Raw genomic sequence first — 45445 nt, 5'->3', positions numbered from 1 at the left:
CAACCAAAATTCATCTCCCACCTACTCATTGGTGCGATTCGCACCTTCACATTCCTTGAGGATGGGAGACTTCTTTCAGAAAGCCGTTAAAGAAAAACAAGAACAAGATTCTCAAGAACCATCCATGGAAAGCCGTAAAACAAGTGTAATAGTCCCGTCCATTTGATTCCGCATCATAAACATGATCAAACTATTTCAGCATGCCGTTTTACTTGCTGGATATGATCATGGCCGGCTGATGGGTTTAGCAACAGCCGGCCATTGTTATCCTGTTTTTATTCCTTTACATATAGCGTCTCAGGCACTTTATCTAAAAGCGGGGTCACCGGACCGTTGCTGATAAGAGCAAGGTGATGCATTGCCCGCGTTCCGACGGTGTATAGCAGGGTGCGTTCTGCTTCATCTTTATACACAGACGCGGAAACATCAAGCACGATGACGCTGTCAAATTCCAGCCCCTTCGCAAGATAAGACGGGATCAGGATGATGCCTTCCGGAAGATCGCTGTATTCTTTTTCAATAAAGGCCAGATCCAGTTCTTTTCGCAATGTTTCATACGCTTCAGCACACTGCTTCCGTGACTTGCCGATGATCGCAACCGTGCTGCTATCTTTTGCGTATGTTTTCGCAAACCGTGCAACTTTTGCCAAAACTTCTTCCTTGCCGCGGGCCGCCGCAACAACCGGCAAATCGCCTTCACGTTCAAACCATTCAATCTTCTCCCCGCCCGCTAAAATTTCTTTCGTAAAGCGGGTGATCTGGGCAGTCGAACGGTAGCTTTTCGTCAAGTATACGACCTGCGCTTTTTCTTCGCCGAAAATCTCCTTGATCAGCTCCATCTGCGAACGGCCGCTTGTGCCGAATATGGACTGGTTCAAGTCACCAAGCATCGTAAACTTGCTGTACGGGAACAAATAGCGCAAATAGGCAAGCTGGATCGGCGAATAATCCTGGATTTCATCAATAAACACATATTTGATCGAACTGCTCGTTGCTTTGCCTGTCAAAAGGTCAAAGAGATACAAAAACGGCACCGTATCTTCATAGGGCAGCCAGCCTTCGCGGAAAGCGGCGCGCGTTTTTCCATCAAGCCGTTCTCCCGCGCCAGGCACAAACTCCGGCGCGCGCCGCAAAAAGTCCAGATACTGCGCACGGATATGGAAATAATGAAATGCTTTGATTTGTTTCCGGATCGAGCTGAAGCGCCGGTTTACGATTTTACGCGCTAAAAATTCTTTTTCATCATCGGCCCCGCTGAACGCATCATTGTTCTTGCGCGATTTGCGCTCGGCATATTGATGGGCGGCAAGATAGGCTTCCGTCCCGAGCAGTTCCATTTCTTCTTCGACCCAAGGCTTTTTCCGCTCTTCTTTTGCAATCTGTTCCAGTTCTTTCAGCAGCTTTTTGCTGACAAGCTGAAACCGGTTCGGCAGCGAGTAACTTTTATCATAGGCATAAAACAGCTCAGAAATTCTTTCCTTCGGGATAATCGTCTCGCCTTTAAAACGAATGTCACGGAAAATGATGCCGCCGTTTAAAAGTTTTTCCGCATAATCCCGAACGGCATGGAAAAATGCAAGGCTGCCTTTGATTTGTGCTTCTTTCCTGTTTTCGGCTTTGCCTTCGAGCGCTTCTTCCATTTGCTCGAGCAGGCTTTCGACTTTTAGCTTTTTGCCAGCGCGTGCCTGGGCAAACTCCAGGAAAGTCGTCTGCTGCATATTGTTTTCCCCGAGCTCCGGGAGCACTTTTGACACATAATGATTAAACAGCTGGTTCGGCGAAAATAAAACAATTTGCTCGGAATTGAGCGAATCGCGGTACCGGTACAGCAAATACGCAATCCGCTGCAGGGCAACCGATGTTTTTCCGCTTCCGGCGGCCCCTTGCACGAACAGAAGATTGCTTGAAACATCACGGATAATCCGGTTCTGCTCTTTCTGAATCGTCGCCACAATATTTTTCATATGGGTGTTTGCGTTTGCCCCAAGCATTTCCTGCAGCATTTCATCGCCGATCGAGATCCCGGTATCAAACATCGCTTCAATATGGCCGCGCCGGATTAGAAACTGCCGTTTCAAATCCATGATGCCTTCGCGCCTGCCGTCCGGCGCCTGGTACGAAACCGGGCCGGGCACCCCGTCATAGTAAATACTGGAAATCGGCGCACGCCAATCGTACACGAGATACTCATCCTCATCCCGGTAGGAAGCAATACCGATGTAGATGGGCTCGGAAGGTCCCCCTTCTTCATGAAAATCGACGCGGGCAAAATACGGCGAATAAATGAGGCGGTCAAGTTTTTTCACGTCTTTTTCCATATGCCCGTAGCTCCGTTCGCGTTCAGCAAGCAGTTCTGCCTGCTGGCGGACGCTCGCCGATGTTTCCACGACATCATCCGGCTCATCGAGGTTCACCGTTACGTCTTCCCAGAACGTATTGCGGATTTCCTGTGCCTCGCCGCGGACAGCCCTTACTTTGGAAAGCAGTGTTTCTTTTTCCTGCTTCATTTTTTCAATTGTATAATCAACGCGTTTTTGTTCCTTTAACCATTCTTCATCATGTGGCATAAAACCGGCCCCTTCCTGACAAGTAAGAGTATAGAAAAACTTTCTTCAAATGCATTGGCATAAAGCAGCACATTCCAACCAGCCGGGAAAAACGCGGCCCCTTAAGCCAATAAATTTGACAATCGTCATTGGAAGATGCTATAATTAAGATGGTAAAATGTATATTGCACCATCCATTGCACTCCGCATTTTAGTATACCACGTTTCTGCCTGTTTTTCCAATGTCTGGTCTGTTCTCATGTTTTTTCTTAGAAGACCGCATGATCTATCATCTTGCCATTCTTTTTCTCCATTTCCCTTTTTCAAGCATAAAGTGATTCACGCTGGCAAAACCTATCCGTAATACTGTTTGTTGGAGGTTGCTAACGTGGAAAATCCAGTACTGACCATTGTCGTTCCCTGTTACAACGAAGAGGCTGTTTTATACGAAACGGAACGCCAGCTGACGGAAGTGGTGTATTCCTTGATGAACGAAGGCCTGATCAGCCCGAAAAGCAACATTTTGTTTGTGGATGACGGCAGCCGTGACCAAACATGGCCGATGATTGAAGAAATCACAAGGAAAAACCGGCTTGTCAAAGGATTGAAGCTTTCGCGCAATTTCGGGCACCAAAAAGCGCTGCTTGCCGGGCTTGAAAAAGCAAAAGAAGCGGCCGACTGCGCCATTTCCATCGATGCCGATTTGCAGGATGACATCTCGGTTATGCGCGAATTTCTATTAAAGTTCCACGACGGCTGTGACATTGTATACGGCGTGCGAAAAAAGCGCGAGAAAGATACCTTTTTTAAAAGAGCGACTGCCCAGGGGTATTACCGGGCAATGAAAAAACTCGGCGTCGATCTCGTATACAATCATGCAGATTACCGGCTGATGAGCAAGCGTGCGCTGGAGGAGCTTTCCCGCTTTCCCGAGCAAAATTTATTTTTGCGCGGCGTAATGCCGTTAATCGGCTTGCAAACGGCTGAAGTGCTTTATGACCGGAAAGAACGGGCAGCCGGCGAGAGCAAGTATCCGCTCAAAAAAATGCTGGCGTTCGCCTTTGACGGCCTTACTTCTTTCAGCGTGGTGCCGATCCACTTTATTACCCTTGTCGGTTTGTTTACTTTTTTATCAAGCACCATCGCCGGCTTGTATGCACTTTTTGTAAAAATTTCCGGGCATGCGGATGACGGCTGGGCTTCGATTATTATCTCCATTTGGTTTTTAGGCGGCTTTATGTTGATGAGTATGGGGTTAATCGGCGAGTATATCGGTAAAATTTACCAGGAAACAAAAAGGCGTCCGCGCTACACGATTGCGCAGGATGCACAGCAGGAGACAATCAGCCAGCAATTGTTGCGGACACAGCAGGATTCGGCAAAAAGGATTAATTGACAAACCTGTTGTCGCTTTTTACGTCGTATCAGAAGCGGTGGTTGGCTTATTCCACCCCGCCGCTTCCTTCTATCTCGCTTTTTTGGGGAGCCGTGTTTTCATATGCGGCAAAGCACCTTTTATATCGGTATTCGGTGAACGCGTAAACACGGGCTTCTTTTCTTTCAGGTCATTTTACGAAAAGAGCCGCGAAAATCACAGACCAGCCTGTAAGAACCGGAACCAAACCTAGGCTCCCTCAAGTGCAAAAAAGCGAAAGGCACACATCATCCTTTCGCTTTTCCTGCTTCAAAATGGAATCACGCCAATCACCAATGCCACAATGATCATAACGAGTGCCGATACGCACGCCCATTTTAAGAAAGCACGTTGCAAATCACCAAACTCGGCACCGACCATGCCGACCAGCAGATAGGTGGATGGGACGAGCGGGCTCAGCAAATGGACCGGAAGCCCGAGCAATGATGCCCTGCCAATTGCCTCCGCACTAATGCCGTACGCTGCTGCTGCTTTTGCAACGAGCGGGAGAACGCCGTAATAAAATGCATCATTGGACATGAAAAAGGTAAACGGTGCACTGATGACTGCCGTGATGACGGCAAAATGCGGTCCCCAGGCTGCTGGAACGTGGGTAATCAATGTGTTTGCCATTGCATCAACCATTTTTGTCCCGGACAAAATGCCTGTAAAAATCCCGGCTGCAAAAATCATCCCCACAACCGACATCGCATTTCCAGCATAGGCTGCAACCCTTTCTTTCTGGACATCCATATTCGGATAGTTGACCATCGCCGCAATGGCAAAACCGAGCATAAACAAAACCGCTGTCGGCAGCACTTCCATAATGAGCCCAACAAGCAGCGCAATCGTCAAAAGGCCGTTGAACCAAATGAGTTTCGGGCGCTTTAATTCATTCCCCTCACCGACTGCAACTGCTGCAGCCTGTTCCAAAATTGCTTCATTTTCTGAGCTGATGATCCCCAGCCGTTTTCTTTCTTTACGCCCGAGATAAAAAGCAAGGAGAAAGACAAATAGCAAGCCGCCGATCATAGACGGAATCACCGGCGTGAACAGATCTGACGTCTCGAGGCCGAGCGCGCTCATTGCCCTGGCTGTCGGGCCTCCCCATGGCAGCAGGTTCATCACGCCCGATCCGGAAACGGCAATGCCCGCAAGCACGAGCGGTTTCATGCCGATCCGCTGGTAAAGCGGCAGCATCGCGGATATAGTAATCATATAGGTGGTCGTGCCGTCCCCGTCAAGCGATACCAAAACGGCTAAAACCGCTGTCCCGATCGCAATTTTGAGCGGATCCCCTTTTACGAGTTTTAATATTTGCGAGATCATCGGGTCAAATAACCCCGCGTCGATCATGAGTCCAAAATAAAGAATGGCAAATAAAATCATAATGCCGGTCGGCGCGACGCTTGTAACCCCCTCGATCGCCATCTTCCCGATTCCTTTCCAAAACCCGCCGATAACCGCAAAAATGACCGGCACCAACATCAACGCAATCATGGCGGAAAGCCGCTTCGTCATGATCAAAAACATGAAAACAATAATCATCAAAAAACCCATGAACGCCAACAAAACAGCCACCCCTTCGTTCATTTCTTTCAGTTTACCCAATGAACCAACCATTGTAAGCGTTTTCAACATATTTGGTATAAAATCTATTTTGACTATTTTGTTCATTTTGTTCACGAACAGAAAAGGGGGAAGGGTGCAAAAGCAACATGTGCCCAGTACTCGCTAACGAAGCCGGCCGATCTAATGGTCGGTGAGCCTCGTGCAAGAGCAACACGTACCCAGTACTCCCCAGTATCCCGTCACGGTCCCAACACTTATGGAAAACCCGATTTCCATTTTTTGTAACCCTCGTTTTCACAACCTGCCGTACAGGCGTTTAAACAAGATAATATTTCCGCTCCGGCCTGCCGACGATGCCGTATTCGACTTCTGCTCTGCACGTCCGGATGGAAACCAGGTATTCCAAATAGCGGCGGGCGGTTGTCCGGGAGGCGCCGATTTTTTCAGCGACCTGTTCGGCGGACTGCCCCTGGTCCGGAATTAGCACTGCTTTTACTTTGCTCAGCGTAATCGCATCAATTCCTTTCGGCAGCTCCGTTTCCTGCGTCCCCGCTTCCCGGCGTGGCGACCCGAACAGCGAATCAACCCAGGCCTGATCCACCGTACCCGCTGTTTCCAGGAGGCGCTTTTTATCCAGATACTTTTCGACCGTCTCCTTAAACTGCTTAAGCGAAACCGGCTTGATTAAATAATGTTCCACCCCATAATGAAGCGCCTTTTCGATAAAATCCTTTTCCACAGCGGCTGTAATCATCATAATGTCGAGATGCGGCGACAACGCCCGCAGGTCAGGAAGCAGATCAACACCGATCCGGTCGGGAAAATATACATCCAGAAGCAAAAAATCCGGAGACTTTTCCTCTACAAGCGCCAGTGTTTCTTTTGCATTCAAGGCTTTGCCAACCACTTCGAAACAAGGGAACTCCGCCAGAAACTTTTCATGGACAAGCGCCACACGGAAATCATCCTCGGCGATCACCGCTTTTATTGTTTTCAACTGTTGACACCCTCCCTTTTCGGCAAATAAACCGTAAAAACCGTTCCTTCCCCGGGGTGGCTGTGGACTTCAATAAAACCTCCAAGTTCAGACACAGCATGAGCGGCATTGGATAAGCCAAACCCTCTGTTCGCTTCTTTTGCTTTTGTTGTAAAACCCCTTTCAAATATATGCCCGAGGACCGCTTCTTCCATGCCAGGTCCGTTATCGCTGATTTCAAATACAATGTCATCCCCCATATCTGTCGCAAAAAACAAGACGGCCGGGTGATCGGTTTTTCCCGCTGCTTCAAAAGCATTGTCGAGCAGATTGCCAAGCATGACAATCAGCCGCATCACATCGATTTGCTTTGGCAACCTTTCTAAAGAACTGTTCGGATCAATATCAAAATGAATCTTTTTTTCGGATGCTTTGCCGAGTTTGCCGAGCAAAACCGCCTGGACTTTCATGTCTTTTATCTTCTCAAAAACACGGGCGTGCTGGTTTTTCAAAGATGCCGTCTCTTCCCTGATAAATTCAATTGCGTCTTCATAAGCCCCAAGCTGCAACAGCCCGGAAAGGACATGCAGCTTATTTGCGTATTCATGGGACTGGGCCCGCAAATCTTCCGAGTATTGGCGGACTTCGCTCAATGTATTGGCCATTCGTTCAATTTCCGAACGGTCGCGAAAAGAAGCAACCGCCCCCTGCACTTTCCCTCGTTCATTCAGAATCGGAGTACTGTTTACAATGAGCGTCCGGTCTTTCCATACCATTTCCCGGTCCTTTTGCGGCTTGCCGGATTTTAACACGGCGTAAAAAATGGAAGCCGGTATCAGCTTGTCAATCTTTGTACGCCTGACCGATCCGTCAATATGCAGCATTTTTTTCGCTGGCTGATTCATGGTAGTGACAAACCCTTCCCGGTCAACAGCAATAATCCCTTCTTTAACCGCATGTAAAATGGCCCGCTTTTCTTTGTAAAGCGACGCGATTTCGAACGGTTCAAGCCCCATTGTGTCTTTACGGATATCCCGGGCAAGCAGCACGCTTCCGATAATGGCCCCGAAAAAAGCGAGCAGTGCGACGCCAGCCACTTTCATCATGTGCATGTTGGTCTGCCGATTCACATCACTTAACATGAACCCGACCGACACGATGCCAATAATGTTTCCGTTCCGGTCGCGTACCGGTGTTTTCCCTCTTAATGACGGGCCAAGTGATCCTTTTGCGCTTGAGATATAGGATTCCCCTTTCAAAATGGCCCGTTCATTGTCACCGCCAACCATCTTTTTGCCAATCCGGTCCGGGAGCGGATGGGAGTAGCGGATCCCTTCCCTGTTGCCGACAACGATAAACTCGGCGCCGGTTTCTTTGCGGATTTTTTCCGCAAGCGGCTGAATCGTTTTGGACGGATCTTTGCTTTGGAAAGCATTCACAACAGCCGGCATTGCCGCCACCGTTTTCGCAATATTTAACGCCAGGCGCCCTTCCTGTTGTTCGATTCGGCGCTGCTCCAGCACCATAAAATAACCGGAAATCGTGCCGATGATCAAAAAAGACAGAAGCAGCACAAGCCCCAGTATTTTTGTCTGCAATGAAACCTTTCTTTTACGCATCCCCATCCCCCGCCAAAAAGGATTTATCTTCATTTTACATGATTTTTGGAAATGTTGCGGCGAAAATGGCATGATGCGCTAAACCGCGTTCCCAATCTAAGCAAAATAAAAGCCGCCGGGATTGTCCCGGCAGCCTGGAAAGGGGCTGGTATTTCTTCTATTATTTTGCTGCAGCCTGTTCGTAAACCGCATCTTCGTACGGCTGGCCGTAAGCATGTTCGCCGTGCAACGTAATATCAAGACCTCTTTTTTCCGCTTCTTCATCAACACGGATCGGCATAAACAATTGGATCGCTTTGATGATAATAAAGGAGGCAATACCAACGAAAATATAGGTGGACACAATGGCGACGAGCTGTTTCCAGACGAGCGACGGATCACCGTAGAACAAACCGTTCGCGCCAGCAGAATTGACCGCTTTAGAGGCGAACAGGCCGGTTGCAATGCCGCCCCATGTGCCACCGATGCCGTGAATGCCGAATGCATCCAGCGTATCATCATAGCCGAGTTTCGATTTCAAATACGTGACGCCCCAGAAGCAGACGATGCCGCCAACCAGGCCGATCAGGATCGAAGCCATTGGCGTTACAAACCCGGCTGCCGGCGTGATCGCTACAAGCCCTGCAATGCCGCCCGAGATCGCGCCTGACAATGTCGGCTTTTTATTGACAATCCATTCCACCGCGGCCCAGCCGATTAACCCGCAAGCCGCCGCAGTATTGGTATTGATGAAAGCATACATGGCAACTTCATTTAACGATAAGGCACTTCCGACGTTAAATCCGAACCACCCGAGCCAAAGGAGACTGCCGCCGATCAGGACAAGCATTAAGTTATGCCGTCCGGTCTCGGATTCTTTCCGTTTTCCGAGCACAAGCGCGAGGATGAGGGCCGCCACGCCGGAAGAAATATGAACCACATTGCCGCCTGCAAAGTCGAGTGCGCCAAGGTTGCGGATCCAGCCGCCAACGCCCCATACCCAGTGGGCAACAGGCGCATAGACGAGCACGCACCATAAGGAAATGAAAATCAAGTATGCCGAAAACCGCATCCGTCCGACAAAACCGCCTGAAATAATGGCAATGGTTAAAACCGCAAACGTCATTTGGAACATCATGAATAAGTTATGCGGAATCGTCGCACTGTAATCTGCATTCGGTTTAAACGTGACATCGTGCAACCCCGCCCAGCTTAAATCGCCGAGAATCGCGTTGCCGCCGGTTGAAAACGCCAGCGAATAACCAACAAGAATCCATAATACCGATACAATCCCAAGCGAACCGAAGCTGTACATCGCGGTGCTTAAAACGTTTTTGCTTTTCACCATCCCCCCGTAAAACAGCGCAATCGCAGGTGTCATGACCCAAACAAGCGCCGTCGATACAAACATAAAGACCGAATCTGCAGGAACCATTTGCCTCTTCCTTTCTGATGTTAGATTTTATAACGCATCTTTGTTATATAAATTATCATATGTGATGTCAGCCATTTTTTCAATACTTTTTCGTTAATTTTTTTAAAATTTTTATATTTGTTGTCAGGTTTTCTTACATACCGATCAGAACGCGCTTTCAAATTTTAAACGAAAAGGACTGTTTTCCTCATGCAAGCTTTTAAAATGATTGGCGCATCCTAAAATGTGGTACAATCTGTCTGTAAAACTCCAAAGAAAGAAGGGAATTGGATGAACCCGTTTACGTTTTACAACCCGACTGAACTGATTTTCGGAAAAGGGCAGCTCGAAAAGCTCGATGAAAAAATCGACCAGCTCGGAAAACGGATCTTGCTTGTATATGGCGGCGGCAGCATCAAACGTTCCGGCTTGTATGACAAATTGCAGGCAATTTTTGAGAAGAAAGGCTGCCATGTGCGCGAACTTGCGGGCGTTGAACCGAATCCGCGCCTGTCCACCGTTAAAAAAGGCATCTCCCTGATCCGCGAAAATGAACTCGACTGGATTCTTGCTGTCGGCGGCGGCAGCGTCATCGACTGTTCGAAAGCAATCGCAGGCGGTGCCCTGTATGACGGCGATGTATGGGATTTTTACGAAAGAAAGGCGAAAGTGGAAAAAGCGCTGCCGCTTGGCACTGTGCTGACGCTGGCTGCGACGGGTTCAGAGATGAATAAAGGCTCGGTGATTACGAACTGGGAAACGCAACAAAAACACGGAGCAAGCATGACTTTCCCGACGTTCTCGATTTTAGACCCGGAAAATACGTTTACCGTGCCGCGTAACCAGACTGTTTACGGCATTTCGGATACGCTCTCGCACGTATTTGAGCAATATTTTTCGCATACAAAAGAAATTCCGCTGCAAACCGGTTTTGCAGAAACGATTATGAAAACAGTGATCGAAAATGCGCGTAAAGTGCTGCAAAACCTTGAGGACTATGATGCGCGCGCAAACTTAATGCTGAGCTCCACTTTTGCGCTCAACGGCCTGCTTGCGACCGGCGTGGAAACCGACTGGGCAACGCACTCGATCGAGCACGCCGTCAGCGCTGTTTACGATATCCCGCACGGCGGCGGGCTTGCGATCATCTTCCCGAACTGGATGAAGTACGTCTATAAAGAAAATATCCCGCGTTTCAAACGGTTTGCCGTTGAGGTATGGGGCGTGGATCCTGCAGGGAAAACGGATGAGGAAATTGCACTTGCTGGCATTGATGCAGTCCGCGCTTTCTTTAACGAAATCGGCGCGCCAAGCCGGCTTGCAGATTACAATATCGGCGATGACAAGCTCGACGTCATGGCAGAAAAAGCTTTGCCATTCGGCCCGATCGGCAACTTTAAAAAACTGGGCAAGGAAGATGTGCGGGAAATTTTGAAGATGAGTTTGTAAAAAGAAAAGGATGTCCTTTATAGGGCATCCTTTTCTTTTTGATGGGAGCCTGCGAAATGAGAGGATTAAAACCCGCCTCCGCTTCCGAACCATCTGACCATAGCGGACCGTTGAAAATCGGCACAAGAATGGAGACTGCGAAACGGGGATTGAAAACCGCCTCTGTTCCAATCATCTGGCCATAGTGTAGATCCATTGGAATCCGGTACAAGAATCGAAATGGGGGTTGAACCCGTCTCCGTCCGAATCATCTCGGGCATAGTGGCAGCCCATTGGAAACTGGCACAAGAATCGAAATGGGGTTACAACCCACCTCCACTTGAATCAACTGGTCATAGTGGCGGACCGTTGGAAACCGGCACAAGAACGGAGACTGCGAAATGGGGGTTACAACCCGTCTCCGTCCGAATCATCTCGCCATAGCGGCGGACCGACCATTGGAAACTGGCACAAGAATCGAAATGGGGTTACAATCCGCCTCCACCTCTGAATCATCTCGCCATAGTGTCGATCCCTTGGAAACCGGCACAAGAACGGAGACTGCGAAACGGGGTTACAACCCGCCTCCACTTGAATCAACTGGTCATAGTGGCGGACCGTTGGAAACCGGCCAAGAAAGGAACCTAAGAAATGGGGTTACAACCCGCCTCCACTTCTGAGTCATCTCGCCGTAGCTGTGGCCGGGTGACTAGCCTAAGCAAAGGAGCCCCGTCAGGAAGCAGTTTTCCCAACGGGTCGCAGTTACTCCAGCACCTCTTTATATACTTTATTTTCCCGCATCAAAACCGGGTATAAAACCAGGCCGATGACAAACAGCCCGATGCCGAGGAAGAACGTTTTTAAATCGGCAGTGCCGGTAATGATGACCCATACCGAATACACTAGCGCAATACCGGTAATGATACCGTCTGTTGTGCGAGCGCCTAGCGACGTATAAGTTTCACCGGCTGCCACCAGCTTCAACTGGTAAATAACCGATACAAGATACGGGATCAAATAAGCCAGTGTTGCCACGACAATGGCAAAATCATACGCTTCCGAAATGGTGTCCGACACAGTGGAGAATAAAAAGATTTGCGTCATGATATTTGTTACCAATAGCGAACGGGACGGTGATCCTTTTCTGTTCGTTTTCCCGAAAAATGCCGGAAAAAGGCCGGCCTTTGCCGCTTGGTACGGCACTTCGGAGCTGACGATAATCCAGCCGACAGTTGAACCAAACAAGGAAATGAGCGCCAGTGCGGCTAATATATACTGGCCGTTTGCACCGAGCACCTGACCGAGCGCATCGACAAGCGGTTTATGTGAAACGCGCAGTTCCGCCTGGGACAAAGCGCCCATTGTCAGTAGTGTAATGCCGACATAAATCAGGATCGAGATCAACAGGCCGAGAAGTGTTGCCTTTTTCACATCTTTTTGTGATTTGGCGCGGTTTGACAGCATTACTGCCGATTCTATGCCGATAAACGCCCACAATGTGGAGATGGCGCCGCCGTTAATTTGCCCGAAGAGAGAAACAGCGTGGCCGTCCGCATCGGTAAAAGCTTTCGCATTGCCGAAGTTCGCGGCATCGAATGCAAAAACGGTAATGACGATAAACATCATAAAGCCGAGTACTTTTGTGACCGTCGCGACAAGATTCATTTTTCCGCCGCTGTTAAAGCTATGCGACAGAATCGATTGAATCCCCCAAAGCATGACTGTACACACAGCAAATGTCAAAAATTTTCCGGTCTCCATTTGGAAAGATCCGAGCGTAAACAGGATTTTCGTGCTTTGCATAATCGGGAAAAATGTCGTTAAATAACCCGCAAACGAAATAATGACGGAAGCCGTTGCCGCCCAGTTCGCTGCCCAGTAGCCCCATGCCATGCTGTAGCCGGCGACCCGGCCTGCCTGTTTCGATTTAAAAAGCGACTGTGCGTAGCTTTGCGGTCCTGCTTTCAGTTCCGGTTTCCGGATGGCCAAGTTTCCGAACACGAGCGCAATCATCAAAACACCAAAGCCGGTCAGCACCCACGCAAGTGTTGAACCGAGCGCCCCTGCCTTATTTGCGAGATTAGCCGGCAGCATGAAGACCCCGCCGCCCACCATATTGCCGACAACGAACGTGGTTAAAGTCCAAAGTCCCCATTTTTTATTCATATATGTTCACCCTCTGTGTTGGTTTGGTTTCGCTTCATTTTATGTCATTATTTTAACGCATTTCTTTATCTTGGTAAAGTGATAAATTACTAATGTGGTAAAACAATGATTTGGAATTTGATGGGAAGCCTACAAGTGCACAAACCAAAACCGGGGATGTCAGGACAAGATCAATCAGGCAATGCTGCCGGATGGAGAGAAAAGGAAATGCTAACCAATCCAGGGTAAAACCTGATCTCCAAGTTTGCGACCGTACCGAAAAAAAGCGGTAAATCAGGTGTTTTATTTGTATCTTTCCATTAAAATAAATATATAGAATGGAATTAACTTTTCGATTCCGGAATGGAAACCAATCAGAACTGCCGTTTCGTAGGGCAAAAGTTTTAAAACCTATATTTCTTTCATTGCCAAGTTTTCACTATAAGGAGTATAATAACTGTAATCCGGTCATCTGATGATTGACCTAATACTTTAAGAAGGTGAATATTGTGAGAGTGAGTTTGTTCATCACTTGCCTTGTCGACATGTTCAAAGCGGATGTCGGGAAAGCAATGGTGGAAGTGCTGGAGCGGCAGGGCTGTGAAGTTGATCTTCCAAAAGGCCAGATTTGCTGCGGGCAGCCGTCCTATAACAGCGGTTATCTGGAAGATACAAAACCTGCGATGAAACAAATGATGAAAGCGTTCGAAAACGCAGATTACGTCGTATCTCCTTCCGGCTCATGCGCATACATGTTTAAAGAATACCCGGAAATTTTTGCAGGCGACCCGGTGTGGGAACCAAAAGCAAAAGCGCTCGCTGCGAAAACATACGAATTTACACAATTTCTCGTGGATGTATTAAAAGTGGAAGACGTCGGGGCAAGCCTGCACGCAAAGGCCACCTACCATCCATCATGCCATATGACGCGCCTGCTCGGAGTAAAAGACGCGCCTATGAAACTGTTAAAACATGTGGACGGCCTTGAATTTGTGCCACTGCCTAATGCATTGTCATGCTGCGGGTTCGGCGGCACGTTCTCCGTGAAAATGAGCGAAATCTCCGAGCAAATGGTGGACGAAAAAGTGGAGCACGTCGAAGAAACCGGTGCTGACGTTTTAATCGGCGGCGACTGCGGCTGTTTAATGAATATTGGCGGCCGGATGACGCGTAAAGGCAAACCGATGAAAATTATGCATATTGCAGAAGTTTTGAACAGCAGAGATTAAAAAACGGCAAAGGGGTGAAAAAAATGGGTTTATCGATTAGTGATGAAAAATTTAAAGGCAGGGTCGAAGAAGGCATCAACGATGATTTTATGCGTGGTGCCGTCCGCAGTGCCCAGGAACGGCTGCAAACCAACCGGCTGGCGGCAGCCAATGAACTCGGAAACTGGGAAGAATGGCGTTCGCTCGGTGAAGAAATTCGCCAACACGTTTTAAACAATCTGGACTATTATCTATATCAATTAAGCGAAAATGTATCAAAACGCGGCGGCCATGTCTTCTTTGCCCAGACCGCTGAAGAAGCGAGCCAGTATATTAAGGAAGTCGTGCAGAAAAAAAACGCGAAAAAAGTGATTAAATCGAAATCGATGGTGACGGAAGAAATCGGCATGAATGAAGCCCTGATGGAAGCGGGCAGCACTGTTGTCGAGTCCGACCTCGGCGAGTACATTTTACAGGTGGCCGGCGACCATCCTTCCCATATCGTCGCGCCGGCTTTGCATAAAAACAAAGATCAAATCCGCGACGTGTTTCGCGACCGTCTCGGCTATACCGGCACGGAAAAACCGGAGGAACTGGCCGCGTTTGCACGTAAAGTTTTGCGCGAAGAATTTTTATCGGCGGAAATTGGGATTACCGGCTGTAACTTTGCCATTGCCGAAAGCGGTTCGGTCGGCCTTGTCACAAATGAAGGGAATGCCGACATGGTCACAACCCTTCCGAAAACACAGATCGCTGTGATGGGGATGGAACGGCTTGTCCCGACTTACGAAGAGTTCGAAGTTTTGGTGAGCCTGTTAACGAGGAGCGCGGTCGGTCAGCGGCTGACGAGCTATATTACAACTGTGACCGGCCCGAAAGAAGCAGGCGAAGTCGACGGGCCGGAAGAATTCCACCTCGTGATTGTCGACAACGGGCGTTCCGATATTCTCGGGACGGAATTCCAACAGGTGCTGCAGTGCATCCGCTGTGCAGCCTGCATCAATGTATGCCCGGTTTACCGGAATATCGGCGGCCATTCGTACGGCTCCATTTACCCAGGACCGATCGGCGCGGTATTAAGCCCACTTTTAGGCGGATACGACAAATACAAAGAACTCCCGTACGCCTCTTCGCTTTGCGGAGCCTGCACAGAAGCCTGCCCGGTGAAAATTCCGCTGCATGAGCTTTTGATTAAGCACCGCCAAGTGATCGCGGAAAAAGAAAAACGCTCACCGGTAGCAGAACGGCTGTTGATGAAAGCGTTCGGCGTCGGCGCTTCAAAACCTGGACTTTACGGGGCCGGGGCAAAAATGGCTTCCAAAGTCGTCCGTCCGTTTTTAAAAGACGATTTGATCCATAAAGGACCGGGGCCGATGAAACCGTGGACGGATGTGCGCGATTTCCCTGCGCCGAACAAAGAACCTTTCCGTGACTGGTTTGAAAAGCGGGAGAAAGACAGGGGGCAGAAAAAATGAACGGAGCCATCCAAAACCGGGATGCATTTTTAAATAATATTGCCGGCAGGCTCGGCCGCAAACCGGTTGTATCCGGCGTTGCCCGTCCGGATTACAAGCATAAGCCGCAATATGATGTACTGCCAAATGCAAACCAGGAGGAACTGCTGGAAGTATTGCGCCAGCAGTCGCTCAGTGTCCATGTTGATTTTTTTGAAACGGATGCAAAAACTTTGCCCGGAAAATTAAACGAAGTCGTAGAACTGTACGGCGGCGGGCCTGTCTCGCTTTGGAATGACAAGCGGTTCGGGGAATTCGGCTTAACCCCGCTGATTGAGGAAGGCTGGCCGGAAATGGGAATCGAAACCCATGTCTGGGATCCCGAAATCGGCGAAAAAAATATTGCGCTGTGCGAAAAAGCGAATGTCGGGATTACGTTCAGTGATATCACATTGGCGGAATCCGGCACAGTGGTTTTGTTCAGCAGCAAAGAACGCGGCCGGTCGGTCAGCCTGCTGCCGAAGACGTATATCGCGATTGTACCGAAAAGCACGATTGTCCCGCGCATGACGCAGGCCGCCTTACAGATCCGCGAAAAGATCAAAAACGGGGAAACCGTCCCGTCATGCATCAATTTTATTACCGGCCCAAGCAACTCTGCTGACATTGAAATGAACTTGATCGTCGGCGTGCACGGGCCAGTCAAAGCGGCTTACATTGTTGTGAACGATAAATAATAAAACGCAAAAAATTCAAAAAAATAGATGACCTGTTGAAACAGGCCATCTATTTTTGGTTTTACGCTGTTTTTTTCGCTTCTTGTTGCAGCTCACTGTGGCGGATGCTGTATCCGAAGTAGATCACCATGCCGATTGCGAACCAGACAACGAAGCGGATCAGGGTTGCCGGCTGTAGGCTTGCGATCAATATGCCGCAAGTAATTGCACCGAGAGCCGGTATAACCGGGGCAAGCGGTGTTTTAAACGGACGTTCCAGATCCGGGCGTTTATAGCGGAGCACAATGACTGCCACGCATACAATCACAAATGCAGCAAGCGTCCCAATATTGGTCATCTCAGCCACAATATTGATCGGGAGGAACCCGGCTGTGATCGCGGTGACGATTCCGACCAAAACAGTTGAAGTCGCTGGAGTTTTTCTCTTTTCACTGACTTTTGAAAAAATTTTAGGCAAAAGTCCGTCACGCGACATGGCAAACAATACACGCGTCTGCCCGTATGCCATAACAACCAATACGGAAGTAATCCCGCAAATGGCCCCAACGGAAACCAGTGCCGCACCCCAGTGAATGCCAATTTGCTGCAATGCATACGCAACGGGAGCAGAAGCAGCTTCCGGCCTGCTGAAAATGCTGAATTTGACAACGCCTGTCAAAATGGCGGAAACGATGATATACAACACGGTACAAATTAACAAGGAGAACAAAATTCCGCGCGGCACGTCTTTTTGCGGGCGGCGCGTTTCTTCTGCAGCTGTCGATACAGCATCAAAGCCGATGTAAGCAAAGAAAATAACCGCTGCGCCCGAAAGCACGCCTTTAAATCCGAACGGCATAAACGGATGCCAGTTGACCGGTTTCACATGTGCGACAGCAAGCACCACAAACAGCAGGACAACGGCTACTTTTATGGCTACGATGATGCCGTTCAGGCGAGATGTCTGCTGGACCCCTGAATACAACAGCCAGGCAACTAGAGCGATAATGAGAATGGCCGGCAGGTTGACAATGCCACCGTCCATCGGTGCAAGCGTCAGCGCTTTTGGCAGATGAACTCCGAGATTTCCAAGCAAGTTCACGGCGTATCCGGACCAGCCGATCGCAACGGTTGAAACAGCCAGGCCGTATTCCAAAATCAAATCCCAGCCGATAATCCATGCCCAAAATTCACCCAGCGCCGCATACCCGTAAGTATAAGCACTTCCGGCAACCGGCACCATTGATGCAAATTCTGCATAACACAAGGCAGCAAATCCACATGCGAGCCCCGACAGGATAAAGGAAATAACGAGTGCAGGGCCGGAATAGTTTGCTGCAGCCACACCTGTCAGCACGAATATCCCTGTGCCGATAATGGCGCCGATCCCGAGCAAAGTGAGATCGAGTGCACCAAGCGCTTTTTTCAGCCCTTGCTTGCCCTGGGTCTCTTCTACAAGGTTTGCGATTGCTTTTGTCTGAAAGATGCTCATCTCTCATCCTCCCCAAAATTTTTGTATAATTGCATATCTCTATTATACTTTTCATTGAAAATTTATCAATATAGAAATATAACAAATTAATAAAAAATTTTGATTGTAAGAAATTGTAACCCTTATCACGCTTTTCCAGCCTGCCCGGATATATCCGTATTGGTTTGCCGGCAGCAAAAACTGTTGTATTTGCATCGTAATAGAACATGGCAGCGTAAAAACTTTGCATATGAAATAAAAGAACGTCCGCGAAGCTTTTTCGTGAAGGCCCCTGATACGTTTACCCGGGGCCGGGTAAGCATATCAATTCGCAATTTAACCCTGCGGCGGGCTTTTGCCACGGATCTTTTGCCTGCCAACGGTGGTTCAGCGCCAAAAACGGGCCTAAAATCTTTCTTGGAACAACCCGCAATCCTTCAAAATCGTGAGCCTGCTACGGAATATCCGATGGTCGCAATCCCGCTGCTGTATGGTATAATCAAACTATCAAGGAGGGGATTTTATGGCAGCCCAATTGACCATTACAGACCGCAAACACGTGATTCACGCGGATATAGAAAGGATGGCCGTTTTTTTGCAGGGCAAATTTGTCGAGGCAACCGGTGATGATGGCCGCCTGTGGTATGTGATTTTTTACAAGGACCATTATTTGAACGCGGTACCCGCCGCCAAAATCAAACGGCAGTCCGCAGTGGCGCAGGCTTTCCGTGACTGCATTGTGCTGGAGCCTCCCCATCCGCTGATTGATTTGCTTTTCCAGCCGGGTTGCTCATTTAAAACCATTCATTTTGCCCAGCTTACCGGCAAAATGGAGAAACTGTTCCCGCCACTTGAAGCCGCCTGGATTGCCACGTTTTTCGAATCGTTTGTCCCGAAACGGAAGCTCTTTGAATATATCCAATCCATCTTTTATGAATACCGCCGCAATGGCCAGCTATTGCAGTGCGCGCGCATCCTCCGCATTTTAAAAGATTTTGCGCCGAAGCAAAGCTGGGTCAAGCAAATGTCCCGCGATTTAAATCTGATTAAGTACGACAAACTCTTTCAATCCTATTCACCCGAACTGATCCGGAAAGACCCCCTTTATGCCGAAAAACTTTTATATGAGAAAATGCCGGATGCTGAAGCTTTTGCAAAACTTTGCGACCTACTGCGTGCGCAAAACCGGTGGGCGGACGAAATCGCGTTAAGCCTTGAGCAAATGGAATCGTCGCCGACCGATACCGGCTACAAAGCGCTCCTTGAACGGCTGGATGCGCATTTCGAAGAGGCGGAAAAAATGGCCATTTTGGAAAATCTATATGCCCGCATTCAGCAGTTTGAACCGCTGCAGCAGGATTTACTTAAGTTTTATATTGAGACAAAACAACTGGAAAAAATGATCCCGATGATGCTTGAGGAACAGATTCAGTTGAGTGCGAAACAGGCGGAAAAAGTGGAAAAGATGCTTGAATCATGGAGCCCGGATGATGGTGAAACAGATGTAGAAGCACTGAACCGGCTTGCCCCGCTCTTTTCCGGGCATCCGGCACAGGCAGAGAAATTCGTGGTAAAATGCATTTCCTATTTGTTACAGCACCGGGACACTTCCTATATACTGGAATGGCTGCTTCCGTTCAAGAAAGCAGCCGGGCATTTGCCGGCCATCCGCAAAGTGGAGCAAATGCACCAAATGGCGGACGATCCCGACAAGCAATCCCTGCTCGGGGAATTGTATTTTGAATTCGGGCAGTACGACAGAGCGCTTGACTGTTTCAGCTGGGAAATGGAGTTGCGGGAAAACGACCCCGCCCCGGTCAAATGGTTGTCAAAAATTTATCACGAACTCGGCATGCAAGCGGAATCGAACGCATACCGAAATTTGTATATTGATATGGAAAAGCGAAGAGCGTAAGGCGAAAGTGGGGCCAGACCCTGCTTTTTTTATGGCCGAGTACGCAGGTCGCCCAAATGGCTGCGATGAAGGACATTTCTGCGGGCGGACGGATCCCCTTTTGTCTTTCATGCCTGTGATGAAGGACATTTCTGGGGGCGGGCGGGGTCCCTTTTGTCTTTCATGCCCGCGATCAAGGACATTTCCGAGGGCGGGCGGATCCCCTTTTGTCCTTCATGCGCGGGATGAAGGACATTTCCGAGGGCTGCCGTCTCTCTTTTGTCTTTCATAATCTCGATGAAGGATTTCTATTGGTGGGCGGGTCCCTTTTGTCCTTTTGAACTCTCCAAAAAGACATTTCGAACACTACCCAAGCCGCTTTTGGCCTTTTGAAACCTCCAAAAAGACATTTTGAACACCAACCAGGCCACTTTTGTCTTTTTGAAACCTCCAAAAGGACATTTCGATCGCTACCCGGGGTCCTTTTGTCTTTTTGAAGCCTCCAAAAGGACATTTCAATCGCTGCCCGGATTCCTTTTGTCCTTTTGAACTCTCAAAAAAGACATTTCGAACACTACCCAAGCCGCTTTTGGCCTTTTGAAGCCTCCAAAAGGACATTCCGAACACCAACCAGGCCACTTTTGTCCTTTTCAAACCTCCAAAAAGACATTTCGACCACTACCCAAGCCACTTTTGTCCTTTTGAACCCTCCAAAAGGACATTTCGATCGCTACCCGGATTCCTTTTGTCCTTTTGAGCCCTCCAAAAGGACATTTCGATCACTGCCCGGGTTCCTTTTGTCTTTTTGAGCTCTCCAAAAAGACATTTCGACCACTACCCAAGCCACTTTTGGCCTTTTGTAACCTCCAAAAAGACATTTCGAACACCAACCAAGCCGCTTTTGGCCTTTTCAAACCCCCAAAAAGACATTTCGAACACCAACCAAGCCGCTTTTGGCCTTTTCAAACCCCCAAAAGGACATTTCGAACACCAACCAAGCCGCTTTTGGCCTTTTCAAACCTCCAAAAAATATCTCAATCACCACCCGAGTGATGTCTGTGTCCGCTTCAAAAGACATTCCGCCGGTTATTTTCGCCCGTGATCAACTTGAAAGCCGCCCCGCGCATCCGGGACGGCTTTCGTTATTTGGTATGCATTTTAAATTCCAAAAATAGCTCATTATAGCGGGCGAGTTTTTTCTTGCCAAGGTTTTTATATACTTCCAGTTTCTTTGTGAGTGCAGCATCCGGATAAAAACGGCGGTCGCCGGAAATCGATTTTGGCAAAATCTTCAGAGCCGCTTTGTTCGGCGTTGAATAACCGACATACTCGGCGTTTTGCGCGGCGTTTTTCGGATCGAGCATAAAATTGATAAACTTCAGGGCGCCATCCACGTTTTTCGCTGTTTTCGGGATGACCATGTTGTCGAACCAGAGATTGGAGCCTTCGCTCGGCACAACATAGTTCAGCTTTTTATTCTCTGACATGATCTCAGCCGCATCCCCCGACCAGACAACCCCGAGCGAAGCTTCTTCATTGGCCAGTAGCATCTTGATTTCATCGCCGACGATCGCTTTCACATTCGGCATCAGCCGGTCAAGTTTTGCTTTTGCCTGCTGCAAATGTTTTTCATTCGTATCATTCAGCGAGTAATGCAGGCTGTTGAGCCCCATCCCCATCACTTCGCGGGCGCCGTCCACAAGCAGAATCTGATTTTTCAAATCGGGATCCCACAGGTCGTCCCAGCTTGTAATTTTTTTGCCACCGAGCATACTTGAATTATACACAATCCCGACCGTCCCCCAGAAATAAGGCACTGAGTATTGATTTTTCGGGTCAAACGGCAAATCCATAAAGCGCGAATCGATATATTTCAAGTTCGGCAGCTTCGAATGATCAAGCGGAATCAGCAAGTTCTCCTTTTTCATCTTTTCGATCATATACTCGGATGGAACCGCAACATCAAACGTTGTACCACCCTGGGAAATTTTGGTCATCATGGCTTCGTTCGAATCGAAAGTTTGATAAATGACTTTGATGCCGGTCTGCTTTTCAAATTTCTTAATCAAGGCGGGATCGATATAATCCCCCCAGTTGTAAATCGTGAGCGTATTTCCGCCTGCATAGCCTTCCGTTTGGTTCATGCGCCCAGCGAGAAATTGCAGGGCAAGGGCGACAACGATTATCGCAATAAAAACACGCAGCAGCTGTTTCATCTTTTAACCCCCATTCCGTTCGTGCGGGCTTGGCGCTGGTTCACGAGGTAGTACCCGATCACAAGGATAATAGAGAAGAAAAAGAGCAGCGTTGACAGCGCGTTAATCGTGAGTGAAATCCCCTGGCGCGCCCGCGAATAAATTTCAACGGAAAGCGTCGAATAGCCGTTCCCGGTGACAAAAAAGGTGACGGCAAAATCATCGAGCGAATACGTGAGCGCCATGAAAAAACCGGCAAAAATACCGGGCGTAATATACGGGAGAATCACCTTCGACAACACATCCCACTGGCTTGCCCCAAGGTCGCGCGCCGCATCCATCAAAGTCGGGCTCATTTCCTGCAGTTTCGGCAGCACCATCAGCACAACAATCGGAATGCAAAAAGCGATGTGCGAAACGAGAACGGATGTAAACCCGAGCTTGATCCCTGCAATCGTAAATAAAATCAGGAACGATGCACCGATAATGACGTCAGGGCTTACGATCAGCACATTATTGAGCGAAAGCAGCGCATTTTTCGTTCTTCTTCTTTTCACAAACCGGATCGCGAGCGCCCCCATCACACCGATCACCGTTGAAATCGCGGATGCGAGTAGCGCAATCACAAGCGTATTGATGACAATGATCATAAGGCGCGTGTCCTGGAACACTTCCTTGTACCATTCCCATGTAAAACCGCTAAATTCATGCATGTTCCCTGCTTTGTTGAACGAATAATACATTAAATAAAAGATCGGTGCGTAAAGGACGATAAACACAAATATCAGATATAAGTTTGACCATTTCCATCTTTTTTTCAACTTCATCCCTCACTTCCGGTTGCCGGTCACAATCATAATGACGACCATGGCAATGATCAAAAAGACGGCGATCGTAGACCCCATGCCCCAATCCTGTGTGACAAGGAAATGCTCCTCAATTGCCGTACCGAGCGTAATGACACGGTTTCCCGCAATCAGGCGCGTAATCATAAAGAGTGACAGAGACGGAATAAAGACAGCCTGACACCCTGATTTGACACCGTCCAGCGTGAGCGGAAACACAACGCAGCGGAACGTGGTCCATTTCGAGGCGCCAAGATCGCGCGCCGCATCCATAAAGACCGGGTTTAGTTCTTCAAGCGCGTTATAAATCGGCAAAATCATAAATGGGATAAAAATATAAGTAGACACAAACAAAAAGCTGAAGTCTGTAAATAAAATCTGCTTTTGCCCGATGCCCATCCATTCAAGAAACGAGTTGGCCGGGCCGAATGTGCCGAAAATCCCGAGAAACGCATACGCTTTTAACAACAAATTGATCCATGTCGGCAAAATGATTAATAAGAGCCAGAGCTGCTTATGCCGCGATTTTGTCAAAAGATAAGCAGTCGGATACGAAATCAAAAGTGTAAACGCCGTAATCAAAAACGCATACCAAAAAGAGCTCAGCGTCATTTTCAAATAAACGGGCGTAAAAAATTTTTCATAGTTGACAAGCGACAAATGCCCTTCAATATCAAAAAAAGAATAATAGAGAATGAGCAAAATCGGCGCGATTACAAAAAGAAGGATCCACAGCAAATACGGAACGAGATAAAAAGTGCGTGCATTTACTTTCATGGCCGGACCTCATCGTACGCTTCCAGGCGCCGGTCGAATTCCTCTTCTGTTTCGCCGAATCTCATCACGTGGATCGCTTCCGGTTCAAAATAAAGGCCGATCGTATCCCCGACTTTTGCTTTTTTTGTCGAGTGGACAAGCCATTCATTTCCCTCTTCATCGTAGCAACAAATTTCATAATGGACGCCGCGGAACAGCTGCGTATCCACCCGCACTTTCAAGTTCCCTTTTTCCGGCGTCGTGATCTCCAGGTCTTCCGGGCGGATGACAATTTCAACCGGCTCGTTCGGGTTAAGGCCGCGGTCTACGCATTCAAACGCACGGCCGTTAAATTCCACAAGATAATCGCGGATCATTTTCCCCGGAAGGATATTGGACTCACCGATAAAGTCCGCCACAAAGCGGTTGATCGGTTCATCATAAATATCGGTCGGCGTCCCGCTCTGCTGAATTTTCCCGTTATTGATGACAAAAATTTCATCGCTCATCGCAAGCGCTTCTTCCTGGTCGTGCGTGACAAAAATAAACGTAATGCCAAGGCGGCGCTGCAGTTCGCGCAGTTCATACTGCATCTCTGTCCTCAGCTTCAAATCCAAAGCGGAAAGCGGTTCGTCCAGCAAAATCACTTCCGGTTCATTGACAATCGCGCGCGCAATCGCGACCCGTTGCCGCTGCCCGCCTGACATTTCGCTGATTTCCCGGTTTTCATAGCCTTCCAGGTTCACAAACTTCAAGGCTTCTTTTACTTTTTGGTCAATCACAGCCGCCTTCATTTTTTTAATGCGCAGCCCGAACGCGACGTTTTCATACACATTTAAATGCGGAAACAGCGCATAATCCTGGAAAACGGTATTGACCTGGCGCCGGTTGGCCGGAACGTCATTCACGATTTTTCCGTTGATGTAAATATTTCCTTTTGTCGGCGCAATAAATCCTGCAATCAGGCGCAAAATGGTTGTTTTCCCGCAACCCGACGGCCCGAGCAGGGTGTAGAATTTTCCGCGTTCAATTTCAAAACTGACGTCATCCAAAATAGCAGGATCATCGTCGTATTGTTTCGTGACATGGTCAAAACGAATGATGATATCGCTGTTCATTGCTGTCCTCCTCTTCTATGTTCAGCTTACAGATACGATTCCGTGGCAACCAGTACAAGCCTGGACCGGCCTTCCGCGTCATTCAGGATCTGATGCTCATCGGATGCATGATAATAAATGGCTTCTCCGGCTTTCGCACGGTACAGGCGTTTGCCAAGCCGCACCGCAATCCGGCCTTCCAGTACATAGGCAAAGGTTTCCGATAAAGAAGGTTCAAACGTTTTAAACTCCCCTTTTTCCTCAAGCGTAAGCAGGATCGGTTCCATTTCCTTTTCATTCGATTCCGGGACGAGCCACTGGATTTTATAACCGCGCTCTTCATCGAGATAATCGGTCTGGTCTTCTTCCCCGTATACGACCTTTTGTTCACGCTCTTCTTCATCAAAAAATTCTTTCGGCGTGCAGCCGAGTACTTCCAATATATTAAAAAACGTGTCAATCGAAGGGGAGCTTAAATCCCGCTCAAGCTGGGAAATATAGCCTTTGCTTAAATCCGTACGCTCTCCAAGTTCCTCCTGGGTGAGTCCTTTTTTTAACCTTAAGTTTTTAATTTTTTTCCCGATCTCCATCATAAAACCTTCCATTTTGTTTAGCATTTGTAAACTCAAAGGCAAGGAAGTTCTTTTTTATTAAACTTTAAGTTTACTTTCATTTGTATTATATAAAAAAGCAGGCAGATGTAAAGGCCTTTTTGAAAAAAACACGAATCAGGCTGTCATCCTGCCTGTTTGTACCCGCGGAAAAGCGGTAGCCCCTCCTTTTCAGCCAACGAACCATCCCAATCAGGCGTTTGCAGTTTTCGCACGGAGAGGCAGATGTTTGCCAATAAGCCTGTATATAAAATGGACAAAATATTGCCGCGCTGTTGCCCGCTGCAAAAAGTCAATCATGCAAATTAGTGCCGGGCTTGATGTAAAAACTTAAGCCCATTTTATATCCCATATATTTTTGCCACCCCGTTCTGCTTCCTTTTCTATTGATTTTCCCTAAAAAAATAACTATAATAATATGTAAATCAAATGGAATAAAAAATCCTCATCAAATCCGGTGAGGTAGAGGTCGCAGCTTTTATGAGTAAATCGGACGAGACACGGGTAAAGTTTAAGACTCCGGTTGAAAGGAAAAGCTGCCGAAACGTGGTGCCGGATCCCGCGGTGCCATGTTGGGGCTGTTTCCGAACAGGAACAGAACTGTCACATATGCGATTCCCCCTCGCATATGTGTTGAGCTATCTTCGGAAGGTTGATGGAGGGTATACGCTTTGATGCCGCGTCTCCACGACTGCGGCATTTTTGTTTATTCCCTGCTCCTTCCTATATAAAAAGGAGTGAATCAAGGATGGATGACTTCTATCATGGGCAAAGCACTGCAGCCGGAGCGGTTCCCGTTGCAAAAAAGGGTGAATTGACGAAGCTGAAGCGGAAATTAAAATCCCGCCACCTGACCATGATTTCCCTCGGTGGATCAATCGGAACCGGGCTTTTTCTGGCAAGCGGCGGGGCAATCCACAGCGCGGGGCCTGGCGGTGCGCTTCTCGCTTATGCATTAATCGGCGTCATGGTGTACTTTTTAATGACAAGCCTTGCAGAAATGGCCGCCTACATGCCGGTTGCAGGCACCTTCAGCACGTACGCAACAAAATTTGTTGATCCGGCACTTGGATTTGCGCTTGGCTGGAACTATTGGTACAACTGGGCGATCACGATCGCAGCCGAATTATCAGCAGCAACCATTATCATGAAATTCTGGTTCCCGCACATGCCTTCGATCGTGTGGAGTGCGGCTTGCCTTCTCATCATGTTCTTATTAAATTATTTATCTGTAAAAGGGTTCGGGGAAGCTGAATACTGGTTTGCAATCATTAAAGTCGTAACCGTCATTGCCTTTATCATTGTCGGCGCACTGATGATTTTCGGGATTATGGGCGGAAAAACAATCGGCTTTTCTAACTTTACGATTGCAGACGGCCCAGTCCACGGCGGATTCCTGGCCGTGCTCGGGGTTTTTATGGCAGCCGGGTTTTCATTCCAGGGAACAGAACTGCTCGGGGTTGCGGCCGGTGAAAGCGAAGATCCGGAAAAGACCATTCCGCGTGCTGTGAAATCTGTATTTTGGAGAATCTTGCTTTTCTATATTCTGGCGATTTTTGTCATCGGCCTGTTGATTCCGTTCACGGATTCGAGATTAACCGCCGATGACATTACGATGAGCCCGTTCACAATTGTATTTCAGCGTGCCGGCATTGCTTTTGCGGCTTCTGTCATGAATGCGATTATTTTAACGGCTGTTCTTTCTGCCGGCAACTCGGGCATGTACGCGTCAACGCGGATGCTCTGGGAACTTGCGCGCGACGGCAAAGCGCCGAAATTCCTCGGGAAACTGGATAAACGCGGGGTGCCGGTGAATGCACTGATTGTCACTGCGCTTGTCGGAACGGTTGCTTTCCTTGCATCTTTCTTCGGCGACGGGGCAGTGTACAACTGGCTCCTGAACGCATCCGGCTTATCCGGCTTTATCGCCTGGCTCGGCATTGCCATCAGCCATTACCGATTCCGCCGTGCATATGTAGCACAAGGCAAAGCTTTGAGCGACCTGCCTTACCGTTCAAAATGGTTCCCATTCGGCCCGCTATTTGCGTTTGCCGTTTGTACGGTCGTCATTCTCGGGCAAAACTACCAGGCATTTTTGGGAGACCATATTAAGTGGGGAAGCGTGTTTGTCTCGTATATTGGCCTGCCCATCTTTATTGCCGTATGGCTCATTTATAAATTTGTGAAAAAGACAAAAGTCGTTTCTTTACAGGAATGCGATTTTAACCGAGAATCCTAACGGAAAAACCTGCGGTGGCTGCCGCAGGTTTTTTCCTTTCATCAGAAACTTACTTTTAACATAAATTATATGAAATTTACCTTTATTTTAATTTATGAAAACGTTTCCTTTATCTAGGAAAAAAATTCATTTTAAATATTTTCCTAGCTCAGAATCCTTTATTTCATGCGGGTTCCAGCCTTTTTTAACAATGGCGCACACAAATTTGCCAAAAAATTAATCTTTATTTTTTTCTCATTTTACGTTAATATTTTATCTATCGCATTCATTCCCCGAAAAAACCAGCACTTATTTTTCAGTTAATTTCACAAATTATGCCAATATGTGATTTTTACAAGGAGGCAATGGCATGTCAACAATCGACAAGAAAAAAGTTCTGGCAACTGTTCCACAGACCGGATTTTTTGGTCATCCAAAAGGGTTGTCGACTTTATTTTTCCTAGAGTTTTGGGAGAGATTCTCTTACTACGGGATGAAAGGGATTCTGATTTACTACATGTATGACCGCCTGTCAAACGGCGGGTTGGGATTGGACCCGACAACAGCCGCATCGATTGCTTCGATTTACGGCGCGCTTGTTTATATGTCGGGGATTATCGGCGGCTGGATTTCAGACCGTCTGCTCGGTTCCGCCAAAACCGTTTTTTACGGCGGAGTGCTGATTATGCTCGGGCATATTGCGTTGTCCTTTCCGGGAGGGTTCCCGGCGCTGATCGTTTCCATGGTGCTGATTGTGCTTGGGACAGGCTTGTTAAAACCAAATGCCGCTTCAACCGTCGGGGAATTGTATGATGAAAAAGACTTGCGGCGCGATTCCGGTTTCAGCATTTACTACATGGCGGTTAACCTCGGGGCCTTCATTGCGCCGCTCATTGTCGGAACAATCGGTCAGGGGTACAATTACCATCTCGGCTTCAGTATTGCAGCGATCGGAATGTTTTTCGGTTTGATCGCATTCACCATGTCCAGGAAGAAAAATCTTGGGCTTGCCGGCTCTGTTGTGCACAACCCGTTGAAGCCGGAAGAAAGAAGATCGACTTTCACCAAAATCGGCGTAGGAGCTGTCGTCCTGATTATTTTGCTGGCGATTACCATTCCGACACGGATTTTAAATCTGAACAGCTTTATTACCATCGTCAGCATTTTAGGATTTTTGATTCCTGCCTGGTACTTCTTTATGATGTACTTTAGCAAAAAAACATCGAAAGACGAACGCTCACGCATTTTGGCTTATATTCCTTTATTTATTGCTTCCATCGTCTTCTGGGCGATTGAAGAACAAGGCGCGAGTTTGCTCGCCGTCTATGCGGACAAGCGGACACAGCTGAATTTTGCCGGCATTCATATTTTACCGTCCTGGTTTCAGACATTGAATCCGCTGTTTATCGTCGTCTTTGCGCCGGTTTTGGCTTCGCTTTGGGTGAAGCTGGGAGACAGGCAGCCGTCTACACCGGTTAAATTTTCGTTTGGGCTTATCCTTGCTGGTTTGTCCTATATGGTCATGATGGCCCCGGCTTACTTTAACGGCTCTTCGTCGCTCGTGAGCCCGCTCTGGCTTGTATTGAGCTACTTCCTTGTCGTGATCGGGGAACTTTGCTTGTCACCGGTTGGTTTGAGTGTATCGACAAAGCTGGCGCCAGCCGCATTCTCGGCGCAAATGCTCAGCCTCTGGAACTTGTCTGATGCTGCGGCCCAAACGTTGAACGCCCAGCTTGTCAAACTGTACAGCGCCAACCATGAAGTGATCTACTTCGGCGGCGTCGGCCTTGTTTCGGTCATTTTGGGCATATTCCTGCTCCTCTACGCACCGGTCATCAAACGGCTGATGAGAGGGATAAAATAATAGATGAAGTGATGAAAAACCGGGGCATTGGTCCCCGGTTTTTTTAATGGATTTGCTGGTATGTGCCGTGTAACAATTGGAGTGGATGCTAATCGATTGGGGTAAGCTTAACCGTTGCTTCTGTCTGGATCGTGTAGCCGTCATAGACCATAAATGTATAGGAAGCTTCGCCATCTACGCCAAGAATCGTATTCACATCTGGTACACCTTCTCCGTCAAAAGTGACGAAGTTCGATCCTTCACCAACCGGCGTGGCTTTATACCTTCCTTCCGGGATGTCTTTGCCAACTTCATATCTGCCGGCTGCCAGCGTCTTTGGTGCACTTTTCGCTTTCTGCACCTGTCCTGTCAATGAAGCAAGGTCCTTTTTCTTGGCATCCACTTTGCTTTGAGTGGATTTTAATTCTGATTTTGCATTTTTCAAGTCAGCTTGTGCAACATCGACCTGTTTGTTCAAAGTATCGAGTTGCGTTTTAAGATCATCTTGCTGGGATACAAGTTCCTCGGCTGCATCATAGTCATCTTCCCTTAACGTAGATGGGCCCTATGTAAAGAAAAGCCTTCATTTTTGCACGCTTTCTTAACATAAACGCCCTCTAGGTTAAGGAAGAGCCTCGTTTTTTCACGCTTCCTTAACGTAGACGCCCTCTATGTAAAGAAAGGCCTTCATTTTTCCACGACTCCTTAACGTAGGGCTTGCTGAACACGCAAAATTCCTAGATTTGGCAAGGATGCTGACAGTTTTGGCAAAAATTTAAATGGTTTTTTTAGAAAGTCCAGAGAAAAGCTTGCACTTGAAAGCTGATTCAAGGTATAGAGAAGACAAAATCGTATTTTCAAAGATGAAGTCTTTTATATTTTAAGACACAGGTTGTTGACCCTATATAAAAGAGAAAAACCCGTTTGGAAATCCTCTTTCCAAACGGGTTTTTGTTAAATGCTTTTCTTCTTTCGTGTCAGGCCGTAAGCGATGACAAGCAGGATGAACCATACCGGTGTCACAAATAAGGCAACACGCGTATCTTTTGCTATCCCCAGAACCACGAGGACAAAAACAAAGAACAAGAGTACAATCCAGTTGATGACCGGGGCAAACGGCAATTTAAAAGAGATTTTGGCCGCTTCTTCCGGCATATTTTTCCGGAAACGCAAGTGGGCAACCATAATGACGCCCCACACCCAGACAAAACAGATGGATGAAATGCTTGTGACAAGCGTAAAGACTTGCGTGCTCTTCATAAAATAATTCAGCATAACGCCGATTAACAGCATGATCGTTGAACCAAGCAAAGCAGGTGCCGGGACATTCCGCTTGTTTAACTTTTTAAATATTTTCGGTGCTTTTCCATCTTCTGCAAGAGAATACAGCATACGGCTTGTACTGAAAATGCCGCTGTTGCACGAGGAAGCCGCCGAAGTGAGCACCACAAAATTGATGATACCTGCTGCAGCCGGCAGACCGATATCAGCAAATACCCGGACAAACGGGCTCGCATCCGGATTCAGCCGGTTCCAAGGATAAATCGACATGATGACAAACAAAGCGCCGACATAAAACAGTAAAATCCGCAGCGGAATCTGGTTGATCGCTTTTGGCAGCGTCTTTGATGGATCCTCTGCTTCCCCGGCTGTTACGCCGACCAGTTCAATCCCGACAAATGAAAAGACGGCCATTTCAAACGCTAGCAAAAACCCTTTTGAGCCATTCGGGAAAAAGCCGCCGTGCTGCCACAGGTTTGTAAAAGAGGCGTGCCCCCCATTGCTTTGAAAACCAGCGAACACGAGGAGAATGCCGATAACAATCAGGGCAATAATGGTGACAACTTTAATAATAGCAAACCAAAATTCCATTTCCCCGAATGCTTTGACTGTCGCAATATTGATGAGAAACAAAACAGCGACGCAAATCAAAGCAGGAATCCACTGTGGCAGATCGGGTACCCAAAATTGAACATACATACCGACTGCGGTAATTTCGGCAATACCGGTTACAATCCAGCAAAACCAATAGGTCCAGCCGGTAATAAAGCCTGCCCACGGTCCGATAAATGTTTCAGCAAAATGGGTAAACGATCCGGTAATCGGCTTGTACATCAGCAGTTCGCCGAGTGCCCGCATCATAAAGAAAAGGGCCAAGCCGATTACGAAGTATACGAGCATAATAGACGGGCCGGCAAAGTGAATCGATTTGCCGGAACCAAGGAAAAGCCCCGTTCCAATTGCGCCCCCGATCGCAATCAATTGAATATGGCGGTTTTTCAGCCCGCGACTCAGCTCTTGTCCATTCGGGCTTTGATCCATACCGATCAACTCCTTATCTATGTATAAATTTGATTATATCACAATCTTCTTATTTGTTGCGGGTAAAAAGCAAACCGTATGTGCACGCCTCTCCCCGGTCGTGTCCGGGTATTGTGAGGCGGCATTTTTGTTTACGCTTACAAAAATGCCGGGCTAAAACTTCCCATTTTTGAGAAAATTTAACATGCAGAAGCGAACCGGCCCATGAAAAGAGCCGGCAAGCCTGGGTTTAAGCAAACCATTGCGTTTTTTCTTCTGCTGGTGTCCGTTGCGCTTTGATGTCCAATTCTCTTTTCGGATAGCCGACATAGATGAGCCCGGCAATTTTATCTGCTGGTTCGAGGTTCAGATAGTTTTTCAATTCTGGTTCATGCGCAATGTCACCGGTCCTCACGATTGTAGCCAAACCGAGCTCGGTTGCCGTAAGCAGCAGGTTTTGGATCGCACAACCAGTCGCAACGATTTCCTCAATTTCCGGAACAATGCCGGAAGGGCTGACGGCAACCGCAATAACCACCGGCGCTCGCAGCGGCCCTTTGCGCGCTTTTTCAATCTTTTTCGCCGCTTCTTCTTCACTCAGGCCTTCCGCTTTCTGGGCTGCAATCCGGGCCATTTCCTCTCCGAGTTTGGCGCGTCCTTCCCCTTTAAACACGCGGAATTTCCACGGTTCTGTTTTCTTATGGTTTGGCGCCCATGTGGCAGCTTCGAGCAATGTTCCAATCACATCATCCGGTACCTCTTTATCGTCTGTCACGCCGATGGAACGGCGCGATTTGATCAGATCCATGACACCCATTTTCCCAACTCCTTTAACCATACTAGTTTAAGTATAAGACAGGAAAATGCGTCAATCAACACAAAACATTTTTCCACCGTGGAAATACATTATTGAAAAATGGCGCTGATCTTTTGCACATCCGCTTCCGTCAAGCTGACTTCCAATGTTTTCAGATTGTCAATCACCTGCTCCGGCCGTTTGGCACCCGGAATGACAGCATCAATGGAAGGCTGGGAGAGATACCAAGCAAGGACAACATGTGCGACATCCACGCCTTTTTCTTTCGCAATCGGGCGGAGCTTTTCAACCTTTTCCAAATTACGGAGATAGGTTTCCCCTTGGTAAAGCGGATTTTTCGCACGGCCGCCTTCAAATTTGGTATCTTTTGTATATTTGCCGGCGAGCAGCCCGGATGCGAGCGGAAAATACGGGATAAACGAAATACCGTTTTCCGCTGTGTACGGAAGCAAGTCTTTTTCAGCCTCGCGTTTGAATAAATTGTACTCCGACTGCAGCACATCGACATATCCGTCTTTGTTTGCCTCTTTCAATTGTTCAATGGAAAAATTGGAAACACCGATTGCACGGATTTTCCCTTCATCTTTCAGTTCTTTTAAGGCGCCGACTGCTTCGTCTTTCGGAGTATGGTCATCCGGGAAATGGATATAAAACAAATCAATATAATCGGTTTGCAGGCGTTTCAGGCTGCTTTCGACCGCTTCTTTTAAAAATGCAGGGGAGTTGTCGAACACCACTTTTCCATCGACAAATTTATGTGCACCTTTTGTGGCAAGCACGACCTTGTCACGGCCGCCGTGTTCTTTTAGCACCTCGCCGATCAACTCTTCCGAACGTTTTGGCCCGTAAATAAACGCAGTGTCAAGAAAATTGATGCCGTGGTCAATTGCCGTGCGCACAACTTCTTTCCCGGTTTCATCATTGAGATTCGGGTGAATATTATGTCCGCCGACCGCATTTGTGCCGAGGCCGACCGGGTTGACATACAAATCCGATTTGCCGAGTCTTCTTTGTTTTTCCATCTTACCTCCGCCTTTCTCTTCAGATTTCAATCCTTATCATAGCAAATCAAAAAGAAATGTAAAAATATTTCGGTTTCCGGTCAAACAGGCACATGTGCGAGCTGTTTGCATACAAATGGGAACGTGTGAGAGAAAAAGGAGGGGTTATTGTGGCAAGAACGTTAGCTTGGCATGAAACATTGGAAATTCATGAGCTGGTTGCATCCCAGACGATTTGTTTGATCCGGTTTAAATCAGTCGTAAGAAATGTGTCCGATGCAGGGCTCCGGGAACTGTATACGTTTTCGATCCGGGCACTTGAAAAAAATATTCGCGACCTTCTGCAGTTTTATCCGCAGGCGCCGCGGGAAGAGGAAATAGAAGAAAACGAGGAGCGGCAAACCAATCCCGGTTTTCAGGCCGGTGAACTGCTGACCGCTTCCAAAACGGCTGTACGAAATTATGCGACTGCCATTACAGAAACAGCCACGCCGGCATTGCGCACCGTGCTTGTCCGCCATTTGAACAGCGCGATCGACTGGCATGCGCGCGTATTCAACTATATGCATGAACATGGTATGTACCAGGCCTACAACTTAAGCCAATTGCTGAACAACGATGTCCGGAACGCCAACCGGGCGCTGCAAATGCGGGAAGAAGAGTGAAGAATCCGGCCCCCGTGCTACATTAAATGCGGCACTAGCGAGTGACCCGGCGCACATGCTGCAATAAATGCAGCACCAGAGCGGCAGGAACAGAAATCAGCCGGTACCTATTTTCAGGGTAGACGCCAATGCCGCAAAGAATTTGGCACCAGCGCAGGAACAGAAATCAGCCAGTGCCTATTTTCAGGGCAGACGCCAATGCCGCAAAGAATTTGGTACCAGCGGAAGAATGAAAATTCCGTCGCAAATTTTCGGGATAGACAGCCATGCTTGAATATGACACCAGCCGTAGAATGAAAGTCATCCAACAAGATAGGCTCCATGCCGCAATGAATGCAGCACCAGCGCAGGAACAGAAATCAGCCAGTGCCTATTTTCAGGGAGAAAGCCATACCCATTGAATGCAGTGCCAGCAAGTCACCCACCGAGATAGGCGCCCATGCCAAAATGAATGCGTACCAGCGGTGGAACGGCCCATATTTCCAGTGTAATCGCCCGGCGGCAAAATAAATAGCGCCCGCAGAAGGATGAAAATCAGCCGGCGTAAATGTTCCGGATAAAAGAATGGAAAACCGCGGATCGATTGTTCATCCGCGGTATATCCTTTAAATAGTACAGCGAGCAGTCCGCAACCGGAATGAACCGGATCCGGCCCCATATCCAATGGGATGAGACAAGCCATACCCGCTGTTTTTTTCTGTGTTTCATTACCATTTTGTCTTATTCAGAAGCCGAATGGCCAAATCTACCGGCTTGCTCTGGCTCATTGATTTTTGCCAACCCTTATTCCAGATTGCTGTGCCGGTTCAACGCTGCTTCATTCCCCGATTTCTGCTGTTCGGCAATTTTCAGGCAAACCGCGTCAAAAAACAGATGAACAGACTGGTCGAACAATGAGCTGAGCGGCTGTCTGCTTTCAATTTCTCCCGGCCTCCGGTATTTCGTGGCGGACGGAATATGAACCACGCTATCCGAAGTTTGCGCAAGTCTCGAAGACGGATCAGAAGTCACACCCACAACGGATACACCATTCTTTTTCGATTTTTCCGCCGCTTGCACCACATTGGAAGTCGTGCCGGAACCAGAAACTGCAATCAATAAATCTCCCGGCTGAATCGAAGGAGTGATCGTCTCGCCGACGACAAACACATGGAAACCAAGATGCATGAGCCGCATCGCAAAAGACTTGGCCATCAGCCCCGAACGCCCCTCGCCCAATACAAAAATGCTTTTCGGAGAAGCAAGCATATCCGCCAGCTTTTCCACTTGTTCCCCGTCTATTTTTGAAAACACCGTTTGAATTTCATTTAAAATGACTTCTATTTCCCGATTCATTTCAATGCCTCCCAAGCTTCTTTTATCTTTTGTGCCGCAAGCAAAGGATCACTTGCCTTGCTGATTGCTGAACCAATAATGAGCACATCCGGCTGAAGGGCGCGGACGGCAGCCAAATTTTCCAGTGAAATGCCCCCGGCCACTGCAATCTGCTGGTTGCGTGATGCTGCGCGGTGCCCCCACGTTCCGCCTCCGCCTTCTTCCTGCTGGTCCTTGCTGATATGCTGGCAGACGATGATGTTTTCCAAACGGGCAATCTCCTTCTGTTGATGCGCCGCTGTATTCAAAAGGTCAACCATCACTTGTCTATCAAACTGCCCGGCCATATCCAAACACGTACGGAGTGTGACAGGAGGGGCTGCCCCCATCACAGTCGCAATGTCGGCTCCCGCCCGAAAACAAAGTTCAAATTCGTACTTCGCATTGTCGAACGTCTTGATATCGGCTACCACCGTTTTGTCCGGAAACCGGTTTTTTATGTCATAAATGCTTTTGACGCCGAATTCTTTAATTAACGATGTGCCGACTTCAATCCATTCTATCGCTTTTTCCGCTTTTGCTGCAATTTCGATTGCTTCCTGAATCGTGAATCGGTCTAATGCCAGTTGAATCTTCATTTTAAAACCGCCTTTGCTTCAAGATTTTCCGGCGCCAGGGGAGACGCCTGTTTTTTTGCCCGGACCATCAAGGTTAACAGAACCGAGACAAGGAGCGAGATCGCCATAAAGATAAAAGATGCCTGCGTGCTGCCCGTTGCCCCGTTTAAAAATCCGACAATGTATGCGCCAACAAAAGAGCCTAAAGCACCCATGCTGTTGATAAACGCATTGGCACTTCCTGATACATTTTTCGGCAAAATTTCCGGCATGATTGCGAAAAACGGCCCGTATGGTGCATACATGGCGCCTCCTGCAATGACAAGCAGCGCGTAAGAGAACCAGAAATTGGATGAACCGATCAAATAAGAACCGTAGAAGGCAATGGTGCCGATCAATAGCGATACCCAGACAAATGTTTTGCGATTTAGCGTTTTATCGGAAAAATAGGAAACAGCGATCATCCCGATTGTCGCCAGTAAGTATGGAGCGGCAGACAGCCAGCCCGTTGCCACAATATCCATATGGGAGGCCGCTTTTATCATGGACGGCAGCCACATGACAAATCCGTAGACGCCGATGCTCCATGCAAAATACTGAACCGCGAGAATGAGCACCGTTTTATTGCGGAACATTTCTTTATACCCCGCTACTTTGATCATTCCTTTTTGTTCTTCTTTCATTTCAGATGCGATGTTTTCCTTTTCCTCATCCGTCAGCCACTTTGCTTCTTCCGGCTTATTTTCAACCAGCTTCCACCAGAAAAATGCCCAAACGATGGCCGGAATTCCTTCCACAATAAACATTCCCCTCCAGTCAAGCACCTTTAACAAATAACCGGAAACAATGGACATCCATAAAACGGTGACAGGATTGCCCAAAATTAAGAAGGTGTTGGCACGGGAACGCTCTTCTTTTAAAAACCAGTTGCTCAAAAAGACGAGCATTGCCGGCATCACGGCAGATTCCACGACACCGAGGAAGAACCGGATCGGATACAGCCATGCGACATTATGGACCAGACCGGTTGCAGAAGCAAGCAGGCCCCAGAGAATCAGGCTGACAAATACGAGCTTCTTGGCACTTCTTTTTTCTGCATACGCCGCGCCCGGAATTTGAAAGAAGAAATAACCGAGAAAAAATAATGCCGATAAAAAGGAGGCAACACCTGTAGTTATATTTAAATCGTGCGCCATTCCGCCCGCTGCGCCAAAGCTGTAATTCGCCCGGTCGAAATAGGCAAGGCTGTAGGTAATGAAAGCGATTGGAACCAGATGCAAAAATCTCTTCTTGCTTGCGACATTTCTCAACGACTTTTCCATTCCAAAACACTCCTTTGTTGTGGGTTTAACCGTTTTTCACCGAATGCCCGTTCATAAATGCCAACAGTTCTTCCCGGGTCGGAAGCCCGTTTTTATCCCCGGAAGACATGGTTTGTAAAGCGCCGATTGCATTCCCTCTTTCCGCTGCTTCAAATGGAGTTAAACCGTCGAACAGGCCGCTTAATACACCGGCTGCAAATCCGTCTCCAGCACCAACCGTATCCACCACTTTGGTAACCGGGAAGCCTGGAACGGTATGCGCTTTCTTTTCCGTTGCCACATAGGCGCCTTTTGCCCCGAGTTTGACAAACACCATTTTGGCACCGTGTTCAAGATAATATTTCGCGATATCTTCAGGCGCTTGATAGCCGGTCAAAATTTTCCCTTCTTTGATACCGGGAAAAACAATGTCGGCCTGGCAGGCGTATCTTTGAATCGTTTCCGCCATCGTTTTTTCGTCTTTCCACATGGAAGGGCGCAAATTCGGATCAAACGAAACGATACTGCCTTCTTTTTTGGCTTTTTGTATGAAAGCTTCGCTCAGTTCCCGTACGCACGGGGAGAGTGCGAGCGGGATCCCCGTTAAGTGATAATGTTTTGCATGCATTTCTCTGAGTTCAGGGAAATCTTTGATCCCCATCAGGCTTGCGGCGGAGTTTTTACGGTAGTAATAAACACCCGGATCGCCTTCCGATACTTTTTCTTTCAATTGAAATCCCGTCAAGTTTTCTTCGTCTCTTTTAATCAAGGAAGTATCCACTTTTTCACGCTGCAGTTCCTGGATGATATAATCGCCAAGCGGGTCTGTTCCGACTTTGCTCAGCCACAGTACCCGGTACCCGAGGCGAGAAAGTCCGATTGCCACATTTGTTTCCGCCCCTGCCAGTTCTTTTGTAAAATGCCGGACCGAGGCGAGCTGTCCGGGTTCTTCCGCAATAAACATGCCCATCGCTTCTCCGAATGTCAGCACATCATACACTTTCATTTACGAACACCTCTTCTTTCAGCAGTTCGATGTAATCTTTCAAATCACTTGTAATCGGAAATTCTAACGCAATCGCGGCTTCTTTTGGCAACAGATGCAGCAACCGTTTCCATTTTTGCCTGCCGTTTTGGCCAATTGGGATCGTTGCATAACCGGATGCCGTTTCCACCACTTCTTTCACGTGAATGTATACTACCTCGTTTTTTAAAGCGGCAGCGGCCTCTTCAGCATCTTCCCCTGTGTAAGCCCAGTTGCCGATATCACAGGTAAAACGGATCGGAATGGCCTTGCTGCGGCATGCTGCAAAAAATGGCGCGAGCCGCTCTGTTTTTCCCCCGAGGTCCGTTTGATCATTCTCGATGGTCACCAGGATGCCGGCATTCGAAAAGCAGGCGGCAGCTTTGGCAAGCGTATCCACATCAGATAGACCCTCCCGGTAGTTGCCCAATGAAAATTTGATGAGTTTTGCCCCGAGCTCCACAGCCTCCTGCCTATAAGGCGCCACATCGATAACTTGATGATCCTCCCCAAATAAAGAAACCGGGCAGGAATAGTAAGGGATCAGCCCCGCCTTATCGAGCATGCCTTTCACCGCGGGTAAAAGAGAAGACGGGTCTTCAAGCAGCTCCCGCCGGATTTCCACCCCGTCACATCCGGCCTTGCGTATGGCGGCGAATAACACCGGGTAAGATAAAATGGCAGTATCCTGAAATGCATTCATGGTGACAAATAAATGGGCCATTGGTGTTTCCTCTTTTCTTGTGTGTTGGAACCGAATTTCTTGGGACCGATACCATTTTTCAAATGCCGGATCTGTATTTTATAAATTGAATAAAATATCGCAGCTCTGTTGCCTGCTGTAAAAAATAGTCATCGTGCAAATTGGTGCTTGGGAACTTAAGTACAACTTATATAGTTTGCAAAATTTCCATGAGCAGTGCGATGTGGGGATGTTTTTTGGATTTTCCCGTTTACTCTATTTATCGTTTTTCCTGTTTTTGATCTTTCCGGGAGCGCTCTTTTTGATGGGACCGGTACCATTAAAGGGGAAAGCTGCCACTTTTGTCTTGACTAATCCCATGTTGACATCTTTTCAATCCTGCAGGCTGATCCTTTGATGCAGGATTTCAGCCTGTATCGTCGCCTCTTTCGGTGAAACCGATCTCAATTTTCCTTAGGGGGAAGTTATCTCCCCGGGGTAGATTCCCTTTCAATCAAACGGGTCTGGTAAGAGATCGTCTGGACCGGCGATTCGTTGTCCGCCAGCCGTTTTAAAATGAGTTCCATTACCGTTTTGCCAATTTGATAAGTCGGCTGTTCAATGGTGGTAATGCCTGAAAATACAGCAGCTGCCCACTCCGGATTGTCAAAGCTCAGAAAACCGGTATCGTCAGGAATTTTATAGCCCTGCTCTTTCAGTTTGATAATGATTTTTAACGCGATGACACTGTTTCCGGCAATGATGGCCCTTGGTTCTTCGCTGGTAAGGGACAAAAACGTATTGAGCTTTTTCTCCAATTGGCTTTCGTCATTGAGATCCACTTCAAACAAATCTTCCAGGCTCGGGTGACTGGGGCTAACCAGCCGTAAAGCCTCCTGAAATCCTGTATACCGTTCGTGCCGCGGGCTGAAATGTGCAACCGGCTCTGTAAAATAGCCGATTCTTTTATAATTTTTCTTTATCAGATAGGACACGGCCTGCATCACGGCCCCGCGGTTATCAATTTCAACGGTATCAAACGGCAGCGCAGGAATTTTACGGTCAACCAGGACAATCGGGGTTTTGCCGTTTTCCGACAAGGTTTCCAAGAAATCGCTGTTTCCTCCTGTTGTTTGAATCAGCAGCCCGTCAATCTTGTGGGACTGCAGCATGGAGATATACTCGCGTTCTTTCGCCGGACGGTTATCAGAGTTGCAAATCAGCAAACTGTAGCCATGCTGCTTGCAGACATCCTCAGCCCCCCTTAAAATTGCCGTTGTATACGGGTTGGTAATATCCGCAACCAGCGCGCCAATCAAGTAGCTGCGGCTGCTTTTCAGCCCTCTCGCCAAATTATTCGGGCGGTATTGGAGTTCATCGATCACCTGTTTGATTTTTTGCTGGGTTTTCGGTGACAATTCATGAAACCGGCCGCCTAAATATCTCGAAACGGTTGATTTCGACACGCCAGCTTTTTTTGCCACATCGTAAATCGTGACTTTCGCTTCTTTTCCCCTCATGTTGTTTACCATCCATCTTTAAAATGAAACCGGTACCATTTGATTTCATTATAACAAAGTGAGAGGAGCTGTCAATCAAAAATGAACGAAAATTTTTTCCGACTCCCCTCGGTTTTGTGCCGCCGCATATGAAAAAGAGCTCTTTTTCAAGAGCTCAGTTTTTAAATGAGTGAATCGGGGCCGGGATTCTGCCGCCGCGGGCAATGAAGTCCGCTGATGAAAAGGAATGGACGCCCATCACCGGCGCATGTCCGAGCAGGCCGCCAAATTCGATCGTATCGCCAACCTTTGTGCCCGGTGCCGGAATGATGCGGACCGCTGTCGTTTTATTGTTAATGACGCCAATTGCAGCTTCGTCCGCGATCATTGCTGAAATCGTTTCTGCCGGAACATCGCCCGGAATTGCAATCATGTCAAGGCCGACGGAGCAGATCGCGGTCATCGCCTCCAGTTTTTCGAGATTCAAGGACCCGCGGTTGACCGCATCAATCATGCCGGCGTCTTCAGAAACCGGGATGAATGCGCCGCTTAAGCCGCCAACATGGCCGCATGCCATAACACCGCCTTTTTTCACGGCATCATTCAGCAAAGCGAGCGCCGCCGTTGTTCCGTGCGTACCGACAGACGCAAGGCCCATTTCTTCCAAAATATGGGCTACAGAGTCGCCAACAGCCGGTGTCGGGGCAAGCGACAAGTCGACAATCCCGAACGGAACACCGAGCCGTTTGGATGCTTCCATGCCGACAAGCTGGCCCATCCGCGTAATTTTAAATGCGGTTTTCTTGACCGTTTCCGCAACGACATCAAACGGTTCGCCTTTCACTTTTTCAAGGGCGCGTTTCACCACACCCGGGCCGCTGACGCCGACATTGATGACGACATCCGCTTCACCAACCCCGTGGAACGCGCCGGCCATAAACGGATTGTCTTCCACCGCATTCGCGAACACAACGAGTTTTGCACAGCCGAGACCTTGCGTATCGGCAGTCAGCTCGGCCGTCTTTTTGATGATGACACCCATATCACGGACCGCATTCATGTTAATGCCGGAACGTGTTGAGCCGACATTGACCGAGGCACAGACCCGTTCGGTTTCAGCCAGTGCCCTTGGAATCGAATCTATCAATATTTTATCGCCTTTGTGGCAGCCTTTTTGCACCAGCGCCGAAAAGCCGCCAATAAAGTGAACGCCGACTTTTTTCGCAGCCGCATCAAGTGTTTTGGCAAAAGCAATGTAATCTTTTTCATCCGTTGCCCCGGCGATGAGGGAAATCGGCGTGACCGAGATGCGTTTGTTAATGATCGGGATACCATATTCCGATTCAATCTCTTCCCCGGTTTGGACAAGATTTTCTGCCAATCGCGTAATTTTATCATAAATCTTCCGGCGCGCCTTTTCCCCGTCCGCGTCAATGCAGTCGAGGAGCGAAATGCCCATTGTGATGGTGCGGATATCGAGTTTTTCTTCTTCAATCATCCGGATGGTTTCAAGTATTTGTTTCGTCTCCATGGTTGTCCCCCGTTTTTACAAGCTGTGCATCGATTGGAAAATTTCTTCGCGCTGAATTTTGATTTGGACTTGCAGTGCTTCGCCTTTTTTCGCAAGGGCTTGTTTGATTTCATCAAAATTCGCTTCAGCATTCGACAAATCGAGCATCATCATCATCGTGAAATAACCGCTCATGATGGTCTGGCTGACATCGAGAATATTAATCTTTAATTCTGCCAGCTGTGTGCTGACACCGGCAATGATGCCAACCTGATCTTTGCCGATTACTGTCAAAATTGCTCTCATTTTGTCCACTCCTGTTTTGTAAAAAAATTCATATCCTTACTATCACAAATTTTTCCGGTCTTGTCTATGTATATTTTTGGAATTTTTCATTAAAAAATAGGGCAGCAAGATTGAAACTCCCCTGCTGCCCTTTTCGCCGTAAACAGATTGTCGCAAACTTTCAGTATCATATAGAGAACAAGCGCACCGGCAACGAGGCCAGCCCCCGCAAGCCGGTTTTTCGTGCACAATTCTAATCTGTTTTTATCGGCAATGGAGACGCCGCCTGCTAAAAATCATGTGTTAAAAGCTGTTCTTCCACCACCCGGGTCAGCTTTCGTAGCTGTCAATCATATTCGCGATATGCGTGTAGGCGCCGCTTGCCGTAAGCATGTCAACAACGATCCTGCGCTCAAACTGTTTTTTCTTTGCACTGCCCAGGCTTAGCTTTCGTAGCTGTCAATCATATTCGCGATATGCGTGTAGGCGCCGCCTGCTGCAAGCGCGCCCGCAACAAGGATGGCTTCCGCAAGTTGTTCTTCCGTTGCGCCCGCTTTTTGCGCCTGTTTGGAATGAAAATCAATGCAATACGGGCACTCGGTAATATGGGCGACCGCAACAGCAGCCAGTTCTTTGACAAGTGCAGGCAGTTTGCCGGCTTTCATAGCAGCAGCACCGAACGCATTGTAGGCCGCGAAACCGTCTTTGGCAAGATGGTTCATGTTGGCAAGTTTTTTCATATTGGATTTTTTGTAAATCGTATCACTGGCATCTTCAATCAGGGCAAGCTGCATATGGACACTGTGGGCCACCGCGCCGCCTGCTTCCAGTGCCGCTGCCACAAACGCCGCTTCTGTAAGTTCTTCGAGACTGACACCCGCTGCTTTTGCTTTTTTCGTATGAATGTCGAGGCAATACGGGCATTTTGTCGCATGGGCCACGGCGACGGCGATGATTTCTTTGTCCCGGGCAGAAACGGCACCGTCTTTAAACACTTCGGCATTGAGGCGGTCAAAAGCAGCCGCCTGTTCCGGCGCAAGGTCTTTTAATTTCGATAGATGTTGCAGCATATCTTTTTCATAATACGACATAAAGGACACTCCTCCCAATTGGAATACTTGTTTTTCATTATAGCCCTTCCATCTGAAAATGAATATTCATCTGCTTTTGTGTGGTAAAATGGGAAGAAGATCAATATCAGGATGGTGATGGTTTTGTTTGATTTTGATACAGTCATTGAGAGAAAAAATACCGCTTCTGTTAAATGGGAGCAGGTCAAACAGGTCTTCGGGGAAGAAGATGTGCTCCCGATGTGGGTGGCCGATATGGATTTCAACCCGCCGTATGAAGTGGCGGAAGCGATTAAAAAGCGGGTTGAACACGAAATCCTCGGATATGCGTTTGTGCCGGATTCCACTGCAGAAGCGATTCAGGCATGGCTGAAAAAGCGCCATAACTGGGACATCCACCCGGCGTGGATCGCGTACTGCACCGGCATTGTGCCGGCAATCAGCACAGCCATTCAGGCATTTACTGAACCGGGCGATAAAGTACTGCTGATGTCTCCGGTGTACCATCCGTTTTTCCATATGGTTGAAAAAAACGGCCGCGTTGTCGTAAACGCGCAGCTGAAGCTTGTGGAAAACCGGTTTGAAATCGACTGGGAGCAGGTTGAAGCGCGGCTAAAAGAAGGGGCAAAGCTGTTTTTAGGCTGCAATCCGCATAATCCGGGCGGGCGCGTCTGGACGAAAGACGAGCTTATGAAAATGGCGGATCTTTGCGCGCAGTATAACTGTTTGTTTTTGTCCGATGAAATCCACTCCGACCTTGTATACCCGCCGCATACCCATGTGCCGGTTGCTTCGCTCGGGGACAAGTACCGCGATATGACCATCACCTGCATTGCGCCGACAAAAACGTTTAATCTAGCCGGGATCAAAGCTTCTGCCGTCATCATTCCGAACCCGGAACTGCGCAAAAAGTTCAAAGATGTGCAGGCGGTAAACGGGACATCTGCCTTGAATACATTTGGCATTGTCGGCATGGAAGCAGCATACCGACACGGCAGCGAATGGCTGGATGCGCTCCTTGTTTACTTGAAGGAAAATATTGATACAGCGGCACGGTTCATCGCGGAACGCCTGCCGGAAATCCGGGTGATGGAAACAGAAGGTACGTATTTAATGTGGCTCGACTGCCGCACATATGGCCTGGAAGAAGAAGCATTGAAAGACCGTTTATGGAAAAAGGCAAAGCTCGGCGTCGAAATTGGCAGCAAATTCGGCCCTGGCGGAGAAGGCTTTATCCGCATGAACATCGCCTGCCCACGCAAAATTTTGATGGAAGGCTTAAACAGGCTCGAAAAGGCCTTTGCGTAAGGAAAAGGCCGGCCCAAAAGGTTTGGGCCGGCCTAGATGTTTTTGGGTGCTTGCCATGCGGGATGATGGAGTCTTTATGTTTTTCGCGTCCTTGAGCATGTTCGCAGTACCCTTGGAAGTTTAACCAATATCCACAGACCTTTCTTTTTCAAGGATTCTAATCACTTGGCTTAGGTATGGCACAATATCTTAGGCATGTTTTTTCATTTTCAAGTTGAGTATTTAAGTCTTTTCTTACTCATACAGGTAATGCGGTGCTGCAACACAACAACATAAAGTCGTAATATATAAATGATTCAATCAAAATATATCTTTGAACAACCTCTGTTTTTCAACAGGATGGACTCAGTAAAATCCAATGGAAACAGGAAGCCCTTCATTTTCTAAGAATATGTTGATTCGCTGTTTTTGATTTGAAAAGGTTTTAATAGATCTTCAAAAATGGATTTGATTGAGTTATCTTCTATAATACAGAAAAAATATGTATGAATAAGATAGTGCCTCCCAAAATTTGTCAATCACGAAATCAAAACGACAAATTCCGAGAACTGGCCGGTAACCGATTAATAAATAACTCAACTTTCGCACCTAGAAAATCATAATAAATTCAGTGCTGGCTAATGTCTATTACGTCTCAGATACAGCACTTG

Annotated in this window: 37 protein-coding genes and 1 riboswitch; of the genes, 12 read left to right on the top strand and 25 right to left on the bottom strand. The window is 48.0% G+C overall.

Features of this window, described 5'->3' with window-relative positions:
* Positions 1-275 precede the first annotated feature (275 nt).
* Positions 276-2567, bottom strand: coding sequence for an RNA polymerase recycling motor HelD (gene helD, locus NFR98_RS09530; protein ID WP_251460014.1), 2292 nt, complete (start codon positions 2565-2567; stop codon positions 276-278).
* Between the two features lie 367 nt (positions 2568-2934).
* Between helD and NFR98_RS09525 the strand changes: the two genes are divergently transcribed.
* Positions 2935-3942: a glycosyltransferase family 2 protein gene (locus tag NFR98_RS09525; protein ID WP_251460012.1), complete on the top strand. Its 1008-nt coding sequence runs from the start codon at positions 2935-2937 to the stop codon at positions 3940-3942.
* Between the two features lie 288 nt (positions 3943-4230).
* Here NFR98_RS09525 and NFR98_RS09520 read toward each other — a convergent pair whose 3' ends face one another.
* The 4 genes from NFR98_RS09520 to NFR98_RS09505 all read right to left on the bottom strand — a co-directional run bounded on the left by NFR98_RS09520 (position 4231) and on the right by NFR98_RS09505 (position 9541).
* Positions 4231-5532, bottom strand: a complete 1302-nt coding sequence (locus NFR98_RS09520) for a CitMHS family transporter (RefSeq protein ID WP_251460011.1) — start codon at positions 5530-5532, stop codon at positions 4231-4233.
* A 316-nt stretch (positions 5533-5848) separates the two neighbouring features.
* Entirely contained in the window at positions 5849-6529 is a 681-nt protein-coding gene (locus NFR98_RS09515) for a response regulator (RefSeq protein ID WP_017550630.1), read from the bottom strand.
* The gene (locus NFR98_RS09510) at positions 6526-8127 is read right to left on the bottom strand and encodes an ATP-binding protein (RefSeq protein WP_026684233.1); all 1602 of its coding nucleotides are present in this window, start codon (positions 8125-8127) and stop codon (positions 6526-6528) included. Before NFR98_RS09510 ends, NFR98_RS09515 begins: the two co-directional genes overlap by 4 nt.
* Positions 8128-8287: 160 nt before the next feature.
* On the bottom strand, positions 8288-9541 hold the full coding sequence (locus tag NFR98_RS09505) for an ammonium transporter (protein WP_017550632.1): 1254 nt from the start codon (positions 9539-9541) through the stop codon (positions 8288-8290).
* Between the two features lie 270 nt (positions 9542-9811).
* Between NFR98_RS09505 and NFR98_RS09500 the strand changes: the two genes are divergently transcribed.
* Both NFR98_RS09500 and NFR98_RS15760 read left to right on the top strand, forming a co-directional pair.
* A complete protein-coding gene (locus NFR98_RS09500) occupies positions 9812-10969 on the top strand; it encodes an iron-containing alcohol dehydrogenase (protein WP_017550634.1) in 1158 nt (385 codons plus the stop codon).
* A 56-nt stretch (positions 10970-11025) separates the two neighbouring features.
* Complete coding sequence (locus tag NFR98_RS15760; RefSeq protein WP_268810711.1) at positions 11026-11154, top strand: hypothetical protein; 129 nt, start codon at positions 11026-11028, stop codon at positions 11152-11154.
* A 556-nt stretch (positions 11155-11710) separates the two neighbouring features.
* Here NFR98_RS15760 and NFR98_RS09495 read toward each other — a convergent pair.
* Positions 11711-13114 (bottom strand): amino acid permease, encoded by a 1404-nt coding sequence (locus NFR98_RS09495; protein ID WP_061087278.1) that lies wholly within the window; start codon positions 13112-13114, stop codon positions 11711-11713.
* Positions 13115-13602: 488 nt separating this feature from the next.
* Between NFR98_RS09495 and NFR98_RS09490 the strand changes: the two genes are divergently transcribed.
* Genes NFR98_RS09490 through NFR98_RS09480 form a run of 3 tightly spaced genes read left to right on the top strand, consistent with a single transcriptional unit; the run spans position 13603 to position 16492 of the window.
* Complete coding sequence (locus tag NFR98_RS09490; protein WP_017550636.1) at positions 13603-14322, top strand: (Fe-S)-binding protein; 720 nt, start codon at positions 13603-13605, stop codon at positions 14320-14322.
* A gap of 23 nt (positions 14323-14345) precedes the next feature.
* Positions 14346-15776, top strand: coding sequence for a LutB/LldF family L-lactate oxidation iron-sulfur protein (locus NFR98_RS09485; protein WP_017550637.1), 1431 nt, complete (start codon positions 14346-14348; stop codon positions 15774-15776).
* On the top strand, positions 15773-16492 hold the full coding sequence (locus NFR98_RS09480) for a LutC/YkgG family protein (protein WP_014096310.1): 720 nt from the start codon (positions 15773-15775) through the stop codon (positions 16490-16492). The genes NFR98_RS09485 and NFR98_RS09480 overlap by 4 nt, the downstream gene beginning before the upstream one ends.
* Positions 16493-16553: 61 nt before the next feature.
* Here the strand turns inward: NFR98_RS09480 and bcaP are convergent, their stop codons facing one another.
* Complete coding sequence (bcaP, locus tag NFR98_RS09475) at positions 16554-17963, bottom strand: branched-chain amino acid transporter BcaP (protein ID WP_251460009.1); 1410 nt, start codon at positions 17961-17963, stop codon at positions 16554-16556.
* Between the two features lie 502 nt (positions 17964-18465).
* On the opposite strand from bcaP, the gene NFR98_RS09470 reads away from it, so the two are divergent.
* Positions 18466-19857 (top strand): hypothetical protein, encoded by a 1392-nt coding sequence (locus NFR98_RS09470; RefSeq protein WP_035189141.1) that lies wholly within the window; start codon positions 18466-18468, stop codon positions 19855-19857.
* 1121 nt (positions 19858-20978) lie between these two features.
* Here the strand turns inward: NFR98_RS09470 and NFR98_RS09465 are convergent.
* From NFR98_RS09465 to NFR98_RS09445, 5 genes are read right to left on the bottom strand one after another with little or no spacing between them, the layout of a single operon-like run.
* On the bottom strand, positions 20979-22052 hold the full coding sequence (locus NFR98_RS09465; protein ID WP_035182645.1) for an ABC transporter substrate-binding protein: 1074 nt from the start codon (positions 22050-22052) through the stop codon (positions 20979-20981).
* Positions 22049-22858 (bottom strand): ABC transporter permease, encoded by an 810-nt coding sequence (locus tag NFR98_RS09460; protein WP_251460007.1) that lies wholly within the window; start codon positions 22856-22858, stop codon positions 22049-22051. Before NFR98_RS09460 ends, NFR98_RS09465 begins: the two co-directional genes overlap by 4 nt.
* A 3-nt stretch (positions 22859-22861) precedes the next feature.
* Complete coding sequence (locus NFR98_RS09455; RefSeq protein WP_035189136.1) at positions 22862-23653, bottom strand: ABC transporter permease; 792 nt, start codon at positions 23651-23653, stop codon at positions 22862-22864.
* Positions 23650-24750 carry an ABC transporter ATP-binding protein gene (locus tag NFR98_RS09450; protein WP_017553709.1) on the bottom strand — a complete coding sequence of 367 codons (1101 nt, stop codon included), beginning with the start codon at positions 24748-24750 and terminating at the stop codon, positions 23650-23652. Before NFR98_RS09450 ends, NFR98_RS09455 begins: the two co-directional genes overlap by 4 nt.
* A gap of 26 nt (positions 24751-24776) precedes the next feature.
* The gene (locus tag NFR98_RS09445; RefSeq protein ID WP_026684611.1) at positions 24777-25319 is read right to left on the bottom strand and encodes a helix-turn-helix domain-containing protein; all 543 of its coding nucleotides are present in this window, start codon (positions 25317-25319) and stop codon (positions 24777-24779) included.
* A 476-nt stretch (positions 25320-25795) separates the two neighbouring features.
* Positions 25796-25989, top strand: a riboswitch (Lysine riboswitch).
* Between the two features lie 99 nt (positions 25990-26088).
* On the opposite strand from NFR98_RS09445, the gene NFR98_RS09440 reads away from it, so the two are divergent.
* Together NFR98_RS09440 and NFR98_RS09435 are read left to right on the top strand one after the other, a co-directional pair.
* Positions 26089-27579, top strand: a complete 1491-nt coding sequence (locus NFR98_RS09440) for an amino acid permease (protein ID WP_061087284.1) — start codon at positions 26089-26091, stop codon at positions 27577-27579.
* Positions 27580-27928: 349 nt separating this feature from the next.
* Entirely contained in the window at positions 27929-29422 is a 1494-nt protein-coding gene (locus NFR98_RS09435; protein ID WP_061087285.1) for a peptide MFS transporter, read from the top strand.
* Between the two features lie 88 nt (positions 29423-29510).
* On the opposite strand, the gene NFR98_RS09430 is transcribed toward NFR98_RS09435, so the two are convergent.
* From NFR98_RS09430 to NFR98_RS09415, 4 genes are all read right to left on the bottom strand, one after another.
* The gene (locus NFR98_RS09430; RefSeq protein ID WP_017550895.1) at positions 29511-29879 is read right to left on the bottom strand and encodes a hypothetical protein; all 369 of its coding nucleotides are present in this window, start codon (positions 29877-29879) and stop codon (positions 29511-29513) included.
* Between the two features lie 476 nt (positions 29880-30355).
* Positions 30356-31723 carry an amino acid permease gene (locus NFR98_RS09425; RefSeq protein ID WP_014096321.1) on the bottom strand — a complete coding sequence of 456 codons (1368 nt, stop codon included), beginning with the start codon at positions 31721-31723 and terminating at the stop codon, positions 30356-30358.
* 229 nt (positions 31724-31952) lie between these two features.
* Positions 31953-32519 carry a nitroreductase family protein gene (locus tag NFR98_RS09420; protein ID WP_046721353.1) on the bottom strand — a complete coding sequence of 189 codons (567 nt, stop codon included), beginning with the start codon at positions 32517-32519 and terminating at the stop codon, positions 31953-31955.
* Between the two features lie 89 nt (positions 32520-32608).
* A complete protein-coding gene (locus tag NFR98_RS09415; RefSeq protein WP_035182649.1) occupies positions 32609-33541 on the bottom strand; it encodes an aldo/keto reductase in 933 nt (310 codons plus the stop codon).
* A 149-nt stretch (positions 33542-33690) separates the two neighbouring features.
* On the opposite strand from NFR98_RS09415, the gene NFR98_RS09410 reads away from it, so the two are divergent.
* Positions 33691-34185, top strand: a complete 495-nt coding sequence (locus NFR98_RS09410; RefSeq protein ID WP_014096324.1) for a spore coat protein — start codon at positions 33691-33693, stop codon at positions 34183-34185.
* A gap of 266 nt (positions 34186-34451) precedes the next feature.
* Entirely contained in the window at positions 34452-34586 is a 135-nt protein-coding gene (locus NFR98_RS15755) for a hypothetical protein (protein WP_258435242.1), read from the top strand.
* A 382-nt stretch (positions 34587-34968) separates the two neighbouring features.
* On the opposite strand, the gene hxlB is transcribed toward NFR98_RS15755, so the two are convergent.
* The 9 genes from hxlB to NFR98_RS09365 form a co-directional block, all read right to left on the bottom strand.
* Entirely contained in the window at positions 34969-35520 is a 552-nt protein-coding gene (gene hxlB / locus NFR98_RS09405; RefSeq protein ID WP_014096325.1) for a 6-phospho-3-hexuloisomerase, read from the bottom strand.
* A complete protein-coding gene (gene hxlA / locus NFR98_RS09400) occupies positions 35517-36137 on the bottom strand; it encodes a 3-hexulose-6-phosphate synthase (RefSeq protein WP_251460005.1) in 621 nt (206 codons plus the stop codon). Before hxlA ends, hxlB begins: the two co-directional genes overlap by 4 nt.
* Positions 36134-37438 carry an MFS transporter gene (locus tag NFR98_RS09395; protein WP_014096327.1) on the bottom strand — a complete coding sequence of 435 codons (1305 nt, stop codon included), beginning with the start codon at positions 37436-37438 and terminating at the stop codon, positions 36134-36136. Before NFR98_RS09395 ends, hxlA begins: the two co-directional genes overlap by 4 nt.
* Before the next feature lie 25 nt (positions 37439-37463).
* The gene (locus NFR98_RS09390) at positions 37464-38423 is read right to left on the bottom strand and encodes a sugar kinase (protein ID WP_035189125.1); all 960 of its coding nucleotides are present in this window, start codon (positions 38421-38423) and stop codon (positions 37464-37466) included.
* Complete coding sequence (locus NFR98_RS09385) at positions 38410-39165, bottom strand: sugar phosphate isomerase/epimerase family protein (RefSeq protein ID WP_014096329.1); 756 nt, start codon at positions 39163-39165, stop codon at positions 38410-38412. The genes NFR98_RS09390 and NFR98_RS09385 overlap by 14 nt, the downstream gene beginning before the upstream one ends.
* A 443-nt stretch (positions 39166-39608) precedes the next feature.
* Complete coding sequence (locus tag NFR98_RS09380; protein WP_251460003.1) at positions 39609-40643, bottom strand: LacI family DNA-binding transcriptional regulator; 1035 nt, start codon at positions 40641-40643, stop codon at positions 39609-39611.
* Between the two features lie 154 nt (positions 40644-40797).
* Entirely contained in the window at positions 40798-42153 is a 1356-nt protein-coding gene (locus NFR98_RS09375; protein WP_017550904.1) for a PFL family protein, read from the bottom strand.
* 15 nt (positions 42154-42168) lie between these two features.
* Complete coding sequence (locus tag NFR98_RS09370) at positions 42169-42438, bottom strand: ACT domain-containing protein (protein WP_013858224.1); 270 nt, start codon at positions 42436-42438, stop codon at positions 42169-42171.
* A gap of 422 nt (positions 42439-42860) precedes the next feature.
* Positions 42861-43508, bottom strand: a complete 648-nt coding sequence (locus NFR98_RS09365) for a carboxymuconolactone decarboxylase family protein (protein ID WP_017550905.1) — start codon at positions 43506-43508, stop codon at positions 42861-42863.
* A 117-nt stretch (positions 43509-43625) separates the two neighbouring features.
* Between NFR98_RS09365 and NFR98_RS09360 the strand changes: the two genes are divergently transcribed.
* Positions 43626-44795 carry a MalY/PatB family protein gene (locus NFR98_RS09360; RefSeq protein ID WP_014096333.1) on the top strand — a complete coding sequence of 390 codons (1170 nt, stop codon included), beginning with the start codon at positions 43626-43628 and terminating at the stop codon, positions 44793-44795.
* Positions 44796-45445: the final 650 nt, after the last annotated feature.

Origin of the sequence: Weizmannia agrestimuris (assembly GCF_943193165.1) — a bacterium.
In the GTDB taxonomy this organism is placed as follows: domain Bacteria; phylum Bacillota; class Bacilli; order Bacillales; family Bacillaceae_C; genus Weizmannia; species Weizmannia faecalis.
Note: the sequence above shows the minus strand (reverse complement) of the source record. Positions and strands in the feature narration are given on the sequence as shown.

Bases quoted from the DNA above. Each gene is read 5' to 3' on its own strand.
- helD (WP_251460014.1), bottom strand. From the start codon at position 2,567: ATGCCACATGATGAAGAATGGTTAAAGGAACAAAAACGCGTTGATTAT.
- NFR98_RS09510 (WP_026684233.1), bottom strand. From the start codon at position 8,127: ATGCGTAAAAGAAAGGTTTCATTGCAGACAAAAATACTGGGGCTTGTG.
- NFR98_RS09505 (WP_017550632.1), bottom strand. From the start codon at position 9,541: ATGGTTCCTGCAGATTCGGTCTTTATGTTTGTATCGACGGCGCTTGTT.
- NFR98_RS09500 (WP_017550634.1), top strand. From the start codon at position 9,812: ATGAACCCGTTTACGTTTTACAACCCGACTGAACTGATTTTCGGAAAA.
- NFR98_RS15760 (WP_268810711.1), top strand. From the start codon at position 11,026: ATGAGAGGATTAAAACCCGCCTCCGCTTCCGAACCATCTGACCATAGC.
- NFR98_RS09495 (WP_061087278.1), bottom strand. From the start codon at position 13,114: ATGAATAAAAAATGGGGACTTTGGACTTTAACCACGTTCGTTGTCGGC.
- NFR98_RS09485 (WP_017550637.1), top strand. From the start codon at position 14,346: ATGGGTTTATCGATTAGTGATGAAAAATTTAAAGGCAGGGTCGAAGAA.
- NFR98_RS09480 (WP_014096310.1), top strand. From the start codon at position 15,773: ATGAACGGAGCCATCCAAAACCGGGATGCATTTTTAAATAATATTGCC.
- bcaP (WP_251460009.1), bottom strand. From the start codon at position 17,963: ATGAGCATCTTTCAGACAAAAGCAATCGCAAACCTTGTAGAAGAGACC.
- NFR98_RS09470 (WP_035189141.1), top strand. From the start codon at position 18,466: ATGGCAGCCCAATTGACCATTACAGACCGCAAACACGTGATTCACGCG.
- NFR98_RS09465 (WP_035182645.1), bottom strand. From the start codon at position 22,052: ATGAAACAGCTGCTGCGTGTTTTTATTGCGATAATCGTTGTCGCCCTT.
- NFR98_RS09460 (WP_251460007.1), bottom strand. From the start codon at position 22,858: ATGAAGTTGAAAAAAAGATGGAAATGGTCAAACTTATATCTGATATTT.
- NFR98_RS09455 (WP_035189136.1), bottom strand. From the start codon at position 23,653: ATGAAAGTAAATGCACGCACTTTTTATCTCGTTCCGTATTTGCTGTGG.
- NFR98_RS09450 (WP_017553709.1), bottom strand. From the start codon at position 24,750: ATGAACAGCGATATCATCATTCGTTTTGACCATGTCACGAAACAATAC.
- NFR98_RS09445 (WP_026684611.1), bottom strand. From the start codon at position 25,319: ATGGAGATCGGGAAAAAAATTAAAAACTTAAGGTTAAAAAAAGGACTC.
- NFR98_RS09440 (WP_061087284.1), top strand. From the start codon at position 26,089: ATGGATGACTTCTATCATGGGCAAAGCACTGCAGCCGGAGCGGTTCCC.
- NFR98_RS09435 (WP_061087285.1), top strand. From the start codon at position 27,929: ATGTCAACAATCGACAAGAAAAAAGTTCTGGCAACTGTTCCACAGACC.
- NFR98_RS09425 (WP_014096321.1), bottom strand. From the start codon at position 31,723: ATGGATCAAAGCCCGAATGGACAAGAGCTGAGTCGCGGGCTGAAAAAC.
- NFR98_RS09420 (WP_046721353.1), bottom strand. From the start codon at position 32,519: ATGGGTGTCATGGATCTGATCAAATCGCGCCGTTCCATCGGCGTGACA.
- NFR98_RS09415 (WP_035182649.1), bottom strand. From the start codon at position 33,541: ATGGAAAAACAAAGAAGACTCGGCAAATCGGATTTGTATGTCAACCCG.
- NFR98_RS15755 (WP_258435242.1), top strand. From the start codon at position 34,452: ATGCTTGAATATGACACCAGCCGTAGAATGAAAGTCATCCAACAAGAT.
- hxlB (WP_014096325.1), bottom strand. From the start codon at position 35,520: ATGAATCGGGAAATAGAAGTCATTTTAAATGAAATTCAAACGGTGTTT.
- hxlA (WP_251460005.1), bottom strand. From the start codon at position 36,137: ATGAAGATTCAACTGGCATTAGACCGATTCACGATTCAGGAAGCAATC.
- NFR98_RS09395 (WP_014096327.1), bottom strand. From the start codon at position 37,438: ATGGAAAAGTCGTTGAGAAATGTCGCAAGCAAGAAGAGATTTTTGCAT.
- NFR98_RS09390 (WP_035189125.1), bottom strand. From the start codon at position 38,423: ATGAAAGTGTATGATGTGCTGACATTCGGAGAAGCGATGGGCATGTTT.
- NFR98_RS09385 (WP_014096329.1), bottom strand. From the start codon at position 39,165: ATGGCCCATTTATTTGTCACCATGAATGCATTTCAGGATACTGCCATT.
- NFR98_RS09380 (WP_251460003.1), bottom strand. From the start codon at position 40,643: ATGAGGGGAAAAGAAGCGAAAGTCACGATTTACGATGTGGCAAAAAAA.
- NFR98_RS09375 (WP_017550904.1), bottom strand. From the start codon at position 42,153: ATGGAGACGAAACAAATACTTGAAACCATCCGGATGATTGAAGAAGAA.
- NFR98_RS09370 (WP_013858224.1), bottom strand. From the start codon at position 42,438: ATGAGAGCAATTTTGACAGTAATCGGCAAAGATCAGGTTGGCATCATT.
- NFR98_RS09365 (WP_017550905.1), bottom strand. From the start codon at position 43,508: ATGTCGTATTATGAAAAAGATATGCTGCAACATCTATCGAAATTAAAA.
- NFR98_RS09360 (WP_014096333.1), top strand. From the start codon at position 43,626: ATGGTTTTGTTTGATTTTGATACAGTCATTGAGAGAAAAAATACCGCT.